This window comes from Achromobacter sp. 10T422 (assembly GCF_056394065.1).
Genome location: NZ_JBFTHD010000005.1, coordinates 1 through 56,291, shown reverse-complemented (window position 1 = coordinate 56,291; position 56,291 = coordinate 1). Strand labels below are relative to the sequence as shown.

The 56,291-nt window shown below is 64.3% G+C and carries 55 protein-coding genes (1 of these 55 running past the window's edge); 29 read left to right on the top strand and 26 right to left on the bottom strand.

Annotation, left to right across the window (positions count from 1 at the left end):
• The 4 genes from AC1DB0_RS13785 to AC1DB0_RS13770 all read left to right on the top strand — a co-directional run.
• Positions 1–576, top strand: the 3' portion of a protein-coding gene (locus AC1DB0_RS13785) for an alpha/beta fold hydrolase (RefSeq protein WP_054427145.1). Its footprint begins 261 nt before the window's first position; 576 of the gene's 837 nt are visible here — the last part of the coding sequence; its start codon lies off the left edge, out of view; it ends in the stop codon at positions 574–576.
• A gap of 371 nt (positions 577–947) precedes the next feature.
• Complete coding sequence (locus tag AC1DB0_RS13780; RefSeq protein WP_054427144.1) at positions 948–1,370, top strand: GreA/GreB family elongation factor; 423 nt, start codon at positions 948–950, stop codon at positions 1,368–1,370.
• A 329-nt stretch (positions 1,371–1,699) separates the two neighbouring features.
• Entirely contained in the window at positions 1,700–2,569 is an 870-nt protein-coding gene (locus tag AC1DB0_RS13775) for an RNA ligase family protein (protein WP_476757120.1), read from the top strand.
• Positions 2,570–2,578: 9 nt separating this feature from the next.
• On the top strand, positions 2,579–3,715 hold the full coding sequence (locus AC1DB0_RS13770; protein ID WP_476757119.1) for an AAA family ATPase: 1,137 nt from the start codon (positions 2,579–2,581) through the stop codon (positions 3,713–3,715).
• Between the two features lie 62 nt (positions 3,716–3,777).
• Here the strand turns inward: AC1DB0_RS13770 and pcaG are convergent, their stop codons facing one another.
• The 12 genes from pcaG to AC1DB0_RS13710 all read right to left on the bottom strand — a co-directional run bounded on the left by pcaG (position 3,778) and on the right by AC1DB0_RS13710 (position 16,792).
• Positions 3,778–4,386: a protocatechuate 3,4-dioxygenase subunit alpha gene (gene pcaG, locus AC1DB0_RS13765; RefSeq protein ID WP_476757118.1), complete on the bottom strand. Its 609-nt coding sequence runs from the start codon at positions 4,384–4,386 to the stop codon at positions 3,778–3,780.
• 11 nt (positions 4,387–4,397) lie between these two features.
• Positions 4,398–5,132, bottom strand: coding sequence for a protocatechuate 3,4-dioxygenase subunit beta (pcaH, locus tag AC1DB0_RS13760; protein WP_441371722.1), 735 nt, complete (start codon positions 5,130–5,132; stop codon positions 4,398–4,400).
• Complete coding sequence (locus tag AC1DB0_RS13755; protein ID WP_447578429.1) at positions 5,129–6,541, bottom strand: MFS transporter; 1,413 nt, start codon at positions 6,539–6,541, stop codon at positions 5,129–5,131. Before AC1DB0_RS13755 ends, pcaH begins: the two co-directional genes overlap by 4 nt.
• A gap of 110 nt (positions 6,542–6,651) precedes the next feature.
• Positions 6,652–7,842, bottom strand: coding sequence for a 4-hydroxybenzoate 3-monooxygenase (locus AC1DB0_RS13750; protein ID WP_476757117.1), 1,191 nt, complete (start codon positions 7,840–7,842; stop codon positions 6,652–6,654).
• Positions 7,843–7,994: 152 nt separating this feature from the next.
• The gene (locus AC1DB0_RS13745; RefSeq protein ID WP_476757116.1) at positions 7,995–9,800 is read right to left on the bottom strand and encodes an AMP-binding protein; all 1,806 of its coding nucleotides are present in this window, start codon (positions 9,798–9,800) and stop codon (positions 7,995–7,997) included.
• A 37-nt stretch (positions 9,801–9,837) separates the two neighbouring features.
• Positions 9,838–10,992 carry an acyl-CoA dehydrogenase family protein gene (locus AC1DB0_RS13740; RefSeq protein ID WP_476757115.1) on the bottom strand — a complete coding sequence of 385 codons (1,155 nt, stop codon included), beginning with the start codon at positions 10,990–10,992 and terminating at the stop codon, positions 9,838–9,840.
• A gap of 17 nt (positions 10,993–11,009) precedes the next feature.
• Entirely contained in the window at positions 11,010–11,834 is an 825-nt protein-coding gene (locus tag AC1DB0_RS13735; RefSeq protein ID WP_447578432.1) for an SDR family NAD(P)-dependent oxidoreductase, read from the bottom strand.
• 21 nt (positions 11,835–11,855) lie between these two features.
• The gene (locus tag AC1DB0_RS13730; RefSeq protein WP_476757114.1) at positions 11,856–12,290 is read right to left on the bottom strand and encodes a MaoC family dehydratase; all 435 of its coding nucleotides are present in this window, start codon (positions 12,288–12,290) and stop codon (positions 11,856–11,858) included.
• Positions 12,291–12,315: 25 nt separating this feature from the next.
• Entirely contained in the window at positions 12,316–12,759 is a 444-nt protein-coding gene (locus tag AC1DB0_RS13725; protein WP_054427133.1) for a MaoC family dehydratase N-terminal domain-containing protein, read from the bottom strand.
• A 149-nt stretch (positions 12,760–12,908) separates the two neighbouring features.
• The gene (locus AC1DB0_RS13720; RefSeq protein WP_175171082.1) at positions 12,909–14,093 is read right to left on the bottom strand and encodes a lipid-transfer protein; all 1,185 of its coding nucleotides are present in this window, start codon (positions 14,091–14,093) and stop codon (positions 12,909–12,911) included.
• Positions 14,090–15,622, bottom strand: a complete 1,533-nt coding sequence (locus AC1DB0_RS13715; RefSeq protein WP_476757113.1) for an acyl-CoA synthetase — start codon at positions 15,620–15,622, stop codon at positions 14,090–14,092. The genes AC1DB0_RS13720 and AC1DB0_RS13715 overlap by 4 nt, the downstream gene beginning before the upstream one ends.
• A 126-nt stretch (positions 15,623–15,748) precedes the next feature.
• Positions 15,749–16,792 (bottom strand): AraC family transcriptional regulator, encoded by a 1,044-nt coding sequence (locus tag AC1DB0_RS13710; RefSeq protein ID WP_054427130.1) that lies wholly within the window; start codon positions 16,790–16,792, stop codon positions 15,749–15,751.
• 191 nt (positions 16,793–16,983) lie between these two features.
• Here AC1DB0_RS13710 and AC1DB0_RS13705 point away from each other — a divergent pair, with 191 nt between their 5' ends.
• Both AC1DB0_RS13705 and AC1DB0_RS13700 read left to right on the top strand, forming a co-directional pair.
• Positions 16,984–18,153 carry a CaiB/BaiF CoA transferase family protein gene (locus tag AC1DB0_RS13705; protein ID WP_476757112.1) on the top strand — a complete coding sequence of 390 codons (1,170 nt, stop codon included), beginning with the start codon at positions 16,984–16,986 and terminating at the stop codon, positions 18,151–18,153.
• 85 nt (positions 18,154–18,238) lie between these two features.
• The gene (locus AC1DB0_RS13700; RefSeq protein ID WP_476757111.1) at positions 18,239–19,234 is read left to right on the top strand and encodes a tripartite tricarboxylate transporter substrate binding protein; all 996 of its coding nucleotides are present in this window, start codon (positions 18,239–18,241) and stop codon (positions 19,232–19,234) included.
• A 21-nt stretch (positions 19,235–19,255) separates the two neighbouring features.
• Here the strand turns inward: AC1DB0_RS13700 and AC1DB0_RS13695 are convergent, their stop codons facing one another.
• From AC1DB0_RS13695 to AC1DB0_RS13665, 7 genes are all read right to left on the bottom strand, one after another.
• The gene (locus tag AC1DB0_RS13695; protein WP_476757110.1) at positions 19,256–19,630 is read right to left on the bottom strand and encodes a tautomerase family protein; all 375 of its coding nucleotides are present in this window, start codon (positions 19,628–19,630) and stop codon (positions 19,256–19,258) included.
• 162 nt (positions 19,631–19,792) lie between these two features.
• Positions 19,793–21,046, bottom strand: a complete 1,254-nt coding sequence (locus tag AC1DB0_RS13690; protein WP_054427126.1) for a quaternary amine ABC transporter ATP-binding protein — start codon at positions 21,044–21,046, stop codon at positions 19,793–19,795.
• On the bottom strand, positions 21,043–21,900 hold the full coding sequence (locus AC1DB0_RS13685; RefSeq protein ID WP_054427125.1) for an ABC transporter permease: 858 nt from the start codon (positions 21,898–21,900) through the stop codon (positions 21,043–21,045). The genes AC1DB0_RS13690 and AC1DB0_RS13685 overlap by 4 nt, the downstream gene beginning before the upstream one ends.
• 337 nt (positions 21,901–22,237) lie before the next feature.
• Entirely contained in the window at positions 22,238–23,239 is a 1,002-nt protein-coding gene (locus AC1DB0_RS13680; RefSeq protein WP_175171077.1) for an ABC transporter substrate-binding protein, read from the bottom strand.
• A gap of 614 nt (positions 23,240–23,853) precedes the next feature.
• On the bottom strand, positions 23,854–24,093 hold the full coding sequence (locus tag AC1DB0_RS13675) for a hypothetical protein (protein ID WP_476757109.1): 240 nt from the start codon (positions 24,091–24,093) through the stop codon (positions 23,854–23,856).
• Complete coding sequence (locus AC1DB0_RS13670) at positions 24,090–24,560, bottom strand: hypothetical protein (RefSeq protein WP_441371712.1); 471 nt, start codon at positions 24,558–24,560, stop codon at positions 24,090–24,092. The genes AC1DB0_RS13675 and AC1DB0_RS13670 overlap by 4 nt, the downstream gene beginning before the upstream one ends.
• 55 nt (positions 24,561–24,615) lie before the next feature.
• The gene (locus AC1DB0_RS13665) at positions 24,616–25,878 is read right to left on the bottom strand and encodes a class I SAM-dependent methyltransferase (protein WP_175171074.1); all 1,263 of its coding nucleotides are present in this window, start codon (positions 25,876–25,878) and stop codon (positions 24,616–24,618) included.
• Positions 25,879–26,057: 179 nt separating this feature from the next.
• Here AC1DB0_RS13665 and AC1DB0_RS13660 point away from each other — a divergent pair, with 179 nt between their 5' ends.
• The 6 genes from AC1DB0_RS13660 (at position 26,058) to AC1DB0_RS13635 (ending at position 32,017) form a co-directional block, all read left to right on the top strand.
• Positions 26,058–27,257 carry a Bcr/CflA family multidrug efflux MFS transporter gene (locus AC1DB0_RS13660; protein WP_441371710.1) on the top strand — a complete coding sequence of 400 codons (1,200 nt, stop codon included), beginning with the start codon at positions 26,058–26,060 and terminating at the stop codon, positions 27,255–27,257.
• Between the two features lie 332 nt (positions 27,258–27,589).
• Positions 27,590–27,826: a 50S ribosomal protein L28 gene (rpmB, locus tag AC1DB0_RS13655; RefSeq protein ID WP_054427120.1), complete on the top strand. Its 237-nt coding sequence runs from the start codon at positions 27,590–27,592 to the stop codon at positions 27,824–27,826.
• Positions 27,827–27,860: 34 nt separating this feature from the next.
• Positions 27,861–28,028 (top strand): 50S ribosomal protein L33, encoded by a 168-nt coding sequence (gene rpmG / locus AC1DB0_RS13650; protein ID WP_003810296.1) that lies wholly within the window; start codon positions 27,861–27,863, stop codon positions 28,026–28,028.
• A gap of 127 nt (positions 28,029–28,155) precedes the next feature.
• Entirely contained in the window at positions 28,156–29,385 is a 1,230-nt protein-coding gene (locus AC1DB0_RS13645) for an ABC transporter substrate-binding protein (RefSeq protein ID WP_342066690.1), read from the top strand.
• Complete coding sequence (locus tag AC1DB0_RS13640; RefSeq protein WP_476757108.1) at positions 29,385–31,262, top strand: ABC transporter permease; 1,878 nt, start codon at positions 29,385–29,387, stop codon at positions 31,260–31,262. The genes AC1DB0_RS13645 and AC1DB0_RS13640 overlap by 1 nt, the downstream gene beginning before the upstream one ends.
• Positions 31,259–32,017, top strand: coding sequence for an ABC transporter ATP-binding protein (locus tag AC1DB0_RS13635; protein ID WP_054427118.1), 759 nt, complete (start codon positions 31,259–31,261; stop codon positions 32,015–32,017). Before AC1DB0_RS13640 ends, AC1DB0_RS13635 begins: the two co-directional genes overlap by 4 nt.
• Before the next feature lie 88 nt (positions 32,018–32,105).
• Here the strand turns inward: AC1DB0_RS13635 and AC1DB0_RS13630 are convergent, their stop codons facing one another.
• The 4 genes from AC1DB0_RS13630 to AC1DB0_RS13615 form a co-directional block, all read right to left on the bottom strand.
• Entirely contained in the window at positions 32,106–33,887 is a 1,782-nt protein-coding gene (locus AC1DB0_RS13630; RefSeq protein ID WP_476757107.1) for a SulP family inorganic anion transporter, read from the bottom strand.
• Between the two features lie 115 nt (positions 33,888–34,002).
• Positions 34,003–34,875 carry a phosphonopyruvate hydrolase gene (locus AC1DB0_RS13625; protein WP_054427232.1) on the bottom strand — a complete coding sequence of 291 codons (873 nt, stop codon included), beginning with the start codon at positions 34,873–34,875 and terminating at the stop codon, positions 34,003–34,005.
• Between the two features lie 61 nt (positions 34,876–34,936).
• Positions 34,937–35,485: a hemerythrin domain-containing protein gene (locus AC1DB0_RS13620; RefSeq protein WP_476757106.1), complete on the bottom strand. Its 549-nt coding sequence runs from the start codon at positions 35,483–35,485 to the stop codon at positions 34,937–34,939.
• Positions 35,486–35,638: 153 nt separating this feature from the next.
• Positions 35,639–36,799: a D-alanyl-D-alanine carboxypeptidase family protein gene (locus AC1DB0_RS13615; RefSeq protein WP_175171070.1), complete on the bottom strand. Its 1,161-nt coding sequence runs from the start codon at positions 36,797–36,799 to the stop codon at positions 35,639–35,641.
• Positions 36,800–37,084: 285 nt separating this feature from the next.
• Here AC1DB0_RS13615 and AC1DB0_RS13610 point away from each other — a divergent pair, with 285 nt between their 5' ends.
• The 11 genes from AC1DB0_RS13610 to AC1DB0_RS13560 all read left to right on the top strand — a co-directional run bounded on the left by AC1DB0_RS13610 (position 37,085) and on the right by AC1DB0_RS13560 (position 47,734).
• Complete coding sequence (locus AC1DB0_RS13610) at positions 37,085–37,543, top strand: HU family DNA-binding protein (protein WP_054427115.1); 459 nt, start codon at positions 37,085–37,087, stop codon at positions 37,541–37,543.
• A gap of 213 nt (positions 37,544–37,756) precedes the next feature.
• The gene (locus AC1DB0_RS13605) at positions 37,757–38,269 is read left to right on the top strand and encodes a MarR family winged helix-turn-helix transcriptional regulator (protein ID WP_054427114.1); all 513 of its coding nucleotides are present in this window, start codon (positions 37,757–37,759) and stop codon (positions 38,267–38,269) included.
• 160 nt (positions 38,270–38,429) lie between these two features.
• Positions 38,430–39,650 (top strand): MFS transporter, encoded by a 1,221-nt coding sequence (locus tag AC1DB0_RS13600; RefSeq protein WP_476757104.1) that lies wholly within the window; start codon positions 38,430–38,432, stop codon positions 39,648–39,650.
• A 100-nt stretch (positions 39,651–39,750) separates the two neighbouring features.
• Positions 39,751–42,408, top strand: coding sequence for a leucine--tRNA ligase (leuS, locus tag AC1DB0_RS13595; RefSeq protein WP_427949657.1), 2,658 nt, complete (start codon positions 39,751–39,753; stop codon positions 42,406–42,408).
• Positions 42,409–42,419: 11 nt separating this feature from the next.
• Positions 42,420–43,082 (top strand): LPS-assembly lipoprotein LptE, encoded by a 663-nt coding sequence (locus AC1DB0_RS13590; RefSeq protein WP_054427111.1) that lies wholly within the window; start codon positions 42,420–42,422, stop codon positions 43,080–43,082.
• Positions 43,083–43,085: 3 nt separating this feature from the next.
• On the top strand, positions 43,086–44,141 hold the full coding sequence (holA, locus tag AC1DB0_RS13585) for a DNA polymerase III subunit delta (protein ID WP_476757103.1): 1,056 nt from the start codon (positions 43,086–43,088) through the stop codon (positions 44,139–44,141).
• Between the two features lie 157 nt (positions 44,142–44,298).
• Positions 44,299–45,579, top strand: coding sequence for a glutamate-5-semialdehyde dehydrogenase (locus AC1DB0_RS13580; RefSeq protein WP_054427109.1), 1,281 nt, complete (start codon positions 44,299–44,301; stop codon positions 45,577–45,579).
• A 14-nt stretch (positions 45,580–45,593) separates the two neighbouring features.
• On the top strand, positions 45,594–45,794 hold the full coding sequence (locus AC1DB0_RS13575) for a hypothetical protein (RefSeq protein ID WP_476757102.1): 201 nt from the start codon (positions 45,594–45,596) through the stop codon (positions 45,792–45,794).
• A 100-nt stretch (positions 45,795–45,894) separates the two neighbouring features.
• Entirely contained in the window at positions 45,895–46,275 is a 381-nt protein-coding gene (locus AC1DB0_RS13570) for a hypothetical protein (protein WP_175171066.1), read from the top strand.
• 4 nt (positions 46,276–46,279) lie between these two features.
• Positions 46,280–47,065 carry a 2-keto-4-pentenoate hydratase gene (locus AC1DB0_RS13565; protein WP_447982359.1) on the top strand — a complete coding sequence of 262 codons (786 nt, stop codon included), beginning with the start codon at positions 46,280–46,282 and terminating at the stop codon, positions 47,063–47,065.
• Between the two features lie 141 nt (positions 47,066–47,206).
• A complete protein-coding gene (locus AC1DB0_RS13560; protein WP_476758689.1) occupies positions 47,207–47,734 on the top strand; it encodes a GNAT family N-acetyltransferase in 528 nt (175 codons plus the stop codon).
• A gap of 41 nt (positions 47,735–47,775) precedes the next feature.
• Here AC1DB0_RS13560 and AC1DB0_RS13555 read toward each other — a convergent pair whose 3' ends face one another.
• Positions 47,776–49,191, bottom strand: a complete 1,416-nt coding sequence (locus AC1DB0_RS13555; RefSeq protein ID WP_175171063.1) for an amidase family protein — start codon at positions 49,189–49,191, stop codon at positions 47,776–47,778.
• Positions 49,192–49,327: 136 nt separating this feature from the next.
• Positions 49,328–50,200 carry a LysR family transcriptional regulator gene (locus tag AC1DB0_RS13550; protein ID WP_175171062.1) on the bottom strand — a complete coding sequence of 291 codons (873 nt, stop codon included), beginning with the start codon at positions 50,198–50,200 and terminating at the stop codon, positions 49,328–49,330.
• A gap of 139 nt (positions 50,201–50,339) precedes the next feature.
• Between AC1DB0_RS13550 and AC1DB0_RS13545 the strand changes: the two genes are divergently transcribed.
• The 4 genes from AC1DB0_RS13545 to AC1DB0_RS13530 all read left to right on the top strand — a co-directional run bounded on the left by AC1DB0_RS13545 (position 50,340) and on the right by AC1DB0_RS13530 (position 53,551).
• A complete protein-coding gene (locus AC1DB0_RS13545; protein WP_342068060.1) occupies positions 50,340–51,737 on the top strand; it encodes an MFS transporter in 1,398 nt (465 codons plus the stop codon).
• 67 nt (positions 51,738–51,804) lie between these two features.
• Positions 51,805–52,752 carry a 3-hydroxyacyl-CoA dehydrogenase NAD-binding domain-containing protein gene (locus AC1DB0_RS13540; protein ID WP_476758688.1) on the top strand — a complete coding sequence of 316 codons (948 nt, stop codon included), beginning with the start codon at positions 51,805–51,807 and terminating at the stop codon, positions 52,750–52,752.
• 104 nt (positions 52,753–52,856) lie between these two features.
• Positions 52,857–53,129: a GNAT family N-acetyltransferase gene (locus AC1DB0_RS13535; RefSeq protein ID WP_054427101.1), complete on the top strand. Its 273-nt coding sequence runs from the start codon at positions 52,857–52,859 to the stop codon at positions 53,127–53,129.
• A 20-nt stretch (positions 53,130–53,149) separates the two neighbouring features.
• On the top strand, positions 53,150–53,551 hold the full coding sequence (locus tag AC1DB0_RS13530) for a YchJ family protein (protein WP_447578446.1): 402 nt from the start codon (positions 53,150–53,152) through the stop codon (positions 53,549–53,551).
• A 13-nt stretch (positions 53,552–53,564) separates the two neighbouring features.
• Here AC1DB0_RS13530 and AC1DB0_RS13525 read toward each other — a convergent pair whose 3' ends face one another.
• Positions 53,565–54,437 (bottom strand): LysR substrate-binding domain-containing protein, encoded by an 873-nt coding sequence (locus AC1DB0_RS13525; RefSeq protein ID WP_476757099.1) that lies wholly within the window; start codon positions 54,435–54,437, stop codon positions 53,565–53,567.
• 110 nt (positions 54,438–54,547) lie between these two features.
• On the opposite strand from AC1DB0_RS13525, the gene AC1DB0_RS13520 reads away from it, so the two are divergent.
• Together AC1DB0_RS13520 and AC1DB0_RS13515 are read left to right on the top strand one after the other, a co-directional pair.
• Positions 54,548–55,261, top strand: a complete 714-nt coding sequence (locus AC1DB0_RS13520; RefSeq protein WP_054427099.1) for a haloacid dehalogenase type II — start codon at positions 54,548–54,550, stop codon at positions 55,259–55,261.
• A gap of 45 nt (positions 55,262–55,306) precedes the next feature.
• Complete coding sequence (locus AC1DB0_RS13515; protein ID WP_447578448.1) at positions 55,307–56,047, top strand: aldolase; 741 nt, start codon at positions 55,307–55,309, stop codon at positions 56,045–56,047.
• The last annotated feature ends 244 nt before the right edge of the window (positions 56,048–56,291 follow it).

The window sequence follows — 56,291 nt, the reverse complement described above, 5'->3', positions numbered from 1 at the left end:
TTGCGCAACGCCGTGCACATCGGCCATTCCACGGGCGGCGGCGAAGTGGCGCGCTACGTGGCGAAATTCGGCCAGCCGCAAGGCCGCGTCGCCAAAGCCGTGCTGGTCAGCGCCGTACCGCCCTTGATGGTCAAGACGGACAGCAACCCGGGCGGCACGCCAATCGAAGTCTTCGACGGCTTCCGCGCCGCGCTGGCCGCCAACCGCGCGCAGTTCTTCCTGGATGTGGCCGCCGGCCCCTTCTACGGCTTTAACCGCGCCGACGCAAAGGTGTCGCAAGGCGTCATCAACAACTGGTGGCGCCAGGGCATGATCGGCGGCGCCAAGGCGCATTACGAGGGCATCAAGGCCTTCTCGGAAACCGATCAGACCGAAGACCTGAAGGCCATTACCGTGCCCACGCTGGTCATGCATGGTGACGACGATCAGATCGTGCCGATCGATGACGCCTCGCGCCTGTCGGTCAAATTGCTGAAAAACGGCACGCTGAAGGTGTACGCGGGCTTTCCGCACGGCATGCTGACAACCCACGCGGAAGTCCTCAATCCGGACCTGTTGGCCTTCATCAAGGGCTGATTTTTCTCAACATCTTGTAAAAGGGGGCGGGTTAACCCTGCCTTCTTTCGGACTTTTCCGATACTTCGGCCCGCCGATGGCCTATATACTCCCCTCTTGCCGACAGCAGATTGGGCGCCAACCCGCGCAAAACCTGCACGCTTCGATGCAAGAATCAGCCCCGTGGGGCTCTCCCCGGGGACACGGAACGCTTCACGATCCGTCTGCCGCCACGGCGGCGAACTCTCCCACGCCAGATTCAAACGCTACGCATCGTCGCGGCACTGCTTGAACATTTTCTTCCCAAAGCGCTGTCATCTCCTCCATCGCCTTGCCCCGTGCGTGCCAGCCGGCATACGCAGGCCGAGGCATTTCGTCTAAGAAGAACCGACATGAACGCCGTGCCGCAAGACAAACTGATTACCGCCCTGGACCACGCCCGCCTGCTGGGCATGATCACCCGGCCGGCCACCGCCGCCGCATTGCCGCGCGACGCGATCGACGCCGCCCAGGACATCCTGGATTCCGCGCCCATCATCGCCATCGAAGAAGTCACGCCCGACATCGTGACGATGCGCTCGCGCCTTCGCCTGCTGAATGACAACGGCACGGAACTCCTCGTCACGCTGTGCTACCCCGCGGACGCAAACCTCGCGCAAGGCCAGGTGTCGGTGCTGTCGCCGCTGGGCCTGAGCCTGCTCGGGTCGCGCCAGGGCCAGCGCATTACGTGGACGGCGCCCAACCAGACCGAACACGCCGGCACCATCGAAGAAATCGTCTACCAGCCCGAAGCGGCTGGCGACACCACGGCCTAGCATGTCGTGGCCAGCGCGCCACGCCTTGCGTTGACAAGACGCGGCGCGCTGTTTTAGGATTCGGCCCTCTTTGCTTGACCTGCTCGTTTTCTCTTCTTCACCCCCTTTTCTCCTGAGTGCAACCGTGTCTGCCATTCGTCAATTCGCCTAAACGCCGACGACTACCTCACTGGTAATCGCGGTCTGCTTGCTCGCCCTTGCGGCCAGACGCCTTCGTCTTCGCCCCAACACCAGAGTTCAAGCGCGGTTCCAGAAAGCACACACACTCCCGCTTTCCCCCCCGTACAGACTGCGTCGTCGGCTTCCCCTATTTGCTTTGGAGAAGACCCATGACGCTGGATTTCTGCGCCTACGCGCAATCGCTGGACCTGTTCCGTTACCCCCGCACGCCGCACCTTGAAGGCTCGCGCCTGCAAGACGGCGACGAAGGCCATGACCATGCGCCCTACCGCAAGCTGGCCGGCCTGCATCTGGTCGTTGAAGAAAAGCTGGATGGCGCCAACACCGGCATCAGCTTCAGCCCGTCGGGCGAACTGCTGCTGCAATCGCGCGGCCATTATCTGGTGGGCGGCGGCCGCGAACGGCAGTTCAGCTTCGTCAAGGCCTGGGCCGCCGCGCATGCGGATTGGCTGCTGCAACGCCTGGAAGACCGCTACGTGATGTACGGCGAAACGCTGTCGAAGAAACATTCTGTTTTCTACGACGCGCTGCCGCATCACTTCTTCGAATTCGATGTGCTGGACCGCCACACGGGCGAATTCCTGTCCACCGATGCGCGGCGTGTGCTGCTAGCGGAGGGTCCGGTGCTATCGGTACCCGTGCTGTACGAAGGCGTGGCGCCCGCCAAACTGAGCACGCTGAAAGCCCTGCTGAAGCCGTCGCTTGCCAAGACGCGCGACTGGCGCACCGCCTTTGAAGCCACGGTGCTGCGCGAAGGGCACGACCTGACGCGTGCGTGGCAGCAGTGCGACAAGTCGGACTTGTCGGAAGGCCTGTACATCAAGGTCGAAGCCGATGGCAGAACGCTGGCCCGCTACAAATGGGTGCGCGCCGACTTCGTGCAGGCCATTCTGGATTCCGACAAGCATCACTCGGAACAGCCCTACGTGCCGAACCTGCTGGCCGCGGGCGTGGACCTCTATGCGCCGCGCCTGACGGTGGACTGGGACACGTTGCGCGCCGGCAGCGCCCAAGAATAAGGAACGATCATGCAATTCGATACCCTGCGGGCGCTGGCGCCCGCGCCCGGCCAATCACCGGATTACGCCGCGTGCCTGGCGGCATTCCCCGCCCTGGAACTGGCCAAGACCACCCCGCAAGACCCGCGCTATCACGGCGAAGGCGATGTCTGGACGCACACGATGATGGTGGTCGACGCCCTGCTGGCGCTGCCGCAGTACCAGACCGCGTCGCGTGCTGACCAGGAAGTGGTGTTTCTGGCTGCCCTGCTGCACGACGTGGCCAAGCACAGCACCACTGTCATCGACCCCGTCACGGGCGCCATCGGCCAGCCGGGCCATTCGCGCAAGGGCGCTATCGACGCGCGCATCGCGCTGTGGGATGCCGGCGCGCCTTTCGCCGTGCGCGAGGCCGTGTGCCGGCTGATCAGCGTGCATCAGGTGCCGTTCTTTGCGCTGGAAGGCTCGCGCCGGGGCAAGCCGCCCGAGTTCATCGCGCGTGAATTGTCATGGCACGTCAGCCTGCCCCTGCTGGCGATGCTGGCAGAAGCCGACATGCGTGGACGCATCTGCGCCGATGCGCAGCGGGTGCTGGACAACATCGCGCTGTTCTGCGAACTGGCGCGCGATGACGGCTGCTTTGAACAGCCCCGGGCTTTCGCCGACGCACACACGGCGGTCAGCTACTTTCGCGGTGCGGACGTGCACCCCGACTACCCGCTGTTCCAGGAACCGGGCTCGCGCGTCATTGTGATGTCGGGCCTGCCGGCATCGGGCAAGAACACGTGGGTGAACGCGCATTACCCCGACCTGCCGGTGATTTCATTCGACGATGCCCGCGAAGAGCTCGGCCTGCGCCACGGCAAGAACGAAGGCAAGGTGGCGCATCTGGCCATCGAGCGCGCGCGCGAACTGCTGCGCCGCAAAGCGCCATTCGTGTGGAACGCCACGAACCTGAGCGAGCTGATGCGCAAGAAGACGCTGGACCTGCTGTACGCCTACCACGCCGAGGTGGAGCTGGTGTACCTGGAAAAGCCGCGTGCCGAACTGCTGCGCCGCAACAGCCGGCGCGACACATCGTTGTCGAACAAGACGTTGACCGGCATGCTGCACCGCTGGGATCTACCGCTGCCGACCGAAGCGCATCGGGTTGTGTACGCGGTATAGCCGGAGGGGCATTGTGCCGCCTCGGCTTGCGGTGTGCAGCACGCGGCACGCCGCAAACCCGGCTAGCAGTCGAAGAACACCGTTTCTTCCGAGCCTTGCATGTGCACATCGAATTCGTAAACGATGTCGGCACCGCGCTGCACACGCCGGGCCAGCAAGGTGTGGCGGCGTGACGCGGGGACGCTGTTCAGCACGGCATCATGCGCATTCGCCGCCGTCTCGTCGTCGAAGTACACGCGCGTAAACACATGCAGCAACAAGCCGCGCATGGTCACGATCATGTTGATATGCGGCGCTTCGGCCTCGGCCAGCCCTGCGGGCTTGACCGTGTGGAACGCGTAGCGATGCTGCGGGTCGGTGCCGGTGCCGCAGCGGCCAACGCCTCGAAAGCCCATGCCCTCTGCATCGTCCGCGTCTTGCGGATAGCGCCCGTCGCCATCCACGTGCGAGATTTCAACCAGCGCGTCAAACACCGGCACGCCATCGCCATCCAGCACACGCCCTTCCAGCAGGATACGTTCGCCATGCGCCGCATCGGTGGCGACAACCGCATCAAACGGCTGGTTGAACGGGTATCCGTACTGCGCGGCGGTGAGCCCGTAGGCGAAGTACGGCCCCACCGTTTGCGAGGGGGTCTGTCCGAAGTTGTCTTGCAAACCTTGCATCAGCATGGCGGGCCTTTTTAGCGGTGTTCGAAGGGCGTTTCATCCGCCCCGCGCAGCACGATGTCGAACTGATAGCCCAGCGCGTAACCCTCTTGCGTCAGGTCCAGGCTGAAGTCCGCGATCAAGCGGCGGCGTACCCGTTCAGGCGTGCCGGTGATCATCGGGTCCAATGGCAGCAGCGGGTCGCCGGGGAAGTACATCTGCGTCACCAGCCGGCTGGCGAAGTGCTGGCCAAACAATGACAGGTGTATGTGTTGCGGCCGCCACGCGTTGGGATGATTACCCCAGGGATACGCGCCCGGCTTGATGGTCAGAAAGCGGTAGCGGCCCTGGCTGTCCGTCATGCAGCGGCCCGCGCCCAGAAAGTTCGGGTCAAGTGGCGCGTCGTGCTGGTCACCCTTGTGCACATAGCGCCCGGCGGCGTTCGCTTGCCAGATTTCCACCAGCGTGTGCGGCACGGGCCGGCCGCGGTCATCCAGCACGCGGCCGGCCAGCACCATGCGTTCGCCAATTGGCTCACCAACCGGGTCGCCCGGACGTCGCGCGTTGCGCGTCAGGTCGTGATCCAGTTCGCCCACACACGCGTGCCCGTAGACCGGCTGGCGCAGTTCGCCCAGCGCGGCCTTCAATGGAATCAGCGGTTGCAGGGGCCCACGCTTGGCGGTTGAGCGGTAGCCGTCGTACTGGTACGCCGGGTGGCTGTCCCAATCACGCGGAGACAACCCCGCGCCAGAACAAGGATGGCGGTTCATCGTGACACTCCGGAATGCGCAACAGGGCGCGTCAGGTCAGGGGAAACTTGCGCGGGGATGTGGCGGCGCAAGAGCAACAGGGCGATCAACGCAAATACCATCACCGTGCCCAGCATCATCAGATAGCCGTGCGCACCGCCCAGCGTAATCACCGTAGCGCCCACGAAGGCGCTGAGGATGGCGCCAAGCCGGCCGAACGCGAGCGCCGACGCCGTGCCCGTTGCCCGCACCCCCGTGGGGTAAACGAAGGCGCACAACGCGTACATGGTGGATTGCACGGCGTTGACGAAGAGCCCATGCACGCCGAAGCCAAACACCAGCAACGATGTGTCTTGCTGCACGTTCAGCTTCAGCATCAGGAACGCGCTGCCAAAGGCGCCGGCGCAGCAGATGGCCAGCGGCCAGCGCGAGCCCCAACGCGTCATGGCGACGGCGCACACCAGCGCACCGATCACGCCGCCCAGGTTGTAGGCGGTCAGGCCCGAACCCGCCACCGCCAGCGGCAAGCCCTCGGCCGACAGCATCGTCGGCAACCAGCTGAATGCGCTGTACACCGCCGTCAAGCACATGAAGAACGCCACCCAGATGGCAAGGGTGTCGCCGCGATAGCCCCGTGCAAACAGCGCGCGTACCCCGCCCTGCTTGGCCGATGCGCGTTGCTCGATGGCCTGCTCCACCGCATCGGTATAGATGGCGCCTTGCGCCATGGGCCGCCCCATGCGCGCCAGCAGCGCATTCAGTTCTGGCCAGCGCTCGGGCCGGCGCGCCAGGAAGCGTGGCGATTCCGGCAAGGTCCGCATCAGCACCACGCCTAGCACCAAAGGCAACGCGCCGCCGACAAAGAACAGCGTGCGCCAGCCATACAGCGGCAACACATGGGCCGAAAAGAACCCCGCAAGCATGCCGCCCAGCGGCACGCAAACGATAGTGGCCGTGACCGCCAGCGTGCGCCGGCGTGCGGGTGTGAATTCGGCGGTCATCGTGGTGGAGCTGGGCAGCGCGCCGCCGATGCCCAGGCCGGCGATCAGGCGCAGCACCGCAACGGTGAGCGGGTCGGGCGCCAGACCGATTGCGCAGGTGGCGGCGCCGAACACGAAGACGCTGACGATCACCGCCATCCGCCGCCCGAAGCGGTCGGCGAACAGCCCGGCGCAGGCGCTGCCGATTGCCATGCCGATCAGCCCTGCCGCCACGGCGGGGGCGAAGGCTTCGCGCGTGATGCCCCATTCCTTGATCATCAGCGGAATGGCAAAGCCGATCAATTGGGCGTCAAACCCGTCCATCACAATTGCCAGCGCGGCCAGCATCACGACGATCTTCTGCGTGCCGGTGAACGGGCCGTTATCCAGCAACGCGCCGATGTCGGCGGTGGCGCGCGCGGGCGCCGCGCCCGGAAGGGGTCCTGCCATGTGTTGTCTCCTTTGTCTTGCGCTCTGTGTTGCACCCGGTGTTGCACCCGGTGTTGCTCTGATGGCATCGCTCTGTCTGGCGCAGGGGATTTATGCGGGTATCACTGCATTCAATCCCAAGGCGCCTCCATCGGCAAGCCGACATAGTTTTCCGCGAGCGCCGTGGATGCGGCACGTGAACGGGTCAGGTAGTCAAGGTTGGCGTCTTGCACTTTGCGCTCAAACGCATCCGCGCCGGGCGCGCGATGCAGTATCGACGTCATCCACCATGAGAATCGTTGCGCCCGCCAAATACGGCGCAGCGCCGAGGCGCTGTACTGGTCCAGCAGTTCTTCGCTGCGGTGCTGGTAATAGCGCGTGAGCGCACGCGACAGCAGCCGTACATCGGACATGGCCAAGTTCAACCCCTTGGCGCCCGTGGGCGGCACCACATGCGCGGCGTCGCCCGCCAGGAACAGCCGGCCATGGCGCATGGGTTCGGTCACCATGCTGCGCATGCCTACCACCGTCTTGCTGAAGATTTCGCCTTCCTTCGGTTCCCACCCATCCCGGGTGGCCAAGCGCGCACGCAAGCCAGACCAGATGCGGTCGTCGGACCAGTCGTCCGGCGTATCGCCGGGATCGCATTGCAGGTACATGCGTTGCACCTGCGGCGAACGCGTGCTGACGAGCGCAAAGCCGTCGTCGCCCAGCGCGTAGATCAGTTCATCGGAAGACGGCGGCGCCTTGCACAGAATGCCTAGCCAGCCGAAGGGGTAGTGGCGTTCGGCGGTTTGCCGCGCGTGCGCAGGGATCGCGGCGCGGCTCACGCCTTGCGTGCCGTCGCACCCGGCGATGAAGTCTGCTTCCAGCAGATGCGTGCTGCCCTCCGGCCCGGTAAAGCGCACGCTGGGGCACGTGGATTCCAGCGCATGCAAAGACACGCCGCTGACGTCGAAGCGGATGTCGCCACCTGCGGCCAAGCGCACGTCAACCAGATCCTTGATGACCTCGTGTTGCGCGTAGACCATCACGGCCCGGCCCTGGGTGAGTTCAACGAAATCAATGCGCCGGTCAACGCCGTTAAAGCGCAACACCGTGCCTTCGTGGCGAAAACCTTCGCGCCGCAGCCTGCCGCCCAGACCGGTTTCGGTCATCAGGTCGACGGTGCCTTGCTCCAGCACGCCGGCGCGAATGGTTGCGCAGATGTCTTCCCGGCTGCGCGTTTCCAGCACCACCGATTCGATACCCTGCAAATGCAATAGATGCGACAGCATCAAGCCAGCCGGCCCTGCACCGATGATTGCCACCTGCGTCCGCATACCGATTCCCCTTGTCGTCACGCGCCGCGACAGCCATCAGAACAGGCAGGCATGTGCAGTTGGCGAAGACCCTTGAGTGTCACCTCCTCTGTCGTTCTTGAGAATGGGTTTAACGCAACGAATTCATTACGCTTTGGTAGGACTTTCGGCTTTCAGCCACTGGCGGCGCTCAACGCCGTCGCCCGCCCCGCTTCCTGCAATTGCCGCCACAGGATCTTGCCTGTGCTGGACTTGGGCAGCGCGTCCACAAACTCCACGATGCGCGGGGCTTTGTATGCCGCCATGCGGGCACGCGCCCAGGCGATGACCTCGTCTTCACTGGCGCTGTCTCGCGCCTCGGGGCGCAACACCAGCAAGGCCTTTACCGTTTCGCCACGGCACGCGTCCGGCACGCCGATGACGCAGGCCTCGTGGACGGCAGGGTGGTCGTACAGCGCGTTCTCGACTTCCGCCGGCCAGACCTTGTAGCCCGACGCGTTGATCATGCGCTTGAGCCGGTCGGTGACGAAGAAATAGCCGTCTTCATCGACCCGCCCCAGATCCCCCGTGCGGAAATAGCGTTGGCCATCCAGCATGAAGAAGGCCTCGGCGTCTGCTGCCGGGTTGTTCCAATAGCCTTGCATGATCTGCGCGCCGCGCGTGGCGAGTTCGCCGACTTCACCGGGCGGCAGTTCCTGCAACGTGGACGGGTCGACCACCCGCGTGTCGACGCCAAAGGTCGGCACCCCGATGCATTGGCGCTTGTTGCGGTTCATGGGGTTGCAGTGCAGGAAGGACGCGGTCTCGGTCAGGCCGTAGGCTTCGTTGAAGATGATGCCGTAGCGCTCGGCCAGCATCGCCGCCACCGCTTCGGGCATGGGGGCACCGCCGCCGCACAGCAAGGCCAGGCGCGACAGGTCATACGATTCGATGCCGGGTTGTGCGAAGAAGTCCACGATCATCGCGGGCGGCGCGGCCCAGACGCTGACGCGATGCCGCGCCATCAGTTGCGCGGCCACGTGCCGGTTCCAGCGCGGCAGCAGCACGACGGTGGCGCCCAGCAAGATCGGCAGATTCATGCAGTTCTGCATGCCCAGCAAATGGAACAGGGGCGCCACGCCCATGATGACCGCTTCGGATGTCAGCCCGCGCCACAGCTGCGACCCCGTCACCGCCGCGCCCAGCGTGCCGTGCGTGTGGCGGCACCCCTTGGGCCGGCCGGTCGTGCCGGATGTGTAGGGCAGCAGGCACAGATCGCCCGCCTTCGCCTTGTGCGGCAGCGGCGGCGAATTGACCGCCATTGCGCCGTACCACGGCACGCCGCCGGCAACGTCCGGCGCACGCCGAGGTGCGGCGATGAGTTCGGGCGGCGCCAGGCTGCCGCCGTCTGCCTTGTTGTCCGCCCCCCCGTCTTTGTTTTCGCGTTTGTCTTCGCCTTTGTTTTCGCCTTTGCCTTCGCCTTTGTTTTCGCCGTTGTCTTCGCCTTTGGCCGAGTATGCGTACTTGCTTGCCCCCAGATAATCCGAATACGTATGCACGATTACCCGGTCCAGCCGGCCGTCTTCGACAAAGCCTGCCAGGCGCCCCGCAAGCTCCTGCGCGGCGAACGCCACGCGGGCGCCGCTGTCATCCAGATAATGCGCAAGCTCCTCCGGCGTGCTCATGGCGTTCACCGGCACCACCACCGCGTCCGCGCGCAGCACCGCGTAGTAGGCAATGATGAACTGCGGACAGTTCTGGCTGAACAGCAACACGCGGTCGCCCGCCTTCACGCCCGCGCCGTGTTGCAGATAACCGGCCATGGCGTCAACCTCACGCTTGAGCCGCGCGTAGTCCAGCACCGTGTCATAGAACACGATGGCGGGCTTGGCGGGATAGCGCGTGGCCGCGGCCTCCAGGTTGAAATACAGACTGGATTGGGGCGGGCTAATCTGAGCCGGCAGCCCCTTGGGCCAGTACTGATAGTGCGCTTGCTGCATCCGTTGTCTCCGGTTCCCGCTCGTCGGGTGAGCCGCGTCAGGCGGTCATGCCGCGGGCGATGATTTCTTTCATGATCTCGTTCGAGCCGCCGTAGATCTTGCCCACGCGCGCATCCGCATACATGCGGGCGATGGGGTATTCCAGCATGTACCCGTAGCCGCCGTGCAGTTGCAGGCATTCATCGATCACCTGGCAGTTCATCTGGGTCGTCCACCACTTGGCCATCGCAGCGGTGGACACGTCCAGCGTGCCCGCCAGCTGCCGAGCAATGCAGTCGTCGACAAAGCGTGCGGCGATGGTGGCGACGGTCTCGCATTCAGCGAGTTTGAAGCGCGTGTTCTGCATGTCGATCAGCGGCTGGCCAAAGACTTGCCGCGTGGATGTGTAGGCCACGGTGTCGTCGATGGCGCGGCGCATGGTGGCCACCGCGCCCACCGCAATCAGCAGGCGTTCACGCGGCAGTTGCTGCATCAGCTGGGAAAAGCCCCGGCCCTCGGCTTCACCCAGCAGGTTGGCGGCAGGCACGCGCACGCCGTCAAAGAACAGCTCGGCGGTGTCCAGGCTTTTCTGGCCCAGCTTTTCCAGCAGCCGCCCCCGCCGGAAGCCGGGCAAGTCCTGCGTTTCAACCATGACGAGCGACACGCCGCGCGACCCTGCCTGCGGGTCAGTCTTGGCGACGACGCAAATCAGGTCGGCATGCAGGCCATTGGTGATGAAGGTCTTGGAGCCGTTGACCACATACGTATCGCCGTTGCGCACTGCCGTCGTGCGCACGCTTTTCAAGTCGGACCCGGCCCCCGGCTCGCTCATGGCAATGGCGCCCACGAGTTCGCCCGTGGCCATCTTCGGCAGCCAGCGCTGCTTTTGCGCCTCGGTGCCGTAGTTCAGAATGTAGTGCGCCAGAATGGCGCTGTGCACGTTGTTGCTGAAGCCGTAGACCATGGCGCGCGCCTGCTCAGCCGCCACAATGGCTTCGTGCGCAAAGCTGCCCCCGCCGCCGCCATACGCTTCGGGCATGCTGACGCACAACAGGCCCATGCGCCCGGCCTTATGCCAGACCTCGCGGTCAGCGTGCTGCTGCTTGCGCCACCTTTCTTCGTCGGGCACAAATTCGTTTTCAAAGAGGCGGCGCGTGGAATCCTGAAACAGCGTCAGGTCGGCATCCATCCAGCCTTGCCGTGGCGTGTCCATCGTGGTCTCCTGGCCGTTCACGGACGGCCGCCGCCCACGACCAGCACCTGGCCGCTGACGTAGTTGGATTCAGGCAGGCAGAACAAATACACCGCCCCCGCCGCTTCGGCCGGCGTGCCGGCGCGCCCGATCGGGATCAGGCTTTCGGCGTTCTTCAGCACCTGCGGGTTCACGCCCACCTTGATCTGCCGGCCCTGGATATCCAGCGTGGCGTCGCCATCGGCCGCGGCTTCGGTCAGGCGCGTCTTGATCAGGCCGAACGCCACGCTGTTCACGTTGACCTTGTAGCGCCCCCATTCCTTGGCCAGCGCGCGCGTCAGGCCATTGATGCCCGCCTTGGCCGCCGCGTAATTGGCCTGGCCCGCGTTGCCCATTACGCCCGACGTCGAAGAAATGTTCACGACCTTGCGGAACACTTCGCGGCCATCGGCGGCTTCGGCCTTGGCGGCTTCGCGGATGAAGCCCGAGGCCGCGCGCAAGATGCGAAACGGGGCCGACAGATGCACCGCCAGGATCTCGTCCCATTGCTCATCCGTCATCTTCTGGATGACGTTGTCCCAGGTGTAGCCGGCGTTGTTCACGATGATGTCCAGGCCGCCGAACGTATCGATGGCCGTACCGACAAAGCGTTCCGCAAAGCCGGCTTCCGTGACGCTGCCAGCGCACGCCTGCGCCTGCCCGCCCGCCTGCCGGATCATCGCAACGGTATCCTCGGCAGGCCCGGCGTCCAGGTCATTGACCACCACCTTCGCCCCTTCGCGCGCCAGCTTCAACGCGATTTCCTGACCAATGCCGCGCCCCGATCCGGACACCAGCGCAACCTTGCCTTCAAGCGTTCCCATTGTCTTGCTCCTGTTTGGTTTTCAACGCGCGGCCAACACCGCCACGCCGCTTAATCTGAGTTCACCCGCCTGGCTGCGCGCTTGCAGTTCCACCCGCAAGCGCGTTTCGCCTTGCGCGTCGAAACGTTCGACAACCTGGCCGGTGCAGCGCACTTCATCGCCCACATGCGTGATCGCCACGAAGCGCACCGCGAATTCGCGCAAGGCCGATTGCGGCGCCCAGTTCGTCAGCAAGCGCGCCAGGTAGGCGGTGGACAACATGCCGTGCGCGAACACATCGTCCATACCGGCTGCGCGTGCGAAGTCGATGTCGACGTGGATGGGGTTGTGGTCGCCCGAGGCGCCGCAGTACAACGCCAGCGCATGCCGGCTGATGGGGCCGGCCGTGAAACCGGGCAGCGCATCGCCCGCGCGGGCAGCGTCCAGGCGGCGGGGGTCGACGCTTCGTGCATCCAAGCCTCGTAATTCCATGTCTGCCCCTTTAGCCATTGCGCACCACCGTCACGGCGCGCATCTCGGCCACCAAATTTCCTGCGGCGTCGCTTACGCGCGTTTCGCGCACCACGAATTCCAGCGCGCCGCCCTTCTTGGCATAGATGTCGGTGATGCGCGGCTCGAAGCGCAGCACGTCGCCCGCGCAGGCCATGGCGTGGTACGTGAAGCCCTGCTCGCCGTGCAGCACGCGGCCGATGTCGATGCCCAGCAGTTCCCGCATGGCGGCTGGGCGCGGGCTGTCCATTTCCAGGCAGAAGAAGAACGTGGGCGGCACGGGCAGGCCACGATGGCCGGCCGCGCGCGCCGCGTCGTCATCGGTGTAGACGGGGTCGTCCTGGCCCGTCGCCTTGGCGAAGAAGCGCAAGCGGCCGGCTTCCACCGTCGTGGTGAAGGCGGGAAGCTTGGCGCCGATATGGCGGGTGTCCAACATGGGAGTCTTTCCTTGTTGTTGACTGAGGTGGCTGGAATCAGGCGGCTGGCATCAGGCGGCTGGCATCAGACGGCTGGCATCAGATTGCTTAAATCAGGCCACTGGACTCAGGCCGCTGGAATCAGGGCGCTGAGTTCAGGCGGCTGGGTTCAGGCCGCTTGATACAGCGTGACCACGCACGCGCCGCCCAGCCCCAGGTTGTGCTGCAACGCCAGCCTGGCGCCTTCCACCTGACGCAAGTCGGCCTGCCCGCGCAACTGCCACACCAGCTCCGTGCATTGCGCCAAGCCGGTTGCACCCAGTGGATGGCCCTTGGACAAGAGGCCGCCTGAAGGATTGGTCACCACGCGGCCGCCGTAGGTGTTGTCGCCATCGACAATGAATTTTTCGGCGGTGCCTTCGGGCGTCAGCCGCAGGCCTTCGTAGGTGATCAATTCATTTGCCGTGAAGCAGTCATGCAGTTCCACCACGTCTACATCGGCCGGGTCCACGCCCGCGGCCTCGTAGACCTGATCCGCCGCAGCGCGCGTCATGTCGGCGCCGACGAGTTTGCGCATGTCCTGTTCGCCAAAGGTGGATGGGGTGTCGGTCGTCATGGCTTGCGCGGCGATGCTGACGGCCGGGTTCAAGCCGTGGCGGCGTGCGAAATCTTCCGAACACAGAATGGCGGCCGCCGCGCCGCAGGTGGGCGGGCAGCATTGCAGCCGCGTCAACGGATCAAAGATCATGGGCGCGGCCAGCACTTCGTCCAAGGTGACGGTCTGGCGGAACACGGCGTACGGATTACGCGCGGCGTGCTGGCGCGCCTTGACCGAAATGCGCGCGAACGTGTCGGCGCGGATGCCGTGTTCTTTCATATAGTCGCGCCCGGCGCCGCCAAAGAATTGCGCGGCGCGCGGCTTGTCGGTGTCGTACCCTTGCAGGCCCGACATCGACGACACGAATTCGGTAAGCGGCGACGGCCGGTCTTCGTACACGCCCTTCAGCGCGCCCGGCACCATCTGCTCAAAGCCCACCGCCAGCGCGCATTCCACCGCGCCGCTTTCCACGGCCTGACGCGCCAGGAACAAGGCCGACGACCCGCTGGCGCAGTTGTTGTTCACGTTGAAGACGGGAATGCCCGTCAGGCCCACGCCGTACACCACCGCCTGACCGGAAGTGGAGTCGCCGTACACGTAGCCGGCGTAAGCCTGTTGCACGGCGTCGTAAGGCACGCCGGCATCCGTCAAGGCTTCGCGCACGGCGCGCATGCCCATCACGGAATAGGGATCGCTTGCACCGGGTTTGCTGAACGGGATCATGCCGACACCGGCCACCCATACTTTTCGATTCATGCCTGCTTCTCCTGTGGGGTCGTGGCGGCCGTTGCCGCACGCGGGGGTTCATAGCCTTGCCGTAGCGCGGACTTCAATACCTTTCCGGCGGCAGACATCGGCAGTTCGTTGCGGAAGTCATAGCTCTTGGGGCATTTGTAGGTGGCCAGCAACGGGCGGCAATGCGCGCGCAGCGCGTCCGCATCCAGCGCATGGCCCGTACGCGGCACGATCACGGCGTGCACGGCTTCGCCCCAGCGTTCGTGCGGCACGCCGATCACGGCGCAGCGCGCGACCGACTCGTGCTGCGCCAGCGCGGCCTCCACTTCAGCGGCATAGACGTTTTCGCCCCCGCTGACGATCATGTCTTTCAGGCGGTCCACCACATGCAGGTAGCCGTCTTCGTCTATGCGCGCGGCGTCTCCGGTCAACAGCCACCCCTGTGAGAACGCGCTGGCGGTGGCGTCGGGCAGGTTCCAGTAGCCCGAGATCACCATGGGGCCGCGCACGGCAAGTTCGCCCACGTGGTTGACGGCAGCCTCTTCGCCATCGGGCGTGAGGATGCGCACTTCCACGCCCACGGCGGGCCGGCCCACGGAGTGCATGCGCGCACCGCCGTGGCGCACGTGGCGGTGGATGGCGACCAGCGCCGAGGTTTCCGTCATGCCATACGCGTGTACGAATTCCGCTTGCGGAAATGCGGCCAGCGCGCGGTCGAGCAAGGCCGGTGCAATGGGTGATGCGCCCCAGATCACGCGCTGAACGCCGTCCAGGCGATAGCTTGAGAAGTCAGGGTCATCCAGCAGCATCTGGATCATGCTGGGCACGAGCAGCACTTCGGACACGCCGTCATCTTGCAAGGATCGCAGCACCGCCTTGGGGTTAAAACCGCGCTGCATCACCACCGAGCCGCCCGCCAGCAACTGGCCCATCAAGCGCCCCAGGCCCGCCACATGAAACAGCGGCGCCACCAGCAGCACACAGCTGTCGGCGTCGGTGGGCACCGTGGCCAGCCGGGCGACGGCGGCGCTCCAGAGATTGGCGTGCGTGAGCATCGCGCCTTTTGGAAAGCCGGTGGTGCCGCCCGTGTACAAGATGGCGGCCAGCGTGTCGCCGCCCGCGCGCAGATCATCAAGGGGCGCGGCGGATTCAGCTTGCGCTTCCACCGTGGCGAACGACACGGTCTGCGTGGAAGACGGCGGGGTGACTTCATCCAGACGCGGGGCCAGCGCGTCGTCCACCAACAGCAGGCGCGGTGCGCCGTCTGCCAGCCCTTGCGTCAGCTCTGCGCTGCTCCAGCGCGTGTTCAAGGGTTGAATCGCCGCGCCCAGCCACCAGCACGCCAGCATCGACGACACATAGGCGGCGCTGTTCACGCCCAACAACGCGACGCGGTCACCCGGCTGCACCCCGCTGGCGCGCAACACGGCGGCCTTGCGTGCGGCCCAGGCCAGCAGTTCGGGATACGTCCATCGCTGCGCGTCTTCGCGCAGCGCGGTCTTGCCGGGATACAGCCTGCTGGCGCGGTGCAGGCCTTGCGTCAGATACATCACCGTTGTCTCCTGCGGCGCGGGTCTCTGTGGCCCGCTGTGCTGTCTGGCCGGCAGTCTTCTGCCCAGCCGTTGACGAGCCCCTAGCTTCCCGCCGGGCGCGCATGGCGGCAATGGCCGCAGGCGTCAAATGGATTGGCGGAAAGTGTCAGCGGGTGCGCGGGGGCCACACACCAATTGATGGCGCCGGTATTCGCCGGGCGACACGCCGGTCCATTTCTTGAATGCACGATGGAACGTGCTGGATTCCGAGAAGCCCAGGCGCTCGGCGATGTCCATCAACGACAACTCATGCCGCCCCAGATACTCCACCGCCGCATCGCGCCGCAAGTCATCCTTCAGCACCTGGAAGCCTTGGCCTTCTTCGCGCAGATGCCGCCTGAGCGTTTGCGGCGTCATCGACAGCTGCGCGCTGATTTGCGCGAGCGACGGCAGGTCGGCTGACAAGTCATTGCGCAGCAGCCGCCGAATGCGATCGGTAAGCGTGGCGCGGTCTTGGTACTTCACCAGCAGGTCGAACGGCGCATTGGCCAGAAAGGCCTTCAGTGATTGCGCGTCCTGCACGACCGGCAGCGCAAGCCAGCGCGACTCCAGCCACAGGCCCGTGACCGGCTGGCCATAGCGCACAGGCGCATGGAACACCTTGTGCGCATCGGCGCTGCGCGTGCCGCCGTTGTAGTCCACGCCCAGAATCGGAATGCGGCGCGCGGCCAGCCAGTTGGCCACGCCGAGCGTGAAAAAGAGAAAGGTGCGCTCGCCGTACCACTGCGTGCAGTGGCGCGCGCCACGGGCGTCCAGCACGATGTGGGCGGCGTCGCCCGTGACGCACAGGCGGGCGGTGAAGTCGCGCAGCACCCCGTGGTAATAACGGAACGCCACGCGCAGCGCATCACCGATGGTGGCTTCCTGCAAGGCCAGCCGGCATGCGTGCGCGAACACGCCCAGCGGCACCGGGTGTTGTCCCATGCCCAGAAAATCGTCACGGGTGGCGCGCCGCAGCATCCGCAATATCTGCGCGAACTGCGCTTGCGACACGCGCGCCATCGGCGCCTGCAACAGCGCAGGCGGCACGTCGGCGCGCAGCAGGACGCGATCAACATCCACGCCCCGGCTGCGCGCGCCTTGCAGGATCTGGGCGATATGCCCGACGGCAATGGTGTGATGCGTCATGGCGGATTCCTACGGCTTGGCGAGCACCGGTAGCGCTGATGGTAGCCAAAGCCATGGCGGCAAGGAATGCCCGGCATGAGCATTCCCGCCAAGTGGAATCAGCGATTTCGCCATTGGTTCGCCGCAAAGCCGCGCCTAGACTGGATCGCGCCCCTGACTGGCCGCCTCTTCGTATTTACCGGAGTCCCTCTTTGGATACGCCGAACACCGCCCCGCTTGCGGGCATCAAGATCCTGGACCTGTCGCGTTTACTGCCCGGCCCGCTGGGCGCGCAATACCTGGCCGACCTGGGCGCAGACGTGATCAAGATCGAAGACACGCAGGCAGGCGACTACGCGCCGCCCGCCCTGCGCGCCGTGTGCAACCGCAACAAGCGCGGCTTGCGGCTGGACTTGAAACACCCCGACGGGCAAGCCGCGCTGGCCGCATTGGTGCGCGACGCCGACGTGCTGATCGAGAGCTTCCGGCCCGGTGTGACGGCGCGATTGAAGGCCGATTACGACACCTTGTCCCAGCACAATCCGCGCTTGGTGTATTGCAGCATCACGGGCTACGGCCAGGATGGCCCGCAGCGGGATGCGGCCGGACACGACCTGAACTATTCGGCCTATGCCGGCGTGGCGGATCAAATGGGGTGCGGGCCGGATCAGCCCGCGCTGTCCAACCTGCCGGTCGCCGACATTCTGGGCGGATCATTGACGGCGGTGATGGGCATTCTTGCCGCGCTGGTGGATGCGCAGCGCACGGGCCGGGGCCGCTATGTGGACATCGCGATTGCCGATGGACTGCTTGCCGGGGCGGTGGTGCCATTGGCCACGCTGAATGCGCATGGCGATACGCGCCCGTCCGGCGGCGATACGTTGTCGGGCGCGCTGGCGTGTTACGGCCAGTACCGCACGCAAGACGGGCGCTATCTGGCGGTGGCGGCGCTGGAACCAAAATTCTGGAACACCTTGTGCCGCCGGCTGAATCGGCCCGACCTGATTGCACTGCACCGCGACGACAGCGCCGCGCAACAGGCGCACGTGAAAGGTGAACTGCAAAGCCTGTTCGGTTCGCGGCCGTTGGCGCATTGGGTGGAATTGCTTGAAGGCGCCGATTGCTGCGTGTCGCCTGTGCTGACACTGTCTGACAGCCTGGCGCACCCGCACTTCAATGCGCGCGGCATGGTGCATCACGCGCGCCACGAGGTCTATGGCCCCGGCGCGCACATCGCCAGCCCCGTGAAGATGTCGGGCTTTCAATTTGCGATTCATCGCCAGGCCCCGCTGCCCGGCGAACACACCGATCAGATTCTGCGCGAAGCCGGTTACGACGATGCCGGCATCGCCAGCCTGACCGAGCGCGGCGTTGCGCGGTAGCGCGCGCCGCCGTGTTCGGATGCCGCCGTGACAAGAGCGCTGCCAAAGACCCGCTGTACCCATAACAATCAGGACGGAGACAACCATGACTGATCATCCTCGCAGCACCGCCTCGCCCGGACGCCGCAGCCTGCTGAAGCTTGGGCTGGCGCTGCCCGCCGCACTGACGCTGGCCAAGCCCGCGCGCGCGGCCACCTTCCCCACGCGCCCCCTCACGCTGATCGTGCCGTTTCCCGCGGGCGGCGCCACCGACACGCAGATGCGCGCACTGGCAGTCGCAGCCTCGCGCGAATTGGGGCAGACGGTCATCATCGCCAACCGCCCCGGTGCAGGCGGCACGCTAGGCCCGGCGGCGATGGCGCACACCACGGCCCCCGACGGCTACACGGTATCCGTCGTGGTCGGCACGCTGTTCCGCTATCCGTTCCTGCAACAGGTGAACTACGACCCGCTCACGGACTTCACCTACGTGGCATGCATGACGGCGTATTCCTACGGCATCGTCGTGCGCCAGGATGCGCCCTGGAAAACGCTGGACGAGCTGATCGCGCACGCGCGCGCGCATCCGGATCAGGTCAGTTACGGCGGCACCGGTGCGGGCGGTTCGGGCCGCATCGCCATCGAACGCCTGTCGCGATTGACGGGCGTGCGCTTCAACTTCATTCCGTACAAGGGCGCGGCGGAAGAAACGACTGCGCTGTTGGGCGGCCACATCCAGATGGTGTCGGACGCCGGATGGGGGCCAATGATCGACACCGGCAAGGCGCGCCTGTTGGCGGTGATGGGCGAGGCGCGCGCCAAGCGCGTGCCTGACGTGCCCACGCTGACCGAACTGGGCTACCCCATCATTGCGTCGAACCCGGTGGGCATCGCGGGGCCGAAGGGGATGGACCCGAAGGTGGTGGCGGTGCTGCAAAAGGCGTTCCACCGCGCGTCCCGAGATCCGGAATACAACCGCGCGCTGGAAAATGCGGATCAGCCGCACATGCTGATGGACAGCGCGGCCTATACCGAATACGCCGTCCGTCAGGTGGCGGAGGAAAAGCAGTTCGTGGCCGAACTGGGCTTGAAGATGCAGTAATCGAACGGCGGGTGCGTGGGCTTAACGGCCAGCGGCTTTGGCGCTGATGCCGTTGGCCACGCCCATGTCGACTTTGGGCACGTCACGGATCAGGACGCGCACGTCTTCGCCCGAGATGTCGATGCTGGTGCACACGGCCTGGTTCAACGCCGCGATCAGCGCCGCCTTCTTGGCTTCGTCGCGGCCTTCGATCAGCGCCACGTCCACGCGCACCATGCGCTTGCCCATTTCACCGGCCACGATCACGTTCTCGGCAGGCACTTCCTGCAACACGATACGCACGCTGGGCAGCGGCGCGGCGATGCTTTCGACGACCGCGTTCGAGGCGGCCGTCAACAGCGCGGCTTTCTGAGCGGCCGAGTGGCCTTGCAGGATCTGGACATTCAAAATGGGCATGACGGCTTCCGATAATCCGAATGGGAGAAACCGGCCGAACTGACCGGCCAGCCATCATAAAACGACTTTGCCCGCATGCAAGGAATTGCATGCGGGCAAAAGGGTCAAGCTTGGGCGACGATGCGCGATGCCGGGACGCACCCGACAACCGCGCCGTCAGGGTCAGGCTGCTTCGCCCCGGTGTTCCGGCACGGGCTGGCCTTCGAGCTCGCTGGCAACCGCTTCGGCAGGCGCGGACTCGGTCAACGCAGGCGTCACCAATTCCACGACCTTCTTGCGCGACAACATGCCCAGGAACTCGTCGTCTTCGCCCGTGACGGCAACCGGCTGGTCGCTGTGCACCAGTTGGGCAAGCACTTCGCCCAGGCCGGCGGTGGCGGGCACCGAGGCCAAGTCTTCGACAAAGCGCGACACATCGCGTGCGCCTTGCTCAATGGCCTGCTCTGCCGCCATGGCCGTCAGTACACCGGCCAGGCGCTTGCCGTCCAGCACCGGCGCGTACTGGTAGTCCATGGCGCGCATGCGGTCCAGCGCGTGCGCGGGGCGCGAACGCATGGTCAAGGTCAGGCGCGCCGGGTTCACGGCGTGCGTGGCGTTGAGCACCTTGGTGCGGTTCACGTCCTGCAAGAACGACTGCACATAATCGTTGGCCGGATTCAGCAGAATGTCTTCCGGCGTGCCTTCCTGCACCAGTTCGCCGTCCTTCAGGATGGCGATACGGTTGCCCAGGCGCAGCGCTTCGTCCAGATCATGCGTGATGAACACGATGGTCTTGTTCAGCTTGGCTTGCAGTTGCAGCAGCTGATCCTGCATTTCGCGGCGGATCAGCGGGTCCAGTGCGGAGAACGCTTCGTCCATCAGCAGGATTTCGGCGTCGGTCGCCAGCGCGCGCGCCAGGCCCACACGTTGTTGCATACCGCCCGACAACTGATGCGGGTACTGGTTTTCAAAACCGGCCAGGCCCACTTGCTCAAGCCAGTCACGGGCGCGCTTTTCGCGTTCCGCCTTGCCCACGCCCTGCACGGTCAGGCCATACGCGGCGTTGTCCAGCACCGTGCGGTGCGGGAACAGGCCAAAGCGCTGGAACACCATGCTCATCTTCTTTTGACGGAAGACTTCCAGGTCGCGCTTGTTCAGGCTGACAACGTCCACGCCGTCGACCAGGATGTGGCCGGCGCTGGGTTCGATCAGGCGGTTGAAGTGACGGATCAGCGTCGACTTGCCGGAACCCGACAAGCCCATGATGACGTAGATGCTGCCTTCTTCAATCGACAGGCTGATGTCGCGCAGGCCCAGCGTGTGGCCGCTTTCGGCCAACAGCTGTTCCTTGCTCATGCCGCCCTGGGCCGCTTGCAGCCACTTCTTCGGATGCGATCCAAAGACCTTGTAGATGTTCTTGACTTCGATCTTGCTCATCGCTGGCCTCCCATGCGCATGCGCTGTCCATACGATTGCGTGATCCGGTCGAACAGCACGGCCAGCACCACGATACCCAAGCCTGCCAGCAGGCCACGGCCCACTTCCAGACGGTTGATCCCCAGCAGCACTTCATAGCCCAGGCCGCGTGCGCCGATCATCGACGCAATCACCACCATCGACAGCGCCATCATCGTGGTCTGGTTGATACCGGCCATGATGTTGGGCAGCGCCAGCGGCAATTGCACGCCAAAGAGTTGCTGGCGCGGATTGGCGCCGAACGCGCGCGACGCTTCCAGCACTTCGCGGTCGACCAGGCGGATGCCCAGGTCGGTCAGGCGGATCAGCGGCGGCACGGCGTAGATGACGGTGGCGATGATGGCGGGAATCTTGCCCAGGCCGAACAACATCACAACCGGAATCAGGTACACGAAGCTGGGCATGGTCTGCATCACGTCCAGCACGGGCAGCATGATGGAGCGCAGCCAGTTCACACGCGCCATCAGCACGCCCAACGGAATGCCGATTACCACCGACAGGCCCGCGGCCATGATCATCAGCGCCAGCGTCTGCATGCCGGCGTCCCACAAGCCCAGCACGCCAATGACGCACAGCAGCGCGCCCATCGCCAGGCTCAGGCCGATACGGCGGCTCACGCCATAGGCGATGGCGATGGTCACGGCAACCACCGCCCACCAGGGCGAACTGCGCAACACTTGTTCAAGCCACACCAAGGCGTGCAGGACCGGCTGAGACAGGGTCTCTAGCGTGTCCGCGTAATTGGTGACCAGGTGATCGACGAACCCGTCGATCGCCGCCCTGACCTGACGGGCGGGAATAATTTCAGGAAACATATCTTTGACTCCATTCTGGGGCGCTTGGTGGCAGCCGCCGCCACGCATTCCGAGTAATCGGATGTCCATGCAGCCAGGACACTTCCGGTTGGAAACCGGCTGCTGGAAGGGGCGGCGCCATGTGCTTGCTTCCGAACGCATGCGTCCGGCAAACGGCCGTCCCAGGGGAAAAAACCCAGGGCAACATGCCCGCCACGGGGCTTTTTCCCTTAGGGGCTTTCCTATTCAGGGCGCTTCCTGAAGGGCTTTGCCTTCGGGGAGGCCCAGCTGGCGGGAACACATCCCGCTGGCCGGGCCGGCACGCGCCACAAGGGCGCGACACCAGCACCACGTTACGTTACAGCGCGCTTTGGACGCGCCCGGCGACGTCTGCGGGGACCCACTTGGTCCAGACATCGGGCTTGTTCTTCAAGAACCACTTGGCCACCGTGTTGGAATCGTCGCCAGACTCTTCCATGTGGGCCAGGGTTTCATTGATCACCGGCAGCGGCACCGAGACCTTAGCCAGGAAGGCGGTCAGCGTCGGGGCTTCTTCGGAGAACTTGGTGTTCACCGCGGTGAAGACGGGATTGTCAGGATAGGCGCTGGCCTCGGGCTTGGCGCACTTGGGCGACGTCAGGCACTTGTGCTTTTCGGCGTCGTAGGGCGGCATGTCCAGCTTGACCAGGTCCATCGCGCCAACCAGCGGCGTGGGCGACCAGTAGTAGAAGACGACGTTCTGCTTGCGCTTGTAGGCCGACATCAACGCCGCCTTTTGCGCCGCGCCCGTGCCGGGCGAGTACAGCGTGTAGGTGTCGTCCAGCTTCAAGGCGTGGAAGAGGTTGTTGCTGGTGACTTCGCAGCCCCAGCCCGCCGGGCAGCCGTAGAAACGGCCCTTGCCGGGTTCTTCCGGGTCCTTGAACTTGTCCTTGAACTTCGGCAGGTCGGCCGCGGACTTCAGTTCAGGCAGGCGTTCGGCCGTGTAGCGGGGGATGTACCAGCCTTCGGCGCCCATGTAGATGTCGCCGATGCGCTTGACCTTGCCAGTCTTTTCAGCGCGTTCCCAAGGTTCGGCCACGCTGTTCAGCCAAATCTCGGTATTGATATCCAGATCGCCGCGCTCAAGCGCAGCCAGGGCAGGCAGCGTTTCCGTCGGCAGGGTTTCGGTTTTGCAACCGTAGCCCTTTTCCATGATGAAACGTTCGACATCCACGAGGACCAGGTTGGATTCCCAGTTCATGGCGCCGAAATTGACCGGACGCTTGATTTCACATTGCGGCGCGTCGGCAGCTTGGGCTGCACCGGCAAACGCAAACAGAACGGCCGCGGCGGCCAGGGTCTTGACAGGGGTAAAACGCATTGGCTTTTGCCTCCATAGGTTCAGGGACACACGCCGGGTCTGGCCCGGAAGTGCCATGGAGCTAAGGGGGTTGTGCGGAAGACGGGCAGAACCGCCAATACAAACCGACACTAGCGACAAGAGGAACCGCAAAGGTGCGGAGTCTTGCAAGACAGAGGTTTCAAAAACGCGGTTTTTGAAAACCCACAGAAAGTGAACAAACTGAACGAAGAAGGCAGCATCTTAAACGAAATTGCTGCGCCGCCCAACCCCTGGGGTGAATGAAACAGATACATTCCCAAGAAAATCTGTACGGGATTACCCGGAGTAAACCGAGGCAAATTGCGAATTTCCTCTGGGAAATAATGGGTCAAAAATGAAGATACATTCAGTAAATATTATGTTCTTATTAGTACATTCAAGGCGTTCCAGAAGGCCGGGAAATCGCCGTTTTAAGCTCTTTCTGAGCATAAATTCAGGTGAAATTCAGCTGGAAGCGGCGGAGAATCGGCGCGGCGATCGGCTTCTGGACGGTTAGAGCGACAACGGGTTTGCAGAAATAATGCAGCGCAGCATGGGGCATGACAGAGAGTCAACGCCGCGAGCGCTGTGTTCTGCCCTATCCACCGTTCAATTCATCGCAGCCTTGCCTCTTCCGCGTTGATTCTGGCCAGGATGCGCTGGGCGCGCTGGCGCTGCGCCTGCAACACCGTCAGACGCTGACGAATGCCCGGCCCCGCCGCACGATACCGGCGCTCACGAACGCGATCCTCAAGCCAGAACGCGACTCGCATGCCCACCCAGGTCACAATCGTCATCCATACAACGGGTGCGTAATCGCCCCAAAATGCCGAGATATGGTGATAGATATTCATAGCCTCCTCGCCATCCATTCCGTTGCCACCGTTCCCGCAAAATAGTAGCTACTCCCGATGACGAACGGCGAGAACTCCATGATTTCTCGGACTTCATTACTGAACGACGCCATCAAAAGGTAGATCCAGCACACCGCGCCAAGGAGCGCCATCCAAAAACTCAACGCCGCGATGGACCGGGCCATCCCTCCTTGGCAGGCTTCACGGCTGGACGCCGCCGTCAACGCAACGAACAAGCCGATGCCCGCAACCGTCAGCGAAATCGGAAAAAAGGCGTCCTTGTCTGGCTGCCGGAAACCCACGCGGAGCAGGTACTCCACGGTCCCCATGATGATGGGAAGCACATAGATCAGCCGTCTGGTCGTCGAAGGGAATCCGCCGATTCTCATTGCTTGCACGCCTTTGCAAAGGAATGCGCGCGGCTGAGCCATCCCCGCCGACGCGCAGCGCCCAGGATGCAGGATCAAGCAAGAGTTGTGGCGGGAATGCGTGCCCGTTACCTACCCTGATTCCGTCCGACTTTCAGCGGTCACCGCTATACATATAGTCGCGCCGCCATGGGTACGAGAGGTCGGCGGGGTTGTCGAGTTCGTCCGGGCGGCCGGTGGCGGGCGGCTGGCCCAGGATCTGGTGCAGCGCGATCCAGCCGTGCTCGAACGCCATGGCGCAGCCGGCCAGATACAGGCGGTACGCCCGCAATGACCGTGCGCCCTGCTCGCCGCCTAATACCTGCGCGGCTTCGGGCAAGCGGGCTTCCAGCGCGTCGCTCCAGGCCCACAGCGTGCGCGCGTAGTGCGGCCGCAGGTTTTCGATGTCCACTTCCTCCAGGCCGCCATTGGTCATGGCTTCCATTACGACGCTGATGTGGGTCAGCTCGCCGCCGGGGAAGATGTATTTTTCGATGAATTCGCCCATGCCGTTGCCCAGCTCGGCGTTGTAGACGCCGGCGGCGGTAATGCCATGGTTCATGATCAGTCCGCCCGGTTTGAGCAGGCGGCGCAATTTGGCGAAGTAGCCTTCCAGCTGCGCCCGGCCCACGTGCTCGAACATGCCCACCGATGCAATCTTGTCGTAGGGCTGGGATTCATCCAGCTTGCGGTAGTCCAGCAGTTCCATGCGGACGCGGCCCGCCAGGCCTTTTTCCTGAATCAGTTTGGTCACGTGCGCATGCTGGTTGCGCGACAGCGTGATGCCGGTGGCGTCCACGCCGTAATGCTCGGCCGCCCACAGCAGCAAGCCGCCCCAACCCGCCCCCACGTCCAGAAAGCGCTCGCCGGCTTGCAGGCGCAGCTTGCGGCAGATGTGATCGAGCTTGGCTTCCTGGGCCTGCGCCAACGTCATGTCCGGCGTGCGGTAATAAGCGCAGGAATAGACCCGGCGCGGGTCCAGCCACAAGGCGTAGAAATCGTCTGACAGGTCGTAATGGAATTCGATCTGTTTGGCGTCCCGCTCAATCGAATGGCGCCACACCGACATCACTTTGCGCACCAGTTCCGTCAGCCAGCCGCCGCGCGCCGCGTCGACCGGAGACCCGGGCATCAGCGCCGACGCCGCCGCCATCACATCGCGCATATTGCCTTCGATATCGATGCGGCCTTCGACATAGTCCTGCCCCAGCACCCCGACTGCGCCTTCGGCCAGATGGGCGAGCGCGGTCTTGTCATGCGTGACAAAGCGCACGCGCGGGTCGGGCGGACCCAGCACCACGCCGTCAGGCAGAACGAGTTGGACGGTGACGGGCAACGCGTCGAGTTTGCGTTCCACAACAGACAACAAAGGATTCACGGCCTCTCCTCTGAACACGGTCGGACGCCAACGACTTTATCGGAAAACCGCTTAAATTTGCGTGTCAGGTTGCCCGTGATAAAGTCGCTGGCTTGGCGCAAACCCTGCAACAAACGCATTCGCGCCTTGTCTTTGCGCACTGTTTTTGCGCTACACCTCTGCGCTTTACCGCCACCACAATGCCCCCATCACCCGTTTCCCGCTCCGGCCTGCCCGGCTGGCTCATCCTCATGGGCGCGCTGACGGCGATCGGTCCGTTCGCCATCGACATGTACCTGCCCGCGTTCCCGACCATTGCGGCGAACCTGGGCGTGCCGCGCGGCGATGTCGAACGCACGCTGGCGGCCTACCTGATCGGCCTGGCGCTGGCGCAAGTGTTCTACGGCCCGATGGCCGACCGCTTCGGCCGCAAGCCGCCGCTGATGGTGGGGCTGGCGCTGTTCATGGTGGCGTCGCTGGGGTGTGCGCTGTCGGGTTCCGTCGAAGCGCTGACCGGCTGGCGCGTCGTGCAAGCCATGGGCGGCGCGGCGGGCATTGTGATTCCGCGTGCGGTGATCCGCGACCATTACGAAACCCATGAAGCGGCGCGCGCGATGTCGCTGCTGATGCTGATCATGGGCCTGGCCCCGATTCTGGCGCCGCTTGCGGGCGGGCAGTTGCTGGCCATCACATCGTGGCGCAGCCTGTTCTGGATCATGCTTGCCGGCGGCGCCATGCTGATGTTTGCCGTGGCGAAGATCATGAAGGAATCGCTTGCGCCCGAACGCGTGGTGCCGCTGCGCTGGAGCACCATCCTGCGCAACTATCGTGACCTGTTCCGCCATCGCGGCTTCATGGCGCACAGCCTGGCGGGCGGTTTTGGGCAGGCGGGCATGTTCGCCTACATCATTGGATCGCCGCGCGTTTTCATCGAACTGTATGGCGTGGCCCCCCAGTACTACGGCCTGCTCTTTGGCACCAACGCGCTGTCGCTGATTATCTGTTCGCAGATCAGCGCCCGCCTGCTGCGCACCTATAAGCCCCGCCAGCTGCAACGCAAAGCGCTGACGGCGCTGGCGCTGGCCAGCCTGGTGGCCGTTGCGCTGACGCTCGCGGGCTGGATGACCCTGCCCCTTTTGATGCTGTGCTTGATCAGCTATATGGGTAGTCAGGGTTTCGTGAACCCCAATTCGGCAGCGCTGGCGCTGTCGGAGCAAGGCAAGCGGCTGGGCGCGGCGTCTGCCTTATTGGGGACGCTGCAATTGTCCTGCGGCGCGCTGGCCGGTTTTGCCGTCAGCGCCTGGCAGACAGACAGCGCCCTGCCCCTGACGACCACGTTGGCGACCTGCGCCTGCCTGTCCTGGATTTCGGGCCGTGTGGCGCAAACCCACACCGCTTGAACATGGCCGCTTGATTTACTTGCGTTTTTCGTATTAGAATCGAAGTCTTCACATGAAGTTTCCCGTGCTGATCTACTATGCTTTGTAGTTCAGCACTCTGACCCCAACCGCGCATAGCGAGATTCCAACCGAATCTGCAGCGATAGATGCAGCGGGTGCAGGCAGCGGGTATAAGCACGGGCGGATTCCGATCCCCCTCATCCACTAAGACTGGGTGGCCGGCAAAGGCAGCGCAACAGGCAACACATTGCGCTTACTTCACAGCCCGGCGGCTAAAACCCTGTCTACCCCCCAAGCGATGCGCGACAAGAACGACATAAAGAGGTGCATCCATGGCACGCGTATGCCAAGTGACCGGCAAAGGCCCGATGGTGGGCAACAATGTTTCGCACGCGAACAACAAGACCAAGCGTCGCTTCCTGCCCAACCTGCAATCGCGCCGGTTCTGGGTTGAATCCGAAAACCGCTGGGTCCGCCTGCGCGTTTCGGCCAAGGCCATCCGCACGATCGACAAGAATGGCATCGACGCCGTCCTGGCCGACATGCGTGCCCGTGGCGAAGCCGCCTAATCGGCGCCCCCAATCACCATACTAGGAGCACGACATGGCCAAAGGTATCCGCGAAAAGATCAAACTCGAGTCGACCGCCGGCACGGGTCATTTCTACACGACCACCAAGAACAAGCGCAACATGCCCGAGAAGATGCTGATCAAGAAATTTGATCCGGTCGCTCGCAAGCACGTTGACTACAAGGAAACCAAGCTGAAGTAATTCAGCCGGTTTTCTGGTTAGCGAAAAGCCCTGCACGGTAACGTGCGGGGCTTTTTTATTGCCGCAAGGCAAAGGTGCGTGCTTCAATCCGGTCAAGCCCGATTCCTCTTGCTTCTCGATAACCGCCATGCTCCGTCCCTGCCTTACCCTGCTGCGCCGCGCGCTCGCGCCCGCGCTATTGGCCCTGGCGCTGACGCCGGTCGCCGTTGCCGTCGCCAAAGACCGTGAACCGCCGATCCGCATTGGCGAGATCAACAGCTACAAGGCCATTCCCGCTTTCCTGGGCCCCTACAAAAAGGGTTGGCAGCTGGCGCTGGAGCAGGTCAATGCCGAAGGCGGCGTGCTGGGCAGAAAGCTGGAGGTCATCTCGCGCGATGACAACGGCAACCCTGGCGATTCCGTGCGCGCCGCGCAAGAATTGCTGGCCCGCGAGAAAGTCGAGCTGCTGTTTGGCGGCTTCTTGTCCAACACGGGCCTGGCGCTGACCGATTTCGCCAAGCAGCAGCAGGTATTCTTCCTGGCCGCCGAGCCGCTCACGGACAAGATCACCTGGCAGGAAGGCAACCGCTATACGTACCGCCTGCGCCCGTCCACCTGGATGCACGTGGCGGCGCTGGCCCCCAAGGCGCTGGCATTGCGCAAGAAGCGCTGGGCCATCGTCTACCCCAACTATGAATACGGGCAGTCCGCCGTGGCCACGTTCAAGGCCATGATGAAGTCGTTCCAATCCGACGTGGAGTTCGTTGCCGAGCAGGCCGTGCCGCTGGGCAAGGTGGATGCCGGCGCGGTGGTGCAGGCCTTGGCCGACGCCAAGCCGGACGCCATCTTCAACGTGCTGTTCGCGGCCGACCTGACCCGGTTTGTCCGCGAAGGCAACACGCGCGGCCTGTTCGAGAACCGCGCCGTGGTGTCCGTGCTGTCCGGCGAACCGGAATACCTGGAACCGCTGGGCGCCGACACGCCGTCGGGCTGGATCGTGACGGGCTATCCCTGGTACGCCATCGATACGCCGGCCAACAACGCCTTCGTCGACGCCTACAAGAAGCGCTACAACGAGACGCCCAAGGTGGGTTCGGTGGTGGGCTACGCGTCGCTGATGTCTATCGCCCAGGGCCTGAAAGCCGCGGGCGCCGTAGATACCGAAAAGCTCGTCGACGCGTTTGCCGGCCTGAAGGTGGATACGCCTTATGGCCAGATCCAATACCGCAAGCTGGACCATCAATCGACGATGGGCGTCTATGTGGGCGTGACGGCGGTGGAAGACGGCAAGGGCATCATGAAAGACTTCACCTACATTGACGGTGCGCGTCTGCAACCGCCTGACGAACAGGTGCGCAAGATGCGTCCGGCACACTGATGAGCCTGTCGGGGCTGCTGTCGCAGTTGCTGAACGGGCTGGCAGACGCCAGCGCCTTGTTCCTGGTTGCCGCGGGTTTGTCGCTGATCTTCGGCGTCACCCGCGTCGTGAACTTCGCGCATGGCTCGTTCTACATGCTGGGCGTGTATCTGGCGTGGACCTTCACCACGGCATTTGGCGACGGCGCGGGCTATTGGGCCGGCCTGCTGTTGGCCGCGCTGGCCACCGGCCTGATCGGGGCGGCCGCCGAATGGCTGGTGCTGAAACGGCTGTACCAGGCGCCCGAACTCTTCCAGTTGCTGGCGACCTTTGCGCTGGTGCTCATCATCGGCGACGCTGCGCTGGCCATCTGGGGGCCTGAAGACCTGTTCGCCGCGCGCGCCCCCGGGCTGTCTGGCGCGGTGCAGATCCTGGGCCGCCGTTTTCCCGAATACGACTTGCTGCTGATCGCCGCCGGCCCCATCGTGCTGGGGCTGCTGTGGCTGCTGCTGATGCGCACGCGCTGGGGCCGGCTGCTGCGCGCGGCCGCTGAGAACCGCAGCATGCTGGCCGCCCTGGGTGTAAACCAGGCCTGGCTGTTCACGTCCGCGTTCACCTTGGGCGCCTTCCTGGCCGGATTGGGCGGCGCGTTGGCCGCGCCCCGCGTCCCCGCCACGCTGGGGCTGGACCTGGAGATCATCGCCAGCGCATTTGTCGTGGTCGTCGTGGGCGGGCTGGGCTCGATTCCTGGCGCTTTCCTGGCGGCGCTGCTCATTTGTTCAGTGAAGGCGGTGTTCGTCTTCCTGGGTCAGGTGGCAATCGGCCCCTGGGTGTTCAATCTGTCCAAGCTCACGCTGCTGGCCGAATTCGCCGTGATGGCGGTGGTGCTGGTGGTGCGCCCCTGGGGCCTGCTTGGCAAGCCCCCTGCCCCGGCGTCCCATGCAGCTGCCCCGGAACGCCCCATCGCCCCCGCGGGCCGGCGCTTGCGGGCGGCGTATGGCCTGCTAGTGGTGCTGTTGGCCCTGGTGCCGATTGCCGCTTTGCAATGGCCGTATCTCAGCATTCTGATGACCGAAATCCTGATCGCGGCGCTGTTCGCGGCCAGTTTGCACTTTCTGACCGGGCTGGCCGGCATGACGTCGTTCGGCCATGCCGCGTGGTTTGGTCTGGGCGCGTACGGGGCGGCCTTGCTGCTCAAACTGGCGGCCGTGCCGATGGAAGCCGCCTTGTTGCTCGGCCCGTTTGCCGCCGCCTTTGGCGCGTTGCTGTTCGGCTGGTTCTGCGTGCGGCTGTCAGGCGTGTACTTGGCGATGCTGACGCTGGCCGTCGCGCAGATTCTGTGGGCGCTGGCGTTTCAATGGGACGACGTCACGGGCGGCAGCAACGGCCTCATCGGGCTATGGCCGTCGTCGTGGCTGGCGCAAGGCCCGTGGTTCTATTACGTGACGCTGGCCCTGTGCGCGGCGGGCATCGCGTGGTTGCGGCGCTTGGCGTTTTCACCATTGGGCTACGCACTGCGAGGCGTGCGCGATTCGTCGTTGCGCGCGGAAGCGCTGGGCATGGAAACGCGGCGCGTGCAGTGGGCGGGCTTTGTGGCCGCGTCCTTTGCGGCGGGCATGGCGGGTTCGCTGTATGCGTTTTCCAAGGGCAGCATCGCGCCCGACGTGCTGGCCGTGAGCCGATCGGTGGATGGTTTGGTGATGGTGCTGCTGGGCGGCGTGCAAACGCTGGCCGGCCCGCTCGTGGGCGCTGCGTCCTACACGTGGCTGCAAGACGTAGCCGCGCGCAGCACCGAATACTGGCATGCCGTGTTGGGCGTGGCGATTCTGGCGTTGGTGCTGGCCTTTCCGGATGGCCTGGCTGGCGCCACCGCGCGTCTGCGGGGAAAGCGCGCATGACGGCCGCAACCGCCCTGCTGCAAGTGAAGGACTTGCGCAAATCCTTCGGCGGCATCGACGCCCTGGCCGGCGTGTCCTTCACGCTGGAGGCGGGCCAGATGCTGGCGCTGATCGGCCCGAACGGCGCGGGCAAGTCCACGTGCTTCAACGCGTTGGGCGGGCAATTACGCCCCGATTCCGGCTCGGTGCAGCTGGATGGCCGTGAACTCGTCGGCTTGTCGCCCGGCAAGATCTGCCGCCTGGGCGTGGGCCGCACCTTTCAGACCGCCGCCACGTTCCGCTCGATGACCGTGCGCGAAAACGTACAGACGGCTTTGCTGTCGCGTGACCGCCTGCTGTTCAACCCCTGGCGCCGCGCCGCGCACCACGCGGCCGACGAAGCCATGGATCTGTTGTCGCAAGTGCAGATGGCGGACAAGGCGCACGCCGCCTGCGGCACCTTGGCGTATGGCGACGTCAAGCGGGTTGAGCTCGCGATGGCGCTGGCGCATCGGCCGCGGCTGTTGCTGATGGACGAACCTACCGCAGGCATGGCCACCAACGAACGCCACGCGTTGATGCGCTTGACGCGCCAACTGGCCGACACGCAACGCCTTGCCGTACTGTTCACCGAGCACAGCCTGGATGTGGTGTTCAAGCATGCGGACCGCATCGCCGTGCTCGTGCGTGGCGCGCTGTTGGCCGAAGGCGAACCCGCCGCGATCGCCGCAGATGAACGCGTCCGCGCCGCCTATCTGGGTACCGATACGCCCTGACCGCAGGCCTTGCGTCATGGGTATCGACTCGCCCTGACCTCAGGCCCTGCGTCATGGGTATCGACTCGGCCTGACGCCAGGCCCCGCGTCAGTGGCCGCGTTGCGGGGAATCCGGCTGGCATTCCCAGAAGATCTTGGCCTGGCAGCCCGCGCAGATGCCGGGGTCCAGCTTGGCGTAGATCGCGTGCAGCGCCGTGGCCTTGTCCGGGTAGATATGGTCTTCGCCCAGGCGCGTCAAGAACCCCGTACGCCGCCACATATCCAGCACTTCCGGACGCGGCCGATGGAAATACAGATCGCCCCCCATCGCACGGCGCGCCGCAAGCTCGTCTTCCCACACCTGCGCGCCCGCCAGATCAATGAAGTTCATGCTCTTGGCCATCACCAGCAGATGGCGCGGCGCGTTCGCGGCTTCACGCAGCTCGTGCAAGCGCTGCGCCACATGCGCCGCCGCCCCGAAATAAATGGACCCTTCCATACGCAACAGCTTCAATTGCGGGCATTCCGGTAACGCATCCGGCTGGTGTTCCAGCACCACGAAGCGGCGGTCCAGCCCGCGAGAATCGAAGCCCATCGTCCGCATGGCAGGGCGCGACGTGCGGTGCAGGTACGCCATCAAAGACAGCACCGTCCCCAGCAGAATCGCCACTTCCATGCGGATCGTGACCGTGGCGGCCAGCGTGGCGGCGGCAATGGCGCTTTCGCCCGGCTGCATGCGGATCAATTCGCGCCAACGCGGAATATCCAGCAAAGTCCATGCCACCAGCAACAGCAGCCCCGAGATGGCCGCATTGGGAATCATCGCCAAGAGTGGCGCCGACACCGCTACCAGCACCACCAGCAGCACCGCCGAAAATACCGCGGCCAGCGGCGTTTTCGCGCCGGCTTCATAGTTCGGAATGGACCGGTTCAGCGACCCGCAAGACAGGTAGCAAGAGAAGAATCCGCCCACGATGTTCGACAGCCCCTGCCCCACGAATTCGCGGTTGGCGTCGATGCGCTGGCCCGAACGCGTGGCCACCGCCTTGGCGATGGAGATCGATTGCGCCAGCGCCACGATGGTCAGTGCGAACGCCAGGCTCAGCAGGTCGGGCAGCGCGCGCCAGTCGACGCTGGGAATATGAAACGGCGGCCAGGGCTGGGCAATGGCGCCCAACACGGACACGGGCGTACCGCCGTTAGCCGCAGCCCACGCATTGAATACCGCCGCCGCCGCAGACCCGGCGACCAAGCCCAGCAGCATGTAGGGTTTGCGCTTGTCCAAGCGGCGCACCAGCAACGCAACGCCCAACGTCGCGAGCGTCACCATTAGCGCGCCGGGATGCACCTGCCCCAGATGCGTGCCCACACTGACCAGCAAGGCCCCCGCGCCGTGCGATTCCGGCGATGGCATGCCCAGCGCGTCTTTCAAGGCATGCACCGCAATCAACAACGCGGCGCCGCTTGTGAACCCGAACAGCGCCGACGGAGAAATGAAGTGCGCCAGCGACCCCAGCCGCAACGCGCCCACCAGCCACTGCATGATGCCGACCAGCACCGTCACCGCAAGCGCCAGCTGGATATAGCCCGGGCTGCCGGCAACGGCCAACGGCGTCAGTACCGCAAACAGCGCGAGGGAATTCGCGTTGGTCGGGCCAGACATCACATGGCGGCTGGAGCCGAACAGCGCGGCCACAATACAGGGAATGATGGCGGAGTACAGGCCGTATTCGGGGGGCAGCCCGGCCAGCGTGGCAAACGCCACCCCTTGCGGCAATACCAGCAACGCCCCCAACAGCCCCGCCGACAAGTCGGCGCGCAAGGTCAGCCGATTGACGTCGTCGACCCAAGCGCCAAACATCCGGCCCGCCAGTTTCCTTCCCTGCGTCATGCTGTCTCGATTCCTGAGCTGGTGTGTCCCGCCCCTTCCACAGTGAAGGGTCGTCTAGCGTAAACGCTCACTCTGGCGCACGCAACGCATCCGGTGATGATCTTGTCACGCCCCATCACTTGAGATAGCGGCGTTCCAGCTCACGCATATCGGCATCGCCCTGCAACGCGATGATCTCCTTTACCGAAGGCAAATCCGCATCCACCGCATGAATGCCGCCATCGCTGCGGATGCGGGCAAATACGTCACGCATTGCCCCCACGGCCGCGCGGATGGCATGGTTTCCGTAGATCACCAGCCCCACTTTGCCCAGCGCCTGGATGTCGGATTCGCGCAGTTGCGGATACGCCGTCGGCACCAGCACCAACGGCGCACGGCCTTGCCACGCCGCAATAAAAGACAGGATTTCGTCAGGCGTGTTCTGCTTGGAATGAATCAGGATGGCGTCGGCGCCCGCGGCCTCATAAGCGTGAGCGCGGTCCAGCGCTTCTTGCTGGCCCAGCCCGGCGATCAGGGCTTCGGTGCGGGCGATCACGCAGAAATCCGGGTCGCGCCGTGCCGCGCAAGCCGCTTCGATCTTCCCTTGAAACTCCTGCACGCGCACGAGCTCCTGCCGCCCATTGGCGCGCAGGCTCGTGTCTTTGGGAAAGGTTTTGTCTTCCATCACCACGGCGGATACGCCGGCCGCTTCGTACTGCGGCACCATGTAGGACACGTTGATCGCGTTGCCAAAGCCGGTGTCGATATCGGCAATGACCGGTACGTCGACCGTGGCGGCGATGGCGCGCATCATATCCAGGTGCTGCGATGCGGAAAGAATGCTGGCGTCGGGCACGGCGTAGCTGGCGGACAGCTCAAACCCGCTGCCCCAGATGGCGTCAAAGCCCGCATCGGCGGCCAGACGCGCCGCCATCGGGTTATGGGCCGACATGGCGTGCATCAAGACGGAATCCTGCAATTTCTGGCGAAAGCGTGAGTTGCGGTTCATGGCGTGGCGGCGAAAGTTGCCGGCGCCCGGTGCGCCGGCCAGCGGCAATCGTAGCGCCAATTCAGCTTGCGCCACCGCCTCGCCGCGCGCGCATCGCCTGACCAATGGCGGTTAAGGCGTCATCGGAAATCAGCCGCGCCGCCATGGGCAAGAGCTCGTCGTCTTCGCGTTGAATGTGCGCCGCATAGGCCTCGGTAAAGGCCTGCACCTGCGGCATCGGCAACGCGGCGGGCCGCCCCGCTGCGATGTCGGACAAGGCCGCGCGCAGCGGCAGCCACAATGCCGCCAAGCGGCGATGCTCGTCGATCAGCCCCTGCACCAGCGCATGCAGGCAGCCCGCATCGGAACCCGCCATGGATTCGATCAGCGCGGGAAAGAGATCGGCTTCCTCGTCTTCGTGATGGTGCACCGCGGCCGTGTCGAAGTAGCGCGACACGCTGGCCGCAGCCGTCTGCGCGGCGTCGTCACTGCCATGCATGGGCAGATGCGCGGCCAGACGCGACAACGTCGCACATTGGCGCGCGATGCGTCCGTGACAGGCGGACAGCAGCGCCAGCGGATCATCCGCGCCCGGCGCAGGCGCCGGACCTCCGGGAAAGCTCACTGCCATTGCATCGCTCCTTATCCCCTTGGCTGGCATTTATGCTGGCGTCTTCGCTGGCGTCTTCGCTGGCCTTAATGCTGGCTGCCCCTATGCCCGCGCGTTGCCGGCCTCTAGCTCGCTTGTTGCCGGCCTCTATGCAGTCTTGTCCGCCGCTTGCGATCAGCCTGAATGGCCCCGCCACCACAATCGAACAGAGTCCCATGCGCGGCCGGCGAAACCGGCCTCAGCCACGGGCTCCAGCGCCACCACCGGGAACTGCATGGCCGGCTTGCCATCCACCATCACGCGCAGTGCGCCCACCGTGGCCTGCGCGGCAATCGGGGCGACCAGCGGTTCCTGCGGCGTCCACACCGGCTCCACCTTGGCGCCCGCCGGCACGGTCACGTAGGCGTCCCGCGCGAAACCGGCCTTCAGGCTGTCGCTTTCGCCCTTCCAGACTTCGGGCGTGGCCACTGCCTGGCCGCGCGCGTACAGCTTGATCGTATTGAACCCCTGGAAACCCCACTCCAGCAACTCGCGGCTTTCCTGCGTACGCAACTTGTCGGACGCCGTGCCCACCACCACCGTGATCAAGCGCCGCTGGTCGGCGCCGTTGGGCCGGCGCGCCGTGGCCACAATGCAGTAGCCGGCCGATTCCGTGTGCCCCGTCTTCAAGCCGTCCACGCTCGGGTCCAGCCACAGCAGGCGGTTGCGATTGGGCTGCGTGATCTTGTTGAACGTGAATTGCTTGGCGGAATCGTAGGTCTTGTATAGCTGCGGGTAATCGCGAATGAAGCGCGTGGCCAATATGGACAGGTCGCTGGCCGTGGAATAGGTGTTCGGGTCCGGCAGGCCATGCGGGCTGGCAAAGCGGGTCGCGTGCAGGCCCAGTTTGGCAGCCGTGTCGTTCATCCGCGCGACGAAGGCTTCCACGCTGCCCGACACCGCTTCGGCCAGCGCAATGGCCGCATCATTGCCAGACTGGATCATCAGGCCGCGCAGCAATTCGTCAACCGACACCTTGGAGCCCGGCTCCAGGAACATCTTCGAGCTGCCCGCCGGCACCTTCCAGGCGCGCGTCGAGATCACCACCAGTTGGCCGGGCGTCACTTCCTTCTTATTCAGTGCATCGAACACGACATAGGCCGTCATGATCTTGGTCAGCGACGCCGGTTCGATACGCGTCGTCGCGGCGTGCGACGCGATGACCTGTCCGCTGGTCTCATCCAGCAAGAGCCACGCCTTGGCCGACAACACCGGTTCCGGCATCGGCTGCGCCATCGCGCTGGTCAAACACGCACTTGCGACGAGCAGACTCGCCGCCAATTTCTTCATCAACATATAGGTGCTTGCATCCCGTGCATTCTGTTTTTCGCACGCAATTGGAACATGCTCGGCGCGGTTGGTTCAGTGCGCGCATGTGCCGCAAAAAAAGGACTCGAATGTCACGACCTATTGCAAGAGCCCTTGCTAGAAGCACTTTTCGCGTCGAAAACAACAAACAGTGGCTTAAAACCCGTTGTAAAGCCGCAAGAACCCCAAGTCTTCCGCTATCATCGGGCGCGTAGCGTTAATTGCCGATACCCGGCGCACGCTGCCCCATGTCCTCAACTACGGATTTTGACCATGGCCACCAAAGCAAAAGCTCCTGCGAAGAAAGTCACCAAGCCCGCCGTCAAGGCGCCTGCAAAGAAGGCAACCGCCACCAAGGCCGCTGTGAAGCCCGCAGCAAAGAAGGTCGTCGCCGCCAAGAAGGTCGCTGCTGCACCCAAGGCCATCAAGGCTGCTCTGAACAAGACCCAACTGATCGCTTACATCGTTGAGCAATCGGGCGTTGAAGCCAAGGCCGTCAAGGCCGTTCTGGCCAGCCTGGAAACCTCGGTGCTGGGTTCCGTGGACAAGAAGGGCGCTGGCGAATTCACGCTGCCCGGCCTGTTCAAGGTTGCCGTGCAGAAGGTTCCCGCCAAGGCCAAGCGCTTCGGCAAGGACCCGTTCACGGGTGAAGAGCGCTGGTTCCCCGCCAAGCCGGCTTCGGTCAAGGTGAAGGTTCGCCCGCTCAAGAAGCTGAAGGACGCCGCGCAGTAATTCGCGCGAGTATCTGGTCAAGCCGGAAAGGCCCGCCTCGAAAGAGGCGGGCCTTTCTCTTTGGTGGCGCGTTTTTTGCCGCGCGCTTTGCATTCCGGGTGGGCGGCCTGCTAGAATTTATCTCAACGTAAAGAAACTTCATATCAAACAATCATCGCTTGCCCCGTCGTCTGCCCCGTCGTCTACCCCATCGTCTGCCCTCCTCCCCTGCCCATGAATGACCTTGTTGATTTGGTGATCTCGCAATGGACCACGGAATGTCCCAATCAGGACTTCGCGGCCATGTCGGTCGTCACCCGCGTGTTCCGTCTGAATGCCTTCGCCACCCGCAACGTGAACCGCAGCTTTCGCCGCTACCACCTGCACCAGGGCGAATTCGATGTGCTGGCCACGCTGTACCGCAGCGGCGCGCCTCACGCCATGAATCCGCAGAAGCTGGTCGAAGCCTTGCTGCTGACCTCCGGCGCCATGACCAACCGCCTGGACCGCCTGGAACAAGCCGGCCTGCTGGTGCGCAATCCCAACCCTGACGACCGCCGCGGCATCATCGTGTCGCTCACGGCCGAAGGCTTGCGCGTCATCAAGCTGGTGTTGAAGGACTATCTGAAAGACCTGGGCGAACTGCTCGACCCGCTGTCGTCCACGGAACGCAAGCAATTGGCGGGGCTGCTGAAAAAACTGCTGATCAAACACGATCAGGAAACGCCGGGAGGCATTGGGGCCTGACGCGCCCTTCCGTCATCCTGCCGCGCAGACCGACGCATTGCCCCCCACACGGCACGGTTTTCGCCCCCCGCTTTTCGCATCCGAATCCCGCCTGATTCGCCGCATCCAAACCCCGCCTGATTCGCCGCATCCAAACCCCGCCTGACTCGCCTTGCCCCTTATGACATCCGCTTCCGCCCCCACTCCGACACCGGTGCTCACCGCGCCGATCATCCTGTTGATGTCCGTGGCCACTGGCCTGGCCGTCGCCAGTAACTATTACGCGCAACCGCTGTTGCACACGATCGGCCAGCAATTCCAGCTGTCGAACGCGGCGGCCGGCGCCATCGTCACCACCGCCCAGCTCAGTTATGCGCTGGGGCTGATGCTGCTGGTGCCGTTGGGCGATCTGTTCGAACGCCGCAGCCTGATCGTGCTGATGACGCTGCTGTCCGCGGGCGGGCTGCTGGTTTCAGCGTTTGCCGACAACATCATCGTGCTGCTGGTGGGCACCGCGCTGACGGGGCTGCTGTCCGTCGTCGCCCAGATTCTGGTGCCGTTCGCGGCGACCCTGGCCGCGCCGCATGAACGGGGCAAGGCGGTGGGCACCGTCATGAGCGGCCTGCTGCTGGGCATTCTGCTGGCCCGCACCGTAGCCGGCGCGCTGGCCGACGTGGGCAGCTGGCGCACGGTTTACTGGGTGGCCGCCATTCTGATGCTGGTCATGTCCGCCGTCCTGTGGCGCGTGCTGCCCCGTTATCAGAGCCCGACAACGATGAGCTATCCACGCCTGTTGGGTTCCATCCTGCGCATGTTCGTGGAAGAGCCGCTGTTTCGCGCGCGGTCGCTGCTGGGCTTCCTGTTGTTCGCCGCCTTCAGCATGCTGTGGACGCCGCTGACCTTCCTGCTGGCCAGCCCCCCTTATGAATACAGCAACACCACCATTGGCCTCTTCGGGCTGGCGGGGGCGGCGGGCGCCTATGCCGCGAACCGCTTTGGCCGGCTGGCCGACCGGGGCCTGGGCAACCTGGCCACCCGCGTCGGGCTGCTGTTGCTGCTGGGTTCCTGGGGGCTGATGGCGTTTGGCCAGATGTCGGTCGTGGCCCTGCTGGCGGGCATCGTGGTGCAGGATCTGGCGATCCAGGGTGTCCATGTCACCAATAGCAGTTCACTGTATCGCCTGCGCCCGGAAGCCCGCAGCCGCCTGACTGCCGGCTATATGACGTGTTACTTCATCGGCGGCGCATCCGGTTCACTGGTATCGTCCTGGCTTTACGCCCATTTTGGCTGGCCCGGCGTGGTGATCGCGGGCGCCGTCCTGGGGGTCGTGACATTGGCCTATGGCGCCCTGGCGCCCAGTGCGCGCATCCCCGAAACGGCTCCGTCCCCTGTCCGTGCCTAGCACCTCCTATAATCAGGGGTTTTGACCGCCACCGCGTCAGGCCGCCCCCGCGTCCGCGCGGCAGGGCGGCTCACCCTTTTTTGCCACCGTGCCCGAGCCCATGCAGGAACGTTACCTCCCCACTACCGTCGAAGCGGCCGCCCATCAAGACTGGCAGGCCCGCGACGTCTATCTGGTCCACGAACACGCGAAGAACGCCGACGGCTCTGAAAAGCCGAAGTTCTACGCCTGCTCGATGCTGCCCTACCCCAGCGGCAAGCTGCACATGGGCCACGTGCGCAACTACACCATCAACGACATGATGGCGCGACAGTTGCGCATGCGTGGCTATAACGTCCTGATGCCCATGGGCTGGGACGCCTTCGGCATGCCGGCGGAAAACGCCGCCATCAAGTCCAAGGTGCCGCCGGCAAAATGGACCTACGACAACATCGCCTACATGAAGAAGCAGATGAAGGCGATGGGTCTGGCAATCGACTGGACGCGCGAAATGTGCGCCTGCGATCCCCAGTACTACAAATGGAACCAGTGGCTGTTCCTGAAGATGCTGGAAAAGGGCGTGGCCTACCGCAAGACCCAGGTCGTGAACTGGGACCCGGTGGACCAAACCGTGCTGGCCAACGAACAAGTCATTGATGGCCGCGGCTGGCGGTCGGGCGCGCTGGTTGAAAAGCGCGAGATCCCGGGTTACTACCTGCGCATCACCGATTACGCCGACGAACTGCTGGGCGCTGTCCAGAACGACCTGCCCGGCTGGCCCGAGCGCGTCCGCCTGATGCAGGAAAACTGGATCGGCAAGTCCGAGGGCCTGCGTTTCGCCTTCCCGCACAAGATCGCCGGCCAGGATGGCCAACTGATCCAGGACGGCAAGCTGTACGTCTTCACGACCCGCGCCGACACCATCATGGGCGTGACGTTCTGCGCCGTGGCGCCGGAACACCCGCTGGCGACGCACGCCGCGCGCAACAACCCGCAGCTGGCCGCGTTCATCGAACAGTGCAAGCTGGGCGGCACAACCGAGGCCGAAATGGCCACGCGTGAAAAAGAAGGCATGCGTACGGGTTTGACCGTCACGCACCCGATCACGGGCGCGGACGTCGACGTCTGGGTCGGCAACTACGTGCTGATGACCTACGGCGACGGCGCCGTCATGGGCGTGCCCGCGCATGACGAACGCGACTTCGCCTTCGCCAAGAAATATGACCTGCCCATCGTGCAAGTCGTGGACGTGGCCGGCAAGGAATACTCCACCGCCGCCTGGCAGGAATGGTATGGCGACAAGCAGTCGGGCCGCACCATCAATTCCGGCAAGTACGACGGCCTGTCGCACAAGGAAGCCGTGGACGCCATCGCCGCCGACCTGGGCCCGCAAGGCCTGGGCGAAAAGCAGACCACGTGGCGCCTGCGCGACTGGGGCATTTCGCGCCAGCGCTACTGGGGCACCCCGATCCCCATCATCCACTGCGCGGATTGCGGCCCGGTTCCGGTTCCGGAAAAAGACCTGCCCGTCATCCTGCCCGATGATCTGATCCCCGACGGCAGCGGCAACCCGCTGGCCAAGAACGAAGCCTTCCTGTCCTGCGCCTGCCCCAGCTGCGGCAAGCCCGCGCGCCGCGAAACGGACACGATGGACACGTTCGTGGACTCGTCCTGGTACTTCATGCGCTACACCTCGCCGGGCAATGACAATGCCATGGTCGATGCGCGCAATGACTACTGGATGCCGATGGACCAGTACATCGGCGGCATCGAGCACGCCGTGCTGCACTTGCTGTACGCGCGCTTCTGGACCAAGGTCATGCGCGACATGGGCTTGCTCAATTTCGACGAGCCCTTCACCAAGCTGCTGTGCCAGGGCATGGTGCTGAACCATATCTATTCGCGCAAGACGCCCCAGGGCGGCATTGAATACTTCTGGCCCGAAGACGTCGAAAACGTCTACGACGACCGCGGCGCCATCACCGGCGCCAAGCTGAAGTCGGACGGCTCCGCCATCAACTATGGCGGCGTGGGCACGATGTCCAAGTCGAAGAACAACGGCGTCGATCCGCAATCGCTGATCGACACGCTGGGCGCCGACACGGCTCGCCTGTTCGTCATGTTCGCCAGCCCGCCCGAGCAGACCCTTGAATGGTCGGACTCCGGCGTTGAAGGCTCCAACCGCTTCCTGCGCCGCCTCTGGTCCATCAGCTACGCCCGCCGCGACGCCATCGCGCGCGGCCTGGCCAATGGCGCCGACTGGTCGCAAGCGGCAACCGCCGTCAAGGATCTGCGCCGCGAGGTCTACACGCTGCTCAAGCAAGCCGACTACGACTACCAGCGCATCCAGTACAACACCGTCGTGTCGGCCTGCATGAAGATGCTGAACGCCATCGACGACGCCAAGCTGGCCGAAGACGCCGCTGCCGACGCCGCCTATGCCGAGACGCTGGGCGTGCTGCTGCGCGTGCTGTACCCGGTGGTCCCGCACATCACCTGGCACCTGTGGCAAGACCTCGGTTACGCCAAGGAACTGGGCGACCTGCTTGACGCGCCGTGGCCGCATGTGGACGAAGCCGCTTTGATCGCGGACGAAATCGAGCTGATGCTCCAGGTCAACGGCAAGCTGCGCGGCTCGATCCGCGTGGCCGCCACCGCCGCCAAAGAAGACATCGAAAAGCTCGCCGCCAGCCAGGAAGAAGTCACCCGATTCCTGGAAGGCCGTCCGCCCAAGCGTGTCATCGTGGTTCCGGGCAAACTGGTCAACGTCGTAGGCTGATGAGGTCAAGCATGCACTTCGCCGGGCAACAAACGCACTCCCCCCGCCAATCCTGGCTGCTGCGCGGCGCCTGCCTGGCGCTGTTCATGCTGCTCTCCGCTTGCGGTTTCGCGCTGCGGGGGGTGACTCCCATGCCGTTCGACACGCTCTATATCGGCATCCCCGACAACACGCAGTTCGGCGCCGACGTGCGCCGTTCGCTGCGGGCCGCTTCGCCGAACACAAAGCTCGTCGATTCGCCGAAGGAAGCGCAAGCCATTCTTCAGCAAGTCGCCGATACGCGCACGCTGCGCGAAGTCTCGCTGAACGCGCAAGGCCGGGTCGAGGAATACGAACTGGGCATCAACTACACGTTCCGCCTGATCGACAACAAGGGCCGTGCGCTGATTCCGGACACAACCCTGTCGATCTACCGCGAAATGCCGTATGACGATCAAGTCGTGCAGGCCAAGCAGGGCCAGATCGACACGTTGTACAAGGCCATGCAACGCGACCTGGTGTCTCGCTTGCTGCGCCGCATGACCGCGCCGGAAGTTCGCCGTGCGGTGGAGTCCGCAGAAGAACGTGGCGAAAGCGGCGAGATTCCGCTGTACGACCCGAACGCGCCGGAGCAAAAGCGTACGCCTACGCCGTGGCAAACGCCGTCCACCACCGACCCGGCCATCCTGCGCTAGCCCATGGCACAGCCTTTGGACGCAGACCGGTTGGCCGAACACCTACAGCGGCCGGGCAACCGGCTTGCGCCGATGTACACGGTGTCGGGCGACGAACCGCTGCTGGTGACCGAAGCCGTCGACACCTTGCGCGCCTCAGCGCGCAAAGCCGGCTACACCGAGCGTCTGTCCATGGTGATGGACGCCCGCAGCGACTGGAGCGCCGTGCTCGCCGCCACGCAAAGCGTGTCGCTGTTTGGCGACCGGCGCATTCTTGAAATCAAGATCCCTACCGGCAAGCCCGGCAAGTCCGGCGCAGACACCCTGACCAGGCTGGCCGAGCAAGCCGAAAAGCAGGCCGACGCCGACACGCTCATCCTCATCGCCCTACCCCGGTTGGACAAAGCCACGCGCGAAAGCCGCTGGGTCCAAGCGCTTAACCGCGGCGGCATGATGGTGGATATCGCCAATGTCGAACGCGGCCGGCTGCCCGCCTGGGTGGGCATTCGGCTGGCCCGGCAGAACCAGCGCGCCGATGCCGCCACCTTGCAATGGATGGCGGACAAGGTCGAAGGCAATCTGCTGGCGGCGCACCAGGAAATCCAGAAGCTCGGCCTGCTCTATCCTGAAGGCCAACTGGCGGCAGAAGACGTCGAGCGCGCGGTGCTGAATGTGGCGCGCTATGACGTATTCGGCCTGCGCGACGCCATGCTGGCCGGCGATATCTCGCGCACCATCCGCATGATCGACGGCCTGCGTGCCGAAGGCGAAGCCTTGCCGCTGGTGCTGTGGGCAGTGGGCGAAGAAATCCGCTTGCTGGCCCGTGTCGCCGAAGCGCGCGCGCTGGGTCAGGACGTGAATGGCTTGATGCGCCGCCTGCGTATTTTCGGCGCGCATGAACGCCTGGCATTGCAAGCACTAGGCCGGGTACAGCCCAGCGTCTGGCCTGCCGCAGTGCAACACGCTCACGAAGTCGACCGGCTGATCAAGGGCCTGTCCGTGCCGGGCCGTTTGTCTGACCCCTGGGAAGAAATGACCCGGCTGGCGCTGCGAGTCGCCGCCGCCGGCGGGCGACCGTGAAGGCGGCATTGCCGCCGCCTTCGCTTCGCTCTGCGCCCTTTGTTTCGGCTTTCGTTTCAACCTTCGGTTCGCCCCACGCTCCCCCTTTGCCTACGCCCGGCCGCTTTGGCCGGATATACACTGATTCCTCAGACGGCCCCTGCGCCGCCCCCACTCCATGATCGACGCCGCCATGTCCTCGTCCTCCATTGAACACGCCATGTTGACCCTGGGCGAAAACGCCCGCCGCGCCTCGCGCGCCATGATGCGCGCCAATAGCGCCGCCAAGAACAAGGCGTTGCTCGCCATGGCTGACGCACTGGCCGCCAGCCACGACGAACTGAAAGCCGCCAACGAAAAAGACGTGGCCGCCGCGCGCGCCAATGGCCTGGAACCGGCCCTGCTCGACCGCCTGACGCTGTCAGACAAGACCCTGGCGCACATGGCGGAAGGCCTGCGCCAAATCGCCGCCCTGCCCGACCCCATCGGCAGCATCACCGCCACGACCGTGCGCCCCAACGGCATGCGGGTCGCGCAGATGCGCGTGCCGCTGGGCGTCATCGGCATCATTTATGAATCGCGCCCCAACGTCACGATCGACGCGGCAGCGCTGTGCTTGAAGTCGGGCAACGCGGCCATCTTGCGTGGCGGCAGCGAAGCCTTGCACTCCAATATCGCACTGGGCCGCATCGTGCAAATGGGCCTGGCTGCCGCCGGCCTGCCGCAAGACGCGGTGCAGGTCGTGGCCACCGCCGACCGCGCGGCCGTCGGCACGCTTATCACCATGACCGAACACATCGACGTCATCGTGCCGCGCGGCGGCAAGGGGCTGATCGCGCGCCTGTCGCAAGAAGCGCGCGTGCCGCTGATCAAGCACCTGGATGGCAACTGCCACATCTATATCGACGCTGCGGCGGATCCGGACAAGGCGCACTCCATCGCCTTCAACGCCAAGACCTACCGCTACGGCATCTGCGGCGCCATGGAAACGCTGCTGGTCGACGCGGTGGCCGCTGTCTCGATTCTGCCGACGCTGGCCGCCGCTTTCACCGAGCACGGCGTCGAATTGCGCGGCTGCCCGCGCACGCTGGCGCTGTTGCCGCACATCACGCCCGCCACGGAAGAAGACTGGGGCACGGAATACCTGGGTCCAATCCTGGCCGTGCGCATCGTCGACACGCTGGACGACGCCATCGAACACATCGCCCGCTGGGGCTCCGGCCACACGGATGCCATCGTCACGGAAGACCTGTCCGCCGCGCAGCGTTTCCAGCGTGAAGTGGATTCCAGCTCGGTGTACGTGAACCTGCCCACCTGCTTTGCCGACGGATTCGAATACGGCCTGGGCGCGGAAATCGGCATTTCCACAAACCGCCTGCATGCCCGTGGCCCCGTCGGCCTGGAAGGGCTGACCACGCTGAAATGGGTACTGACCGGCGAAGGCCAGGTCCGCGGTTAATCCGGTGCCGTTTCGTGCCGGACGGTTTCGTTCGGCGCGATATCAGGGCCGGGGCCGAAGCGATGGCCCAGGCAATCGCCGATGCCGAAGCAATGGCCCAGGCAACCGCCAATGCCGAAGCAATGGCCCAAGCAATCGTCGAGGCCAAAGCAATGGTTCCGGCCGAAGCCAAGACGGGGACGATTCAACGCCCGTCAGCGCTGACGCAGCCCTGAACACGGGCTGCCGCCAAGCCTTCTACAATACGGCCAGAAATTCCATTCTGGCTTCTTATCATCCCAACGCGGCGTGCCGCGCAATCTTGAGATCTCCCCCATGCATTCTCCTGTCATGGCCATGGCCTTCAGCCTTTTCGTGCTGTGCTTCATCACCTGCTCGCTGAGCGGCATCGTGCTGTTTTTCTTCAAGAGCAAAGAGATCAACGCCACGCTCAAGCACCCGTATCTGCAGCATCGCCCGTTCAAGCAATACCCGCTGTCGATCCAGGCCGCGATCATGCTGGATTACTTTTTCCGCCTGATGTTCCCGGGTACTCGGTTCTGGCTGGTGGGCAACGCCAACGACCTGCTGGGTCACGTGGATCCGAAAAAGACGCCGCTGTCGCTGAAGTGGCCCATCGTGGGGTTTTGGGGCTCGTGCTGGCTCGGCCTAATCGCAATGATCGTCTTGTGGGTCATGTTGTATTTGGGGACCTGAACGCATGCAAATCAGAATCGAAGACTATCCGGGCAGCCTTGACGCCGCCCGTACCTTGATCGCCGCTCGCGAGTCCGGCATTGCGGGGCCGCGCCTGCCCGCTGAATGCCGCCCGCAATCGCTGGGGCAGGCATTTGCCGTCCAGCAACGCACCGCGCAGCTGCTGCAAGAAACTCGCCAGGACCGCATCGCGGCCTGGAAGAGCGCGTTGCCGTCACCGGAAAAAACCGTGGTGGCGCCGATTTACGCGTCAGGCACCGCCCACGCCGAAGCCGGCCCCATCGCAGCGCGCACCGACATCGTGCGGATCGAACCCGAGATCGCCTTCGAACTTGCCCACGATCTGCCCGCCCGCGCCACGCCCTACACCGAAGCTGAAATTGATGCCGCGGTGGGCAGCGCATGCTTGGCGTTGGAAGTGCTTGGCTGCCGCTACGCGTCGCCCGAACACGCCAGCCTGCCCGAGCTGCTGGCCGACCACATGTTCAACCAGGGCCTGGTCCTGGGCCCGCGCATTGCATCGCCCGACGCCGCCCCGCCCAGCATGACGCTGACCTTGTTGGTCAATGGCGAAGAAGTCGAGCAGCATCCCGGCTTCCACCCAAACGATCGCCCCAAGGCTGGCCTGTATTGGCTGGCGAACTTCCTGCGCGAACAAGGCCTTGGGCTGTATGCCGGCCAACACGTTATTACGGGTTCGTACGCCGGATTCCTGGATGTGCCGGCAAACCAGGATATCGAACTGGTTTATGGCGACCTGGGCGTGCTGCGGTTGCGCTTCAGTAAGTGAATACGCGCACGCGCGGTAAACCGTGCGTGCTGCCGCTGCATGTTGAGTAATACATTCGTCCTCGCGTAATCAACGGGGTCAACGCACCGTCCGACAATAACGCCCCACTTCGCCCCTTCCACCCTGCTGGAGCCTTCGTTCATGCTGACCCTGCGCCCGTTTGCAATCTCGGATTTTCCGTTGTTAGCCAGCTGGTTTTCGAGCCTGCCGGACGTCGTGCAATGGGGCGGCTCGCACCTGTCGTACCCGCTGACGCAAGACGATGTGGAAGACATGCTGGCGCAAGGGCAATCCCGCCCGCCCAACCGCCGTTGCTGGATGGCGTATCGCGGCGACACCGCCGTCGGCCATGCGCAGTTGGCCTATGAATGGCGCGACGGCAACGCCCGCCTTGGCCGCGTAGCCATCGCCCCGGCCGAGCGCGGACAAGGCTTGGCACGGCCCATGGTCAAGCTGATGATCGAAGAAGCCTTTCGCACACCCGGCATCGAACGCCTGGAGCTCAACGTGTACATGTTCAACACACGCGCCATCCGTAYGTACGAAGCGCTGGGTTTCACCATGGAAGGCGTCAGGCGTTCATCCACGCGCGCGGGCGAAGCGCGCTGGGACACCGGCATGATGGGTCTGCTGCGAACCGAATGGCAGGCGGCAACGCCCGCCGCTTGAAGGCCGGCGCGCTACCTATCGCCGAGAGAACGCCGTGATATCTATCGCGGCTTGGGCTCCGCGATGCTGACCGGGTCGCCTGCCGCTTCGATCACTTCACCTGCCGCCAAGCACAGGTCTTCGCGGTAGCGCCCCGCCACAATCTGCACACCCACGGGGCTCGGGCCCGCGCTGCTCATTGCGCTGCCCATCGCCACCGACAAGCCGGGCAGGCCCATGAAGGGCACGCCGATTTGCGTCATCTGCGCGCGCCACACCCGGGCGTAGGCGGCGTCGCCCTGCAAGTCCAGCTTGTCTGGGAATGGCAACTCTGCGGACACAGGCAGCAGCAGAATCGGGTAGTCGGCAAAGAACAATTCCCACTGGCGAGTCAGCGTCGCGCGGCGCGTCAACACTGCAGAAAAGCTATTCAGGTCAGCGCCTGCGGCCTTATCGCGCTGCCCTCGCAAGGCCACGAGCGCGCCTTGGTCGCCTTCCTTTTCGGCTGCGGCCAACATGGCGTCATAGCCATCTGCCATCCACATACGAATTTGAAGATCGGCCGCTTCCTGCAGGGGGGGAATCGTGTCCAGGGTATCGACCGTCCACCCGGCTTCGGTCAGCCGGCGCGCGGCCTCTTGCAGCGCTTTGACCACGGCCGGTTCGGTGTCCATGCCTTCCGGGTTCACGCATAGCGCGGCACGGCGCGGCACATCCGGGCCCACCAAGGGCGCGGGCACCCACCAGGGGTCTCTGGGGTCGGCCGCTGCCAGCGCAGCCAGCCCCAACCGAACATCGGCGATGGTGCGGCCCAGCGGACCAGACACTGCAGTCAACTGACCACCAATCGATCGTTCAGGCAAGGCCGCGTTGTAGGCCGCGACACGGCCCAACGACGGCCGCAAGCCATGCACGCCGCAGGCATAGGCGGGATAACGAATGGACCCGGCGATATCCGTGCCATGCGCCAGATGCCCGATGCCAGCCGCCACCGCCGATGCGGCGCCGCCCGACGACCCGCCGGGAGTCAGCGCGGCGTTACGCGGGTTGCGCGTGTCGCCATGCAACGCGTTGCCAGTGAACCAGCGCAATGAAAATGCAGGCGTATTGGTACGCCCCAGGACGACAGCGCCGGCCCTACGCAGGTTGTCGACGACGGGGCTGTTCACGGTGGCGATCAAATCTTTCTGCAGGCCAACGCCATTGGTGGTGGCATACCCGGCCTGATCCACGTTGACCTTCACGGTGACGGGCACCCCGGCCAACATGCCGGCATCTTCGCCACGGGCCAGCGCAGCGTCCACGGCGGCAGCCTGCGCCAGTACGTCTTCGGGACGATGATCGATGACGGCATTGAGCGCGGGGTTCACGGCATCCAGCCGGCCGAGCGCGCTTTGCGCGGCTTCCACGGCTGACACCTCACGGTTGCGGATACGGGCGGCTAATTCAACTGCGGACAAACGCCAAAGATCGGACACGCGTGACTCCTGAAGTCATAGGTTTCTTGCGGGGCAGACAAACCTTAGCGCCTGACGCGCCGCCCCACAAGCCACGGTTTACCGCAGTTGATGCGCCATTTGTCCGCTTCCGACCCTGTCCGCCCCAATGCCCACTTCAAACCTTATCCGCTTCAAACACGTCGACAATCGCATCAGCCACCGCGCGCACGCGAGCCGTGCGGTTCAAGTCACCGTGCATCACCAGCCACAGATCGTAAGGTTCGCTACGCGTCGGCCAGATCCGAACCAGTTCGGGATACGCCGGCGCCATATGGGTAGGCAATTCGCCGATGCCCAGGCCCGCAGCCACCGCGTCGATGATCATCATCCCGGAATTCAGTTCGACGGCAATATGGCCATTGCCCGTGGGTTCGCCGCAGAACGTGTCCGACCAGCCCGGCAGCACCGACTGCTGATACGTCACCAGCGCGTGGCCGGCGAACGCCGTGCCAGGCTTGGGCTCGCCATGCTGCGCCAGATAGCTGCGTGACGCGTACAAACCCACCTCTTTGCGCGCCAGATGGCGTTGGATCAGGTCAGGGTTATCCGGCTTGACGTTGCGTATCGCCAGGTCCGCCTCGCGCCGCGTCAGATTGCTGATCTGGATGGACGCGGACAGCACCACCCGGATATCCGGATGATGAACATGCACGCGGCGAATAGCCTCCATGATGAAGTAGCTGGCCACGGTTTCGGACGCCGCCACCCGCACGACGCCGGACAAGCGGTGGTCCAGCCCTTGCATTTGCCGTTGCAATTGATCAGCCGCCTGCTCCATGCGCTCCGCCGCAGCGAAGGCCAGCTCGCCAGCGGCGGTCGGCACATAGCCGCCGGGAGTGCGCAAGAACAAGCGTGCGTCCAGCGATGATTCCAGCGCCGCCAACCGCCGCCCCGCCGTCGCCTGATCGATCTGCAACAGGGCCGCCGCCCCTCGCAGTGTTCCGATCCGATAGATGGCCAGGAAGATCCTGGCATTGTCCCAATCCATGGTGCTCGTCCTTGGCAGAGGCTTGAAGCCCGCMTTGTGATGCAAATTTGCATGACTATAAAGCACTTATTCAGCTTTTTTGCATCGCTGAAAACTCCTAAGCTTCATTCCTCGAAATGCCGCCATTCCCCCGATCATCATGAATACCGCTTGCCCGCAAGTCCCCGCGCCCGTCCAGGACGCCACGCCCGCCACCGGTTGGCTGCCGCTTATCACCCTGGCCATCGGCTTTGTGATGGCGATGCTTGATGTCACCGTCGTCAACGTCGCCCTGCCCAGCATCGCGCTGCAATTCACCGTGCCGCTGACCGACCTGGTCTGGATTGTGGACGGCTACACCCTCACCTTCGCCGCTTTGCTGCTGGTTGCCGGCGCGCTGGCGGACCGCTACGGGGCCAAGACGATCTACCTGAGCGGCCTGGGCGTCTTCACGCTGGCCTCGCTGCTGTGCGGGTTGGCGCCCGACGCGAACACGCTGATCGCCGCCCGCATGCTGCAAGGGGTGGGCGCGGCCTTGTTCATGCCCAGCTCGCTCAGCCTGCTGACCCATGCGTATGACGACGAACACGTACGCAACCGGATGCTGGCCGCGTGGTCGGCCATCGTCGCAGTGGCCGGCGCGTCCGGCCCTTTATTGGGCGGCGTGCTGATCCATCAGTTTGGATGGCGCGGCATTTTCCTGATCAATATTCCGCTTGGGGCGGCCGGCCTGTGGCTGGCGCGTCGCCGCATCCAGGCAGCCCCGCGCCGCCCGCGCGGGTTGAACCCGTTGAGCCACGTACTGGGCGTGATCGCGCTGTCGTCGCTGTGCTTCGTGCTGATCCAGGGCAACGCCTACGGCTGGACCTCCAGCCGCATCGCCGGCGTCAGCGCCCTGTGCGCCGTCGCGGCCGTGTTGCTGGTGCGGCGCGAACGCCGCCATGCCGAACCCATCATTCCGCGCGCGCTGTTCCAGACGACGCAATTCGCCGCCGCCAACGGCGTGGGTTTTCTCATCAACCTGGCGTCGTACGGACAGCTCTTCTTACTAAGCCTGTTTCTGCAACACGCCCGAGGCGCAGACGCCCTGCAAACCGGCATTCAGCTGGTGCCAATGCTTGCCGTCTTCTCGATCGGCAACATGATTTCCGGCCGCGTCTCGGCGCGTTGGAACGTATCGGCGTCGCTGTTGGGCGGCGTCTCGCTTGCGGCCATCATGAGCGCGGCGGGCATCTATGCGTTCACGCCCGGCATCGCCTATTGGCCGTTCGCCATCATGGTGGCGCTGTCGAACCTGGGCGTGGGCATTGCCGTGCCGGCGATGACCAGCATCGTGATGCAGGTGTCCGGCAAGCAACATGCCAATAGCGCCGCCGCAGCGCTGAACGCCAACCGCCAGTCGGGCGCACTGGTCGGCGTTGCGCTGATGGGCACCATTCTGCACGCGCTGCCCGACTGGAGCGCCAGCCTGCCCGTCGCCTACTGCGTCATTGCGGCAAGCTACGCGGTAGCGGTCGTACTGGTATGGCAGCATCTGCGACGCACCCGCAACGCTTAAGCGTGCACATGGCAGCGCGGCGGCGTTTGCTTCACAATGTGGCCGAACCCCATCCTCGGAGAGCCGCATGTCCAGCACCGCCACGCCCATCCCCTCCATTCGCCGCGTCGCCATCGTGGGCGCGGGCACGATCGGCGCCAGCTGGGCGGCGCTGTTCCTGGCGCACGGGCTGGAGGTCGTGGTCAGTGACCCCGCCAGCGATGCCGAAGCGCAAACGCGTGCTCGCGTCGCCGCCGCATGGCCCGTACTGAAGGAACTGGGCCGCGTGGCCGAGGGCGCGTCATCCGATGCGCTGCATTTTGAACCGGACTTGACCRCCGCCTTGGCGGACGTGGATTTCGTTCAAGAAAACGCACCCGAACGCGAAGACTTCAAGATTGACCTTTTTGCCCGCATGGACGCGATATTGCCGCCGCACGTGATCGTGGCATCCAGCTCATCGGGGCTCATCATGAGCCGCCTGCAATCGCGCTGCCAGCATCCCGAGCGGTTTGTCATCGGCCATCCGTTCAACCCGCCCCATCTGATCCCGTTGGTGGAAGTGGTGGGCGGCGACAAGACGTCCGCAGACACCATCGACCGCAGCATCGCGTTCTACCAAGCGATGGGCAAGTACCCCATCCGCTTGAACAAAGAAGTGCCGGGCCATATTGCCAACCGGCTGCAAGCCGCGGTCTGGCGCGAAGCGATCCACCTGGCGGCGGAAAATGTGGCCAGCGTGGCCGATATCGACGCCGCTGTCTCGCAAGGCCCCGGCCTGCGCTGGGCGCTGTTCGGGCCGCACATGACGTTTAACCTGGGCGGTGGCGAACGCGGTTTGACGCAATTCATGCATCATCTGCTTGGGCCCGTTCAAACCTGGTGGGACGACCTGGGCGCGCCTGTCGTCACGCCCGAACTTCAGCGCAAACTGATCGAAGGCGTCAACGCCGAAGCAGGCCAGCGCAGCATTGCTGATCTGGTGCAGACGCGCGACGCACAGCTCACCGCGCTGATCAAAACGCTGAATCGTTGAACCGTTGGACTGTTGAACCGTTGAGCTGTGGCACCGCCGAACTACTGCCCCGCCGAACCACTGACCCGTTGAACCATAGAACGGCTACTCAAGAGACTCGCCCTATGACCATCGTCACCCACGACTCCGCGCAATCCCGCTTCACCGCCACCGTCGATGGCGTGCTGTGCGTGCTGGACTATCAGTTGCACAACGGCGCCATGGCCATCGTTCACACGGGCGTGCCCAGCCAAGTCGGCGGCCGCGGCATTGCGGCCGACCTCACCAAAGTCGCGCTGGACACCGCACGCGCCAACGGCTGGAAGGTACGCCCGTTATGCTCCTACGCCGCGGTCTATGTGCGCCGCCACCCCGAATACAACGACCTGTTGGTCTGAATGGCTGTTTCGATTTTCCCGTGACCAAAAAGCCCGACTCCTCGAATCTGCCCTGCCCTTGTGGTGGCGCAACGTACCTCCAATGCTGTGGCCGCTGGCACGATGGCCCGCAAGCCATGCAAGCGCCCACCGCCGAAGCGCTGATGCGTTCGCGTTACAGCGCGTTTGTCTTGGACAAGCTGCCTTATCTGCTCGCCACCTGGCACCCCAGCACGCGCCCTGCATCCCTTGAACCCAATCCGCCCGATTTGAAGTGGCTGGGGCTGGCCATCAAACAAGCGCGTAACCAGGATGACGAACACGCCACGGTTGAATTCGTGGCGCGTAGCCGTCAAGCCGGACGCGCGCATCGCATGCACGAAGTCAGCCGTTTCGTGCGTGAAGGCGGACGATGGTATTACGTTGATGGCGATCTGAACTGATCGTGTTGGTGCACTAGGGCGCCAGCGCGCCTTCGATATCTGTTTCGACGGCGTGTCTTAGCGCGGCCACTAACTGTTGTTCGATCCCCGTGGGCGCGCGCGAACGGCCCACGATGGCCAGCTCGGTCGCCGGTACCGCCGACAGCCCTTCTTGTTCGCCCAGCAAGGCGTGCGTAGACAACCGTGCAAAGGCCGGCAGCAAGCTCACGCCCAGCCCGGCCGCCACCGCCGCTTGCACGCCGGCCAGACTGTGGCTGTGATACGCCACATGCCAATGGCGGCCCATGCTTTCCAGGGCGTAAATCATGCGCTTTCGATAGATGCAGCCGTGCGGGAATATCACCAGCGGCACGGCCCCAGCCCCCGCCAGATGGCGCTTGTCGCCCACCCACACCAAACGCTCCGGCCACGCCGCCAGGCAAGGCCCCTCGCCAGGCTCGCGCTTGATCAGCGCCAATTCCAGATCCGCCGATGCCAGCTTGCCGCGCAGGTCGGTACTCATGCCACTGATCGTTTCCAGCCGCACGTCGGGATGGTCGGCTACAAACCCCGCCAGCAGCACGGTCAGCCGCGACACGTCGAAGTCCTCAGGTATCCCAAGCCGCACGACCCGCGCCGCGCGGGGCGCCGCCATCACATGCTCGGCCTCGTCCGCGATGAGCAACAAGCGGCGCGCATAGGCCAGCATCACTTCGCCATCTTCGGTGGCCGACACGTTGCTGCCGGTGCGATCACGCAGCAAGAGCGTCTTCCCCACGGTTTGTTCCAGCTTGCGGATCTGCTGGCTGACCGTTGACTGCGTCCGATGCACACGGCTAGCCGCGCGCGTGAAGCTGCCTTCATCGGCGACGCATACCAAGGTTCGTAGCAGTTCTAGATCGAGCATGGCAACTTTGATATTTGACTATCAACTGAGTTGAGTTCAATTATTAATTTTACAACTTGATTGCGGGGCCGCTACGCTCACAATTCCGAAATCGCTTACAGGACACTCCTATGCCGCTGAATCATCTACCGCGTCCCGAATGGCTCACCTTCGACTGCTATGGCACCTTGATCCAATGGGACGAAGGCCTGCAAGCCGCCGTCGCACGCATTCTGGCGGCCAACGCGAACGGTCAGGAAACGCCAACGCCAGCTCAATTCCTGCATGTCTATGATGAGCACGAGCACCGCTTGGAGCGCACCCCGCCGCATCGCAGCTTCGCTGACATCACCCGTGAATCATTGCGGTTAACCATGCAAGACCTCGGCCTTGCCTATCGGCCGGAAGACGCCGACATGCTCACGGGTAGCATTTCTGCGATGCCGCCGTTTCCCGAGGTCGTCGGTGCTTTGGCAGCGTTGAAGCAGGCGGGATTCCGGCTTTGTATTGTCTCTAATACCGACGATCAGATCATCGCGGGCAATGTGGCGCAGCTGGGCGGCCACATCGACCGCGTGATCACTGCCGAGCAAGCGGGCGCCTATAAGCCGTCCCGCAAGATCTTCGCCCACGCGCACGACAGCCTGGGCGTCTCGCCCGACCAGGTCGTACACATCTGCGCCAGCCCACATCTGGATCACGCGGCCGCCCGTGATATTGGCTTCCGCTGTGTATGGATCGACCGCGGAACCGGCCGCAAACTCTTGCCGGACTACCGCCCGGACGCTACCGTACCCACTTTGGATCTCGTGCCTGAATTGTTCCGCGCCGCGGGTTGGCGGTAAACGAGTTGGGCTCGTCTCACCCTTTCTGAACCTTCGAAGGCAGTCATGAATCAAGAACCCCGTTTTGCCGAAGCACTCTTTCACGCCGAACCCGTTGCCGCGCTGCGCGCGGATCTGGCGCTGGCACTGCGCGCTGCCGCTGCTCATGGCTTGGGTGAAGGGGTCTGCAACCATTTCAGCGTGGCGTTGCCCGGCGATCCGGACCACTTCCTGCTGAATCCGCGCGGCCTGATGTGGAATGAAGTCCAGGCGGACGATATCGTCTTGATTGATGCCCATGGCAACAAACTGGCCGGCCGGCATGCCGTCGAGCCTACCGCCATGTTCATTCATGCCGCCATTCACCGCATTGCGGGCAAAGCCTGCGTCCTGCACACGCATATGCCCTATGCCACCGCATTGACGCTCACGTCAGATCGCGGGCTGGATACGACGCTATCCCAAAATGCCATGCGCTTTCATGGCCGCTTGACGATCGACGAAAACTACAACGGGCTGGCACTCGATGTCAGCGAAGGCGAACGCATCGCCCACGCCATGCAAGGCGCGGATATCGTTTTCCTGGGCAACCACGGCGTCGTCGTCTGTGGCGAACGTCTGGATTATGCGTATGACGACCTTTTCTTCCTAGAGCGCGCCTGTGCTGCACAAGTATTGGCGCAATCCACCGGCCGCCCACTCAAGCCAGTTAATGCAGATATCGCCAGCAAAGTCGCCGCCCAGATCCAAAGTGAACGTCTGCAATCCGAGCTTTTCTTCGCAGCACTGCGTCGCCAATTGCCCTGACATCGGCGCGGGCCGTATCAAGTACCGCACCATCCGGAGCCATAGGCGTAGCGATAGCCGCAGCCGCAGCCGCAACCGCAGCCAAAGGCAGGATTAATACCCGCGCCCATGCAAAAACCCCTCGCAGCGCCAGCTGCGAGGGGTTTTCTTTTAATCAATGCTCGAATATCAATGGTCGAATCGTAAAAACCGAATCACCAAAGACAAAACCCCACAGGGTTACCTGTGGGGTTTTGCGGAATAA

What these genes read in the sequence shown, in the direction of transcription:
- AC1DB0_RS13775 (WP_476757120.1), top strand. Translation starts at nt 1,700, where the DNA reads ATGACGCTGGATTTCTGCGCCTACGCGCAATCGCTGGACCTGTTCCGT.
- AC1DB0_RS13740 (WP_476757115.1), bottom strand. Translation starts at nt 10,992, where the DNA reads ATGGACACGCCACGGCAAGGCTGGATGGATGCCGACCTGACGCTGTTT.
- AC1DB0_RS13690 (WP_054427126.1), bottom strand. Translation starts at nt 21,046, where the DNA reads ATGAGCAAGATCGAAGTCAAGAACATCTACAAGGTCTTTGGATCGCAT.
- AC1DB0_RS13525 (WP_476757099.1), bottom strand. Translation starts at nt 54,437, where the DNA reads ATGCTCGATCTAGAACTGCTACGAACCTTGGTATGCGTCGCCGATGAA.
- AC1DB0_RS13715 (WP_476757113.1), bottom strand. Translation starts at nt 15,622, where the DNA reads ATGTATCTGACGCAAGGCCTGCACCGCGCCAGCAGGCTGTATCCCGGC.
- AC1DB0_RS13700 (WP_476757111.1), top strand. Translation starts at nt 18,239, where the DNA reads ATGACTGATCATCCTCGCAGCACCGCCTCGCCCGGACGCCGCAGCCTG.
- leuS (WP_427949657.1), top strand. Translation starts at nt 39,751, where the DNA reads ATGCAGGAACGTTACCTCCCCACTACCGTCGAAGCGGCCGCCCATCAA.
- AC1DB0_RS13685 (WP_054427125.1), bottom strand. Translation starts at nt 21,900, where the DNA reads ATGTTTCCTGAAATTATTCCCGCCCGTCAGGTCAGGGCGGCGATCGAC.
- AC1DB0_RS13550 (WP_175171062.1), bottom strand. Translation starts at nt 50,200, where the DNA reads ATGGATTGGGACAATGCCAGGATCTTCCTGGCCATCTATCGGATCGGA.
- AC1DB0_RS13725 (WP_054427133.1), bottom strand. Translation starts at nt 12,759, where the DNA reads ATGTTGGACACCCGCCATATCGGCGCCAAGCTTCCCGCCTTCACCACG.
- AC1DB0_RS13590 (WP_054427111.1), top strand. Translation starts at nt 42,420, where the DNA reads ATGCACTTCGCCGGGCAACAAACGCACTCCCCCCGCCAATCCTGGCTG.
- AC1DB0_RS13545 (WP_342068060.1), top strand. Translation starts at nt 50,340, where the DNA reads ATGAATACCGCTTGCCCGCAAGTCCCCGCGCCCGTCCAGGACGCCACG.
- AC1DB0_RS13675 (WP_476757109.1), bottom strand. Translation starts at nt 24,093, where the DNA reads ATGAATATCTATCACCATATCTCGGCATTTTGGGGCGATTACGCACCC.
- AC1DB0_RS13695 (WP_476757110.1), bottom strand. Translation starts at nt 19,630, where the DNA reads ATGCCCATTTTGAATGTCCAGATCCTGCAAGGCCACTCGGCCGCTCAG.
- AC1DB0_RS13745 (WP_476757116.1), bottom strand. Translation starts at nt 9,800, where the DNA reads ATGCAGCAAGCGCACTATCAGTACTGGCCCAAGGGGCTGCCGGCTCAG.
- AC1DB0_RS13750 (WP_476757117.1), bottom strand. Translation starts at nt 7,842, where the DNA reads ATGCGGACGCAGGTGGCAATCATCGGTGCAGGGCCGGCTGGCTTGATG.
- AC1DB0_RS13770 (WP_476757119.1), top strand. Translation starts at nt 2,579, where the DNA reads ATGCAATTCGATACCCTGCGGGCGCTGGCGCCCGCGCCCGGCCAATCA.
- AC1DB0_RS13570 (WP_175171066.1), top strand. Translation starts at nt 45,895, where the DNA reads ATGCATTCTCCTGTCATGGCCATGGCCTTCAGCCTTTTCGTGCTGTGC.
- AC1DB0_RS13625 (WP_054427232.1), bottom strand. Translation starts at nt 34,875, where the DNA reads ATGAACCGCAACTCACGCTTTCGCCAGAAATTGCAGGATTCCGTCTTG.
- AC1DB0_RS13565 (WP_447982359.1), top strand. Translation starts at nt 46,280, where the DNA reads ATGCAAATCAGAATCGAAGACTATCCGGGCAGCCTTGACGCCGCCCGT.
- pcaG (WP_476757118.1), bottom strand. Translation starts at nt 4,386, where the DNA reads ATGCTGATGCAAGGTTTGCAAGACAACTTCGGACAGACCCCCTCGCAA.
- rpmG (WP_003810296.1), top strand. Translation starts at nt 27,861, where the DNA reads ATGGCCAAAGGTATCCGCGAAAAGATCAAACTCGAGTCGACCGCCGGC.
- AC1DB0_RS13720 (WP_175171082.1), bottom strand. Translation starts at nt 14,093, where the DNA reads ATGAATCGAAAAGTATGGGTGGCCGGTGTCGGCATGATCCCGTTCAGC.
- AC1DB0_RS13710 (WP_054427130.1), bottom strand. Translation starts at nt 16,792, where the DNA reads ATGACGCATCACACCATTGCCGTCGGGCATATCGCCCAGATCCTGCAA.
- AC1DB0_RS13640 (WP_476757108.1), top strand. Translation starts at nt 29,385, where the DNA reads ATGAGCCTGTCGGGGCTGCTGTCGCAGTTGCTGAACGGGCTGGCAGAC.
- AC1DB0_RS13610 (WP_054427115.1), top strand. Translation starts at nt 37,085, where the DNA reads ATGGCCACCAAAGCAAAAGCTCCTGCGAAGAAAGTCACCAAGCCCGCC.
- AC1DB0_RS13520 (WP_054427099.1), top strand. Translation starts at nt 54,548, where the DNA reads ATGCCGCTGAATCATCTACCGCGTCCCGAATGGCTCACCTTCGACTGC.
- AC1DB0_RS13735 (WP_447578432.1), bottom strand. Translation starts at nt 11,834, where the DNA reads ATGGGAACGCTTGAAGGCAAGGTTGCGCTGGTGTCCGGATCGGGGCGC.
- holA (WP_476757103.1), top strand. Translation starts at nt 43,086, where the DNA reads ATGGCACAGCCTTTGGACGCAGACCGGTTGGCCGAACACCTACAGCGG.
- AC1DB0_RS13515 (WP_447578448.1), top strand. Translation starts at nt 55,307, where the DNA reads ATGAATCAAGAACCCCGTTTTGCCGAAGCACTCTTTCACGCCGAACCC.
- AC1DB0_RS13645 (WP_342066690.1), top strand. Translation starts at nt 28,156, where the DNA reads ATGCTCCGTCCCTGCCTTACCCTGCTGCGCCGCGCGCTCGCGCCCGCG.
- rpmB (WP_054427120.1), top strand. Translation starts at nt 27,590, where the DNA reads ATGGCACGCGTATGCCAAGTGACCGGCAAAGGCCCGATGGTGGGCAAC.
- AC1DB0_RS13615 (WP_175171070.1), bottom strand. Translation starts at nt 36,799, where the DNA reads ATGTTGATGAAGAAATTGGCGGCGAGTCTGCTCGTCGCAAGTGCGTGT.
- AC1DB0_RS13535 (WP_054427101.1), top strand. Translation starts at nt 52,857, where the DNA reads ATGACCATCGTCACCCACGACTCCGCGCAATCCCGCTTCACCGCCACC.
- AC1DB0_RS13780 (WP_054427144.1), top strand. Translation starts at nt 948, where the DNA reads ATGAACGCCGTGCCGCAAGACAAACTGATTACCGCCCTGGACCACGCC.
- AC1DB0_RS13605 (WP_054427114.1), top strand. Translation starts at nt 37,757, where the DNA reads ATGAATGACCTTGTTGATTTGGTGATCTCGCAATGGACCACGGAATGT.
- AC1DB0_RS13755 (WP_447578429.1), bottom strand. Translation starts at nt 6,541, where the DNA reads ATGGCAGGACCCCTTCCGGGCGCGGCGCCCGCGCGCGCCACCGCCGAC.
- AC1DB0_RS13630 (WP_476757107.1), bottom strand. Translation starts at nt 33,887, where the DNA reads ATGACGCAGGGAAGGAAACTGGCGGGCCGGATGTTTGGCGCTTGGGTC.
- AC1DB0_RS13600 (WP_476757104.1), top strand. Translation starts at nt 38,430, where the DNA reads ATGACATCCGCTTCCGCCCCCACTCCGACACCGGTGCTCACCGCGCCG.
- AC1DB0_RS13660 (WP_441371710.1), top strand. Translation starts at nt 26,058, where the DNA reads ATGCCCCCATCACCCGTTTCCCGCTCCGGCCTGCCCGGCTGGCTCATC.
- AC1DB0_RS13580 (WP_054427109.1), top strand. Translation starts at nt 44,299, where the DNA reads ATGATCGACGCCGCCATGTCCTCGTCCTCCATTGAACACGCCATGTTG.
- AC1DB0_RS13620 (WP_476757106.1), bottom strand. Translation starts at nt 35,485, where the DNA reads ATGGCAGTGAGCTTTCCCGGAGGTCCGGCGCCTGCGCCGGGCGCGGAT.
- AC1DB0_RS13635 (WP_054427118.1), top strand. Translation starts at nt 31,259, where the DNA reads ATGACGGCCGCAACCGCCCTGCTGCAAGTGAAGGACTTGCGCAAATCC.
- pcaH (WP_441371722.1), bottom strand. Translation starts at nt 5,132, where the DNA reads ATGAACCGCCATCCTTGTTCTGGCGCGGGGTTGTCTCCGCGTGATTGG.
- AC1DB0_RS13680 (WP_175171077.1), bottom strand. Translation starts at nt 23,239, where the DNA reads ATGCGTTTTACCCCTGTCAAGACCCTGGCCGCCGCGGCCGTTCTGTTT.